Origin of the sequence: Pseudoduganella guangdongensis, assembly GCF_009857475.1 — a bacterium.
Lineage (GTDB): Bacteria > Pseudomonadota > Gammaproteobacteria > Burkholderiales > Burkholderiaceae_D > Rugamonas > Rugamonas guangdongensis.
The window spans coordinates 1-51,919 of record NZ_WWCJ01000030.1; the positions used below are offsets into that span (position 1 = coordinate 1).

Below are 51,919 nucleotides of genomic sequence, written 5' to 3' on the forward strand. Positions count from 1 at the left end.
TCGGCATCGGCAAAGCGTCCGATCGCGCGCGAGGCGGCCGGGCTGGCGGCAGCGGCGGCGGCGGCCGGCACGCTGGCCTTGGCCTGCGCATTGGCGGCAGCCTTGTTCTTCACCTCCATCAGCTTTTCAAGGTCGTTGACGTTCTTTTCCAGCTCCTTCACGCGGGCGCTGGCGTCCGCCATCTGGCGATCCTTGGCGATCTTGTCTTCCACCGCGCCGGTCTTGCCCGGCTTGCTGGCGGCATCGCCGGCTTTGGACAGTTTCAGCTGGTCTTTCGACTCGGTGACGGCAGTTGGGCGCTCCTGCACCTGGGCCGAGATCTTGCCGGTCTGGCTTTGCTGCGCTTCCGGCTCTTTGGCCGGGGTCGCGGCAGCGACCTGCCCCGCCAGCTTGGCGCGGTAGGCGTTGAAGTCATTGGCATGCGCCACCACCACGCCGTGGGCTTCGCCCTGGCCGGTGCCCTTGACCGTGTTCGCATCCGGTACCGACAAGATGGTGCCGGACTTCAGGCGGTTCATATTGTTGCCGGTGAAGGCGTCCGGATTGGCGCGGTACAGCGCCACCAGCATCATGTCCAGCGACACATCGGCCGGCTTCAGGCGGCCGGCAATACGGCCCAGCGTATCGCCGCGCTTGACGGCGTAGCTGTCGGCAGCCGGGGCGTCCTGCACCGAGGCGCTCTCGCGCGGCGCAGTGCGCTCGGCCTGGCGCGGGGCAACCGGCGCCGCGCTGGCGGCGGCGCTTGGCGCGGCGGCCGGCGCTGGTGCGGCCGGACGCTGGCTGCGCACATCCACCGGCGCCGCCACTTGCGGCGCCTGCGCGGTGCGCAGGTCGGCCGGGTCGAGCAGGAAGGTGTATTCGCGCACCAGGCGGCCGTTGGTCCAGGTCAATTCCAGCAGCATGTCAACGAAAGGCTCATTGATTGCCTGGGTGGACGTGACGCGGATGAACTGGCGCGTGCCGCGCGCTTCAACTTCGAAGCGCAGGCTCAGCAGAGCGGGGTTGAAATCGATATTGGCGGCGCGGAACGCGTCCGGCGAGGCCAGCTTGGCCACCAGTTCGGACGCTTCTTCGGGAGTGACGGAGGTCAGTTCGATTTCGGCGCGCAGCGGCTGTCCCAGCGAGGAGAGCACTGTGAGCTTGCCAAGACCGGCTGCGTTGACGGAAATAGGTGCGAGTACAGCGCCGCTGAGCATGGCAGCGGTCAATGTTTTCAACGCGAACGAAGCGACCTTGGAAGGTTTTTTTACAGGCATAGTTGGGCGACGAAATTAGTTAACGTGGAAAAAAAGTTACTTTCCCAGAGGTCCTAACATAACATCGACAAATGATGCATGCAAGCATTACACCGCCTTTTCCCCTCTGTCGACCCCTATTCTGTTTCGTTCATGCCGAAAATACTTTTTGATTCAAAGAAAAAAGCCGGAATTTCCTTTGAAATCCGGCTTTTAGAAAATACTTCTTAACTTGTTTATTAATCAGCAGGTATTAGCTGATGAATAACAGTTTATTTATCCAGCACGATGCGCAGCATGCGGCGCAGCGGCTCGGCCGCGCCCCACAGCAGCTGGTCGCCGACGGTGAAGGCCGACAGGTACTCGCCGCCCATCGACATCTTGCGCACGCGGCCGACCGGGATCGACAGGCTGCCGGTGACAGCAGCCGGGGTCAGGTCTTTCACCGATGCTTCGCGCGTGTTCGGCACGAATTTCACCCACTCGTTGTCCTTGGCGATGATGTCGTTGACCTCGTCCAGCGGCACATCCTTGCGCAGCTTGATGGTCAGCGCCTGGCTGTGGCAGCGCATGGCGCCGATCCGCACGCACAGGCCGTCCACGTGGATCGCCTGCGCGCCGAAGCCCTCGCCGCGGCCCAGGATCTTGTTGGTCTCGGCGCCGCCCTTCCACTCTTCCTTCGACTGGCCGTTGCCCAGGTCCTTGTCGATCCACGGGATCAGGTTGCCGCCCAGCGGCACGCCGAACTGCTTGGTTTCTTCGGCCGACATGCCGTGCTGGGTGGCCAGCACCTGCTTGTCGATTTCCAGGATGGCCGAGGCCGGGTTGTCCAGCAGGTGCTTGACCGAGGCGTGGATGGTGCCGTACTGGGTCAGCAGCTCGCGCATATGCTGCGCGCCGCCGCCGGAGGCCGCCTGGTAGGTCATGGAGGTCATCCACTCCACCAGGTCCTGCTTGAACAGGCCGCCCAGGCCCATCAGCATGCAGGACACGGTGCAGTTACCACCGATGAAATTCTTCACACCCTTGGACATGGCGTCCTTGATCACGTTCAGGTTGACCGGATCGAGCACGATCACGGAATCCTGGTCCATGCGCAGGGTCGACGCCGCGTCGATCCAGTAGCCGTTCCAGCCGGCCGCGCGCAGCTTCGGGAACACTGCGGTGGTGTAGTCGCCGCCCTGGCAGGAGATGATGATCTCGCAGCGTTTCAGCTCGTCGATGTTGGTGGCGTCTTTCAGGGTCGTCTCATTCTTCGCCATCTTCGGAGCGGCGCCGCCGGTGTTCGAAGTGGAGAAAAATACCGGCTCGATATGGGCGAAATCGCCCTCTTCCTGCATGCGCTGCATCAGGACCGAACCCACCATGCCGCGCCAACCAACCAGACCTACGAGTTTCATTTTGCTTTCCTTTGGGTGTGAAATCTTTATGCGAGGGCGCGCACCACGGCGTCGCCCATCTCCTCGGTGCCGACCTTGGTCGTACCGTCTTCGTAAATATCGGGCGTGCGCAAGCCCTGCGCCAGCACCTTCTTCACGGCGTTTTCGATACGGTCGGCCTGCTCCGCGCGGTTCAGCGAATAGCGCAGCATCATGGCGGCCGACAGGATCGTGGCCAACGGGTTGGCAATGCCCTTGCCCGCGATGTCAGGCGCCGAGCCATGCGACGGTTCGTACAGGCCCTTGTTGTTGGCGTCCAGCGAAGCCGACGGCAGCATGCCGATCGAACCGGTCAGCATGGCGGCCGCGTCGGACAGGATGTCGCCGAACATATTGCCGGTGACGATCACGTCGAATTTCTTCGGCGCGCGCACCAGTTGCATCGCCGCGTTGTCCACGTACATATGGTCCAGCGCCACGTCCGGGTATTCCTGGTGCACATCGGTCACGATGTCCTTCCAGAACTGGAAGGTCTCCAGCACATTGGCCTTGTCGACCGAGGTCAGGCGCTTGCCGCGCTTTTGCGCCGCCTGGAATGCCACGTGGGCGATGCGGCGGATCTCGCCTTCCGCATAGCGCATGGTGTCGAAGCCTTCGCGCTGGCCTTTGAACGGGCCGTCCGGGCATTCGCGCACGCCGCGCGGCTGGCCGAAGTAAATGTCGCCGGTCAGTTCGCGCACGATCAGAATATCCAGGCCCGACACAACTTCCGGCTTCAGCGTGGAAGCGCCCGCCAGCTCAGGGTAGAGGATGGCCGGACGCAGGTTGCCGAACAGGCCCAGGTTCTTGCGCAGGCCAAGGATGGCCTGCTCCGGACGCAGCGGCCGCTCCAGGGTGTCGTACTTCCAGTCGCCCACGGCGCCGAACAGCACGGCGTCGGCCGCCTTGGCCAGCGCCAGGGTCTCTTCCGGCAGCGGATGGCCCTTGGCTTCATAGCCGGCGCCGCCCACGGGCGCGCTTTCCATTTCAAATTTTTCGTCCAGCGCGTTCAGCACTTTCACGGCCTGGCTGACGATCTCCGGGCCGATGCCGTCGCCCGGCAGGATTGCAATTTTCATTATTCAGGTCTGTCTGTTCAATTAGATAACGTTGGCCAGCCAGGGTTGGTTGACCAGGCGGCGCTCTTCGAAGGCGCGAATTTCATCGGCATGGCGCAAGGTCAGGCCGATATCGTCCAGGCCGTTCATCAGGCAGTACTTGCGGAAGCCGTCGATTTCGAACGGGTAGGAGACGGCGCCATTGCTGGTGCTGACGCGCTGCTGCTCAAGGTCCACCACCAGGCGGTAACCCGGGAAGGCCTTGACTTCATTGAACAGATGATCGATCTGCGCTTCGCTGAGGACGACCGGCAGCAGGCCGTTCTTGAAGCAGTTGTTGAAGAAGATGTCCGCAAAGCTGGGCGCCAGGATGGCGCGGAAGCCGTATTGGTCGAGCGCCCATGGCGCGTGCTCGCGCGAGGAGCCGCAACCAAAGTTCTTGCGGGTCAGGAGGATGGAGGCGCCCTGGTAGCGCGCCTGGTTCAGCACGAAGTCCGGATTGAGCGGACGCTGGCTGTTGTCCATGCCCGGTTCGCCGTGGTCCAGGTAGCGCCACTCGTCGAACAGGTTGGGACCGAAGCCGGTGCGATGGATCGACTTCAGGAATTGTTTCGGGATGATCGCGTCGGTATCGACGTTGGCGCGGTCGAGGGGAGCTACTAAACCTTCATAGACGGTAAATTTTTCCATGATTCTCTGCAATGGCGACGGCCGGCCCGCACAGTATGCGAACCCGCCGTCCAGCTTTTATTTGCCGGCGCTTTCGACTACTTGCCCGGCCCGTTGGACGTCCTTGCCGATGCCTGCAATGGTATTGCAGCCGGTCAGGATCATGGCGGAGATAGCGATAGCGAATAGTTTTTTCATGATTTGGACTCTTACTAGTTATAGTTAGCGGATGGATCGGACATCCACGAAATGGCCGGCGATACCGGCAGCCGCCGCCATGGCGGGAGACACCAGGTGGGTGCGTCCGCCCTGGCCTTGACGGCCTTCAAAATTGCGGTTGGAGGTGGAGGCGCAGCGCTCGCCCGGGTCCAGCCGGTCGGCGTTCATGGCCAGGCACATCGAGCAGCCCGGTTCGCGCCATTCAAAGCCGGCGGCCTTGAAGATCGCATCCAGGCCCTCGCGCTCGGCCTGCTCTTTCACCAGGCCGGAACCCGGCACCACCAGCGCCAGCTTCACGTTCGAAGCGCGCTGCTTGCCGCGCACCACGGCGGCGGCGGCGCGCAAATCCTCGATGCGCGAGTTGGTGCAGGAGCCGATGAAGACCTTGTCGATGCGGATGTCTTCGATGCGGGTGTTCGGGGTCAGGTTCATGTACACCAGGGCTTTTTCCATGGCGTCGCGCTTGACCGGGTCTTTTTCCTGGTCCGGGTCCGGCACACGGCCGTCGATCGAGGTGACCTGCTCGGGCGAGGTGCCCCAGGTCACTTGCGGCTGGATTTGCGCCGCGTCCAACGTGACCACGAAGTCGAACTTCGCGCCCGGGTCGGAATGCAGGGTGCGCCAGTAGGCCACCGCCTGCTCCCACTGCGGGCCCACCGGCGAGAACGGGCGGCCTTTGACGTAGTTGATGGTGGTGTCGTCCACCGCCACCATGCCGGCGCGCGCGCCCGCCTCGATCGCCATATTGCAGACGGTCATGCGGCCTTCCATCGACAGCGAACGGATGGCCGAGCCGGCGAATTCGATCGCATAGCCGGTGCCGCCCGCGGTGCCGATCTTGCCGATAATGGCCAGCACGATGTCCTTGGCGGTCACGCCGGCCGGCAGCACGCCATCCACCTGCACCAGCATGGCTTTGGATTTCTTGGCCAGCAGGGTCTGGGTCGCCAGCACGTGCTCCACTTCCGAGGTGCCGATGCCGTGCGCCAGTGCGCCGAAGGCGCCGTGGGTCGAGGTGTGCGAGTCGCCGCACACCACGGTCATGCCCGGCAGGGTCGCGCCCTGCTCCGGCCCGATCACGTGCACGATGCCCTGGCGCTTGTCGTTCATATTGAAGTAGGTCATGCCGACCGACTTGGTGTTCTTGTCCAGCGTTTCCACCTGCAGGCGCGAGACCGGGTCTTCGATGCCGTGTGAGCGATCGGTGGTCGGCACGTTGTGGTCCGCCACCGCCAGGTTGGCCGACAGGCGCCAAGGGGCGCGGCCGGCGTCGCGCAGGCCGTCGAAGGCCTGCGGGCTGGTCACTTCGTGCACCAGGTGGCGGTCGATGTACAGGAGGGCGGTGCCGTCTTCCTCGGTGCGTACTACGTGGGATTCCCAGAGTTTGTCGTAAAGCGTTTTCATGATGCTGCCTGATAAGGTGATCCGATTGATTATGCCATATTTTGTGCAATGCAATAGCAAGCCGGTTTTTCGCCTTATGAGCAATCCAACTTAACAAATGCGATACAGCGCCAAATAAAAAAAGCCTGCAGCCCCTTTTTGGGAGGCTGCAGGCTCGTGGTCTAACTTTTTGCTATGGTGGCTTTAGGCCGCCATGCGTACACTTCCCCTGCAACCGTCCATCAGGAACGATAGGCCAACTACTAGGACCAGGTCGCCCTCTGCCGAACGCGCGGTACCGGTAATGCCGTCCACCGACAGCGCGGTCATTGGCTTGATCACCAGGTCGGCGGTACCGTCCACGGCGGCCACGGCCAGGATGTAAGGTTGCGGCGAATTCACCACGATGCCCACGCGCTCCGAGCATGGCTCGTAGCCCAGCGCATCGGCCAGCGAACGCACCGGCAATGGACGGCCCTGGTCCTTCAGGACTGGGGCGCCGCCCACTTCCATGAACACTTCCGGCAGCTCGACCACGCGCTCGACCACCGCCATCGGCAGCGCCAACAGCGCGCCGGAGGTGGACACCAGCATGGTCGGCACGATCGACAGCTCGATCGGCAGGCGGATGGCGAACTTGGTGCCCTTGCCCAGGGCCGACTCGATGTGGATCGCGCCGCGGTTCTTCTCCACGGCGGTCTTCACCACGTCCATGCCGACGCCGCGGCCGGACACGGAGGACGCCACTTCCTTGGTCGAGAAGCCCGGCAGGAACACCAGCTGGTAGCACTCGTCGTCGGTCAGGTTGGCGGTCGGCGAGATCAGGCCTTTTTCGCCCGCCTTGCGCTTCAGCGCCGCCGGGTCCATGCCCTTGCCGTCGTCCTGCAGCACGATCATGACGGAGTTGGCCTCCTGCCATGCTTTCAGGGAGATGTAGGCTTTCGGCGGCTTGCCGATGGCCATGCGCGCCTCCGGCCCTTCCACGCCGTGGTCCAGCGCATTGCGCAGCATGTGCACCAGCGGGTCGTACAGGCTGTCCACCACCACGCGGTCGACTTCGGTCTCCGCGCCCTCGATGGTCAGCTCGACTTCCTTGCCCAGGTCTTTCGCCAGCTCGCGCACCAGGCGCGGGAACTTCTGGAACAGGCGCCCGACCGGCTGCATGCGGGTCGCCAGGGTGGCGCGTTGCAGCTCGGTGGAGTAGCGCGAGGCGCGCTCCAGGGTTTCGGTCAGGGCCGACATCAGCGACGCGGCCTGGCCTTCGAATTTGAACTGCTGCAGGCGTTCCAGCAGCACGGCGGCCTGGTTGGCAGCCTGCACCGATTCGCCCGCCACTTCCAGCAGCGCGTCCAGCTTGACGGCGTCGATACGGATCGACTCTTCCTTCGCCGGCGCGGCGCTCGGCTTGGCTTCGCCAGCCGGGCGCTCGCGCGCTTCCGGCGCCGGGGCGGCAGCGGCGGGCGCGGCGCCGACGGCAGCTTGCGCGGCGGCGATGCCTTCGGCCCGCAGGTCGCTGGCAGCAGCGGCCGGGGCCACATAGGTGCCGGGCGGCACCACCGCCTGGTACATGCCTTCCCAGTCCAGGCCATCGGCCGATGGCGCGGCGGCCGGTGCGGCGGCCGGCGCAGCAGGCGCGGCCGCGGCAGCGGGCGCGGCAACCGGTGCCGGCGCCTTGGCGGCCGGCTTGCTGGAGGTCGCCTTGCCTTCGATGGCTTCTTTCAGGATCGCTTCCAGGTCGGCCGGCATCGGCGCCAGCGCGTCCGGCGCGGTGCCGTTATTCAGGTCGGTCAGCTGGTCGGCCACGAAGCCCGACGCCTGCAGCGCCGCCTCGATCGACAGCGGCGTGACCGGCGCGGCGCCGGTGCGCAGCGCGTCGAACAAGTTCTCGGTCAGGTGGCAGGCCGAGACCAGCGCCCCCAGGTTCATGAAGCCCGCGCCACCCTTGATGGTGTGGAACGAGCGGAAAACCGCATTCAGTGTTTCCTTGTTGTCGGGATCACGTTCGAGGCGCAGCAGGTGCTCTTCGACGTTGACGGCCAAATCCATGGCCTCGACAACGAACTCCTTGAGCATATCGTCCATTAGAACCCCAGGTCGGCAAGCAGGTCATCGACGCTGTCCTGATTCAGGGCTTCCGACGGCACGGAAGGACCCGACATCAGCGACACCTCTTTCTGTGCGATTTTCTCGCGCACATCGGCCGGGGCATTGTCTTTCAACAGCTGCGCCAGCTCGGTTTCGACCTTCTTGGTAATGGCCACGACTTTCTTGATCAGCTGGCCGGTAATGTCCTGGAAGTCCTGCGCCATCATGATTTCCAGCAGGCGGGCTTTTTCCGCCTCGGTAGCTTCCGACACCTTGGCGGCGAAGGCGCGCGAATCGCCAGCCAGGGCTTTGAATTCTTCGATGCTGAGCTTGCCTTCGAACAGGGCCGTCCAGCGCTCTTCCATTTCCTTCGACTGCTTGGACAGCACTTCCTGCGCCGGCATGCCGTCGTCCAGGGTGTTCAGCACCTTGTTGGCGGCCTGTTCGGTCAGCGAGGCGACGTATTCGAGGCGGTCCTGCGCGTCCACGATCTGGGTCGACGCTTCCGTCAAAGCCTTGTCGTAGCCCAGTTCGCGCAGCGAGTCGTGCAGCAGGCGCACAATCCCGCCCAGGCGCTCGAACATGCCGTGCTGGTCGCCTTCGGCATGCTCGCCGGCCTCGGCCGGGGGCGCCTCGGTGGCCGGCGCGGCGGCGGCCGGGACCGGGGCCTTGTTGGCGGCGGCTACCTCGTTGAACAGGTCTTCCAACTCGTCGGTATCGTTGGTGTCGGGAGCTGCTGCCGGGGCAGCGGCGGGTGCAGGCGCACTGGCCCGTTGCGCGGATACTTCCTCAAATAATGCGTCGAAATCATCAGCGGCGTCGGTCATAATTCCTGCTTCTCCCTCGTTTTCAAAAGTTCCTGCTGCCGAAATCGTGTCAAAAATGACTCTCGGCAATAAATACCGCACTCACGCGAGTGTAACAGGGGCAGCCCCCTCTGTTCAATCACTTAGACGAAGCCCTTTGGCCTGCCAAGTGTACTGTTGTATTTGCGGACAGTGTGAAGTACCCGCTGCAAGCCCCTGAAATAGCGGGTTTTTACGGGGATCCCGTAGGCGGCGCGACAGTTTCTTGACAATTATCAACTCTTTACGCCAGAACAATACCGTTAAACGGGGCTACAATGAAGGCAGGACCTGACTCTTTTAATAGTTAAAGGAGGCTGAGATGTACCGGAAAATCCTGATTACGACTGACGGCTCGGCCGTTTCCAGCAAGACGGCCTGCGCCGGGGTGGAATTTGCCCAGCAACTCGGTGCCGAAGTGCTGGCCCTGTTCGTGGCACCGGAATACCAGTATCCGATCTACGTGGAAATCATCCCGCCCAGCTATCCCAGTGAGGAAGAATACCGGGCGGCGATGCAGCGTGCCGGCAACGAACACGTGCAGTCCATCCTCGAGTCCTGCGCCCGCAAAGGGGTGCGGGCCGAAGGCATGACCGCCTTTGCCGAAAGTGCCGCGCTGAAGATCGTCGATGTCGCCGGCCAGTGCGGCTGCGACCTGATCTTCATCGGCTCGCACGGGCGCAGCGGCTGGGGCCAACTGCTGCTGGGCAGCGTGACCAACAAGGTGCTGTCGCATGCCAAGATCCCGGTGCTGGTGCACCGGCTGATCAAAGACCCACGCCCGGCGTAACGCGCCCGGCGTCACCACCCGTGCCAGCCTGGCTGGCGCGGGGTGCCTAGTATCGTTAACAGTTTTTGAGGAACTATGATTCGAATTGTCATTGCAGACGACCACACCATCATGCGCGAAGGACTCAAGCGCATTCTCGACGGGGCCCCTGACATCGACATCGTAGGCGAAGCCATCGACGGCTTCGAAGTCCTCGCCCACATCCGCAACGGCGGCTTCGACCTGCTCCTGCTCGACTTGTCGATGCCAGGGCGCAGCGGCGTCGACCTGATCCGCCAGATCCGCAGCGAATCGCCCAAGCTGGCCATCCTCATCCTCACCATGCACGAGGAAGAGCAGTATGCCGTGCGCGCCATCCGCGCCGGCGCCCAGGGCTACCTGACCAAGGAAAGCGCCGGCACCCAGCTGGTGGGCGCGATCCGCAAAGTCGCCTCCGGCCGGCCCTATATTTCCACCGAAGTGGCCGAGCAACTGGCGCTGAACATCATGCAGCCGGTGGAAACCCTGCTGCACAAACAGCTGTCGGACCGCGAATTCGAAGTGTTTTCTTTGCTAGTGTCGGGAAAATCCATCACGGAAATCGCCAACGGCTTGCACCTGAGCGTGAAAACCGTCAGCACCCACAAGACCCGCATCATGCAAAAGATGGGCATGGCCTCGCTCTCGGAAATGGTGCAGTACGCTGTGGCGCACAAGCTGCTGACCCCTTTCAAGGCTTGATTAGCAATATTAATGTTAGGATAATTCCTACCCCTCCCCGCAGCCCTCCTACGGCCAATTCAGCAACGGCTGATATTTTTCCCGCAAACACGTTGGCATACTGAAACCATTCCGTTTGGGAACCAGGAGAACAGCATGCTCTCGACGCAACCCGTGTCCCATGAGGCCGGCCGCCAGCGGCAAGGCCGTTTGTGGTCCAACCTGAAGGAGGTGTGCGATTTACTGCACCTGCCGCCGATCTCGATCAATTCGGAAGAGCTGCTGTTCCAGCACGTGCAGTTCAAGACCGGGCAGCGCGTGCACACCATCGGCCAGCCCTTCGACATGCTGTACGTGGTCAACTCGGGCTTCCTGAAAACCGTGCTGATCGACGAGTTCGGCAACGAGCAGGTGCTGGCCTTCCCGATGAAGGGCGACCTGATGGGGGTGGATGGCATCCACAACAAGACGTATTCGTCGGAAGCGGTGGCGCTGTCGGACTGCGACCTGGTGCTGCTGCCGTTCAAGAAGCTGACCACCCTGGGCCGCACCCACGTGGAGCTGGAGAACATGATGTACGGCGTGATGAGCCGCGAGCTGGTGCGCGAGCAAGCCATGATCGGTATGCTGGGCGCCCTGAGCGCGGAGGCGCGCGTGGCGCGCTTCCTGGTCACGCTGTCGGACCGCTTCTCGCAGATGGGTTACTCGAGCAAGCTGTTCAACCTGCGCATGACGCGCCACGAAATTGGCAGCTACCTCGGCCTGACCCTGGAAACCGTCAGCCGCACCCTGTCGGCTTTTAATGAAATTGGTCTGATCAGCGTGGACCAGCGCACCATCGGCATCAAGGATGTGGACGCGCTGAAATCGCTACGCCGCCTGCCCCCGTCGCGCACGCGCAGCAAGCTGCCGGCGCGCGCCAAGGCGGCCGCCGCAGAGGCCCAAGTGCCGCTGTTGGCGACCCTGTAAAGAGTACTACTCACCCAGCTTTGGCCCGCTTCGGCGGGCCTTTTTTTTTGTTACTACTAATACGATTAATTTATTTGACAAGCATCAACGGCGTGCGCATAATGCAAATGCGAATCATTCTTATTAAGGAAAAAGAACAATGCATACCTCGCCCGCCACTGCTGCCAAACCAGCCGCCGCCGTTGTCCCTGCTCCTGCTCCTGCCCCCGCCGCCGCGCCGCAAGCCGGCCCAGCGCTGCGCCGTTTCACCACCGCCGGCCTGATGCAAGACCAGCGTGAAGTCGAAATCGAACATGCCGGCCGCATTTACCGTCTTCGCATCACGCAGTTGAACAAGCTCATCCTGACTGCCTGACGCTTACCCTCCCCAATCGCCAGCCAGCCGTGACCTGCGGCAAGCCAGCCACCCCGAACTCTTGGAGTGATTCATGGCTATCGACCGCAACGACCCGATCTTCCAGACCCAGCCTGCCGCCGCGCACCACCCGGAACTGATGCTGTCCGCCGTGCTGCACCTGATGTCGCACTACACCGCCAATGCCGCAACGGACGGTGGCTGCATCAAGCTCGCGTCCGTCATCGAACGCCATTTGAAAGCCCTGTCCGCCCTGCCGGAACTGGCGCCGGTGCTGCGTGCCACCTGCCAGCAGCTGTGCGAGCAATGGGCTGCCGTGGTCGAACAAGCCCGTCCTCCGCAAGAACGCGCCAGCTTCCTGGCACGCCTGATCGGGCGCCCGCGCCCCACCCAGCTCGCCATCTGAGGTCGCCATGTGTGACAAGCACCAGGCCGCGCCCAGCCCGGCCGCCGAACCGGCGCGCCGCCGCCGCATCTGGGACCTGCCCCACACCTGCCACTGTCCGCTGGTCGGCGTCGGCCTGCCGCTGGGCGTGCTGCGCAAGATCGTCACCAAGGCCGTCGGCGGCAAGGTGCTGGCTGACGACTATGAAGTTCACGTGGGCGCAGTCAGCGAATGCGGCCACCGCAACAAGCTGTCGGAAGCCGTGCAAAAGGAGCTGGAACGCCGCTACGCCGTGGTGATCCAGCGCTTCCGTAGCGCGCGCGACGCCGCCGCGCTGGAAACGCTGTGGGTGGCCGCCGTTGCCAGCGGCGACGTGCCCGGCCCCTTCTGGGCCGGCCTCAGCCACCCGCACTGCACCCTGGAACTGCAGGAACGCATGTGCCGCGACCTGCACATGATCCAGCACCAGGCCGGCGCCGCCACGCGCGCCGACATCAGCCGCCTGCACGAGTTAGAGCAAGCCAACGCGGCGCAGGAACGCGAACTGGCGCGCCTGCAGCAGCGCAGCACGGCCTGGCAGGTCGAGCGCCACGCCGAACAGGAGCAGCACGCCTCGGCCCTGATGTTGCTGCGCGCCCAACTGGTCGGGCGCGACAGCGTGATCGCCTCCCAGCGCCAGCAGCTGGAAGAGCTGCACGCCACCATCCCCGGGCTGGCCACGCGCGAACGGCTGGCACGCCAGCTGGCCGACACCGAACAACGCGTGCATGAACTGCGCGCCGAAGCCGCCGCCGCGCGCCAGGCCCGCCTGGAAGCTGTCGAAGCCCGCGCCGCGCTGGAACGCCAGCTGGCCGAAGCACGCAGCGCCCTGGCCGCCGCCGAAGCGCGCGCCGCAACGCAACCATCGCTCGCCACTCAGGCAGCCGCCATCGCCGCAACGGGCGGGCCGGCTGTCCTGGCGGGCACCACGGCGCAGCGCATCACCCTGCACGGCCTGTTGGCCGAGCGCGTACTGTGCGTCGGCGGCCGCGCCGGCAGCGTCGCCGGCTACCGCGCCGTGATTGAAGAAACCGGCGCCGAGTTCCTGCACCACGACGGCGGCCTGGAAGACAATGTGGCGCGCCTGGAGAGCAGCATGGCCGCCGCCGACCTGGTGATCTGCCAGACCGCCTGTATCAGCCACAGCGCCTACTGGCGCGTCAAAGACTTCTGCAAGCGCCACCAGAAGCGCTGCATCTTCGTAGACAACCCCAGCGTCACCACCCTGCAAAGAGAAATTCGGGCTCAGGTCTAAAAAAAATGGGGACGGAAAAAAAATGGGGACGTACCCTATTTTTCGCTGCGCGAAAAATAGGGTACGTCCCCATTTTTTCCGTCCCCATTTTTTGACCTGACCCCGAAACAAAAAAGCCCCGAACGCTTGCGCGCTCGGGGCTTTTTGCTACTGGCGGAACTTAGCTTAGAAGCTGTAGTTGCCGGTCAGGTAGAAGGTGCGGCCCATTGGGTCTGCGTAGCGTGGGTCGAAGCCAACCTGGTGGCCGGACGATGCACGCAGCGAGAACGGTGGGTTGCGGTCGGCGATGTTCTTCACGCCGGCGCGCAGCAGCAGCTGCTTGTTGAACTTCCACTTGCCCTGCCAGTCGAAGGTCAGGTGCGAAGGCACTTCGATACGGAAGGTTTCCAGTGCGTTGGTCGCGGTGTTGCGGCTGGTTGCTTCTGCATCGGTGTAACCGTTGCGGTAGTGGGCGACCAGGCTGTTCGAGAACGCGCCGGTGTCCAGCGTGGTGGACAGGCGGACGATGTGTCGGAATGCCACTTGGTTATCGACGCCGAAGTAGTTGATGCTGCTCAGCCACTTGTCGGGGACGGTGCCCACCTCGAGCTTCTCGGACTTCAGCATATAGGTGCCGTTCAAGGTGGTGGTCAGGTTACCGAACGAGAACTTGTGGCGGTAGGTGGTTTCCCAGTCCACGCCGCGGTTCAGGACCTGGCCGATGTTGATCGACTGGGTCTTCTTGGCCCAGTAGGTCTGGCCGTTACCTGGATCCACGAAAGTGGTGAACAGGTTGCGGTATTTCTCAAACTGCGTGAAGATCTGCTCTTCACTCACGCTGTCAACCGCATCAGTCATCTTCACGTTCCACAGGTCAGCCTGCACCGAGAAGCTGTTGGTTGGTTCGAAACGGAAGCCCACGGTGTATTGCTTCGACTTCTCTGGCTTCAGGTCTTCGTTACCACCGGACACTACGTTGTACTGACGGGTACCGACCTGGCAATAGTCCGGGTTTTCAGCCTTCAGGTTTGGCGGGCAAGCCCACGACTTGGAAGTGAAGCCGGCCGATACCAGCGGCTGGCCGATGGCCAGCATGGATGGGGCCTTGAAGCCGGTGCCGTAGGAACCGCGTGCCAGGAACGACGGGACTGGCTGCCAGCGTGCCGAGACTTTATAGGTGCCGGACGATTCCTTGCTGCCCATGTCACGCTTCGCCAGCGCGTTCTTGACGGCTTCGAAGGTGTCGCGACGCACTGCAGCGGTCACTTCCAGGGACTTCACAACCGGTGCCACCATCTCGGCGAATACGCCGTAGTTGTTCCGCTCCAGGTCATAAGCTGGCGATGCGCTGAAGCCAAAGATATCGCTGGCGGTGGCGCGTGGGGTCTGCACGTAGTGGTAGTTGCGGTAGTCGCCGCCAACTGCCACGCTGGCGGCGCCAGCCGGCAGCTGCATCACTTCGCGCGAAGCGCGTGCATCGATGCCCTTCATGGTGGTCGATGCGTCGCGGATGGAACCCTTGTACACGGAGTTGGCGATCAACTGCTTGGTTGCATCCGCTTGCGCGCCGATGCCCAGGAATGGGTCGAACAGGTTCTTGGCCAGCATGTCGCGGAACTCGGCGTTCTTCACGTAGCCGCCCACGTAGCGCTCATCGATGGCATTCTCGGACCAGGTCAGGCCGGTGCCGAAGTTCCACGCGCCAATTTCGCCTTCCGCACCCACCACAAAGTTCTTGGAGGTGGTGATGGTCTGGCTGTCGCGGGTGCCCCAGTCGTAGGTACGGTAGCTGGCGGTCACGGATTTAACGTCAGCATCCTGCGCGCTGGTCAGGTATGGACGTACGTAGGTGTTGTACAGCGGCGAACCTTTGGCGATCGACACGGATGCGGTGTTAGGCGCGATACGTGCGGTCAGGTCAAGGCGCGAGTAAGCTCCTTCAACGAAAACGTTCAGCTTGTCGTTGACCTTGACGGTCGCCTTACCGAACAGGCTGTCACGGGTGTTTTCAGGCACGATTTCAATGGTCTGCACGAAGTCGAAGCCGCAGTTCTGAACCAGCGCGGTATTGCTCAGCGCCAGTTGGTTCATTGGCGCGCACTTACCGTTCTTCTTCTCGTATGGATTGAAGCCGATTGGTTCGCTACCCTTGGTGTTGAAGGTGGCGGACACGTTGGCCGGAATGGTTGCCGCGCTGGTGCGGTCGTAAACGTAGTTCTTGCCGTTCCAGCCGAATGGGATATACGCGGTATCAGCGAAGTCGCGGTCCAGCGCGCGCAGTTGCTTGTGGTCGTCGCGGCGGTAGGACAACAGAACGTTGTAGCCGTTTTCGTCCAGGTCGCCCTGGCCGTAAGTGAGGCTGAAGTTGTGGTTCTTGCCGGCGCTCGATTCGCCTGGGCGAGCCATATGAGCTTCGACATTCAGACCCTGGTAGTTTTTCTTCAGGATGAAGTTGATGACGCCGCCAATGGCGTCGGAACCGTACAGGGCGGACGCGCCATCGGTCAGGATCTCAATGGTTTCAACCGCGCTCATCGGGATGGCGTTCAGGTTGATGGTCGAGCCGGAACCTTGCGGAGCAATACGGCGGCCGTTCAGCAACACCAGGGTGTACGCTTCGCCGATGTTGTGGATCGAGGCCGAAACGTTACCGCCGGAGTTGGAGCCGGCGGCGGTCGCGGCAATGGAGAAACCTTGCATCGCTGGCAGCGCCTGAACCAGATCGGCCACCGAGGTCGCGCCAGTCTTAGCGATTTGCTCCGAGGTCAGGCGCTGCACTGGCAGTGCGCCTTCTACATTGATACGCTTAATTGCGGAACCGGTGATCTCAACGCGCTGCAGCGGCGCATCTTGTGCGGCGGCAGCGCCAGCGGCGACGAGCGCGATTGCAGACAGTGCCAGACGTACAGAGCGCACGCCGATCTTTTCTTGGAATACCATTCATTACTCCTTTGGTTACGAGAAAAATCCCAATGAGCAAAAACGGTACTTAAACTCTTGCCCATCGATCGCGGATTATGCGGGGAGTAATCTTTGACGGGCTTCGAGAAATTGTCATTTCGATGTCACAATTGATATTCAGTCTAAATATCAAGAGATAGTTTGAACGGCACCCGGTGCGACCAAATTTCATTTGACCAAAAAACAGGCAGCTGTAGTTTCAACGCAACAGTGGTACTTTCATCTAGTAGACGTCGCGCCGGTAGCGGCCCGCGCTGGCCAACTCCGCCGCGCCGGCGGGTGTAAGAATTTCTTCCAGGACACGATCCACTCCGGCCGCCATCCCTTCCAGGCTGCCGCACACGTAAATCGCCGCCCCCTCCGCCACCCAGGCGCGCAGGGTGGCCGCCTGGCGCCGCAGGACGTCCTGCACATACTCCTTGCCCTGCGGCCCGCGCGACCACGCCAGGTCGAGGCGCGGCAACAGGCCATCGCGTTGCCATCCATCAAGTTCGTCCTGGTAGAAGGCGTCAAACGCCGGGTCGCGTTCGCCGAACAGCAGCCAGTTGCGCGCCTGGCCGGCCGCCGCGCGCGCTTTCAAGTGGCCGCGCAGGCCGGCAATGCCGCTGCCGTTGCCGATCAGGATCAGCGGCCGTTCGGCATTCGATTCCAGGCGGAAACGGCGGTGCGCGCGCAGGCGCAGGCGCACGCTGGCACCCTCTTCCGCCTGCTGGGTCAGCCAGCCGGAGGCCAGGCCGTGGCTGCCGTCGCCATGGCGGTGCAGGCGCACCAGCAGGTGTACCCGGCCGTCGGCCGGGATGGAGGCAATCGAATACTCGCGCGGACGCGCGGGATCAGCCGGCGCCGCCACTTGCACCAGGTCGCCCGACTGCCAGTCCGGCAGTGCGGCGCCGGCGGCCGGCGCCAGCTCCAGGTGGTAAATCGGCGCGCCGCTGCTGCCCGGGTTCAGGTGGCGCCGCGCGGCCAGGCGCCATTCCTCGAAGGCGGGCGCGTCCCAGTCCGGGGCGTCGCTGGTGCCGGCCAGGTGGCTCAATTGCTGGCGCCAGGCGGCAATCGCCGGCGGCGCGCTGCGGTCCACCTCCACCCGCGGGAACAGGGCCTGGGCGCCGCGCGCGGCCAGCCAGGCGTCCAGCGCGCGGCCAAAACCGCAAAAGCTGCTGTAGGCGCTGTCGCCCAGCGCCAGCACGGCGTAGTGCAGCTGGCCCAGGGCCAGGTCGCTGCGCGCCATCAGGCGCTGCGCAAAGCGCGCCGCCGCGTCGGGCGGGTCGCCCTCGCCGTAAGTCGAGGTCAGGAACAGGATGCGCTCGCTGGACTGCAAGGTGGCCGCGTCCAGCTCATCGAACTCGCACAGGTGGTGGGCGATGCCGGCCACGCGCAGGGTTTCACTGGTCTGGCGCGCCAGCAGTTCGGCGCTGCCGGTCTGGCTGGCGTACGCCACCAGCCAGGGCGAATCGCCCGCCGCCGCCTTGGCCGCGCGCGCGGCGGCACGGGCGCGCCGCGCGCGCAGCCAAGGTAGCAGGCACACCACGCCATAGCTGGCAAACAGGGCGGCGGTCAGGCCGAGGCGGAGCGGGTCATTCGTCAGGATCATTCTTCTTCAAGCATTTTCTGGAAACGGCTGCTGAGGATTTCGCGCAGCCCCTCCCCTTGGCGCAGCAGGAAGCGGGCGGCCAGGCCTTTGCGCTCGGCCAGCGCCAGGCCGTCCTGCGGGCCCAGCACCGTCAACGCGGTGGACCAGGCATCGGCCGCCATGGCGCGCTCGTGCACCACGGTCACCGCCGCCAGGGCATTGGTGATCGGCATGCCGCTGCGGGGATCAATCGTGTGCGGACGCCGGGTGGCGTCCTGCATAAAGTATTTGCGGTAGTCGCCCGAGGTGGCGACCGCCAGGCCGTGCAAGGCCACGGCGATTGCGCCGCCCGGCATCGCGGCTGGATCTTCCAGCGCCACCCACCAGGGCTGGCCATCTGGTTTGAACCCGGCGCCGCGCAGCTCGCCGCCTACCTCGACCAGGTAATGCTGCAAGCCCTGCCCTTCCAGGTACTGCGCCAGGCGGTCCACGCCATAGCCCTTGGCCACGGCCGACAGGTCGAGCTGCACGCCGCCCGGCTGGAAGGCGCGCTTGCGCGGGATGTCCAGCTCCACCAGGCGGCCCGCCATGCCAGCGCGCAAAGTGGCGACATCGCGCGCGCTGGGCGGCACGAAGCCCGGCTGGTCGTGGCGCCCGCTGGGGCCGAAGCCCCACAGGTTGACCAGCGCGCCAGCGCAGGGATCGCAAGCGCCGCCGCTGTCGCGCGCGACGCCCATGGCATATTGCAAGACGTCAAAGAAACCATCCGGCAGGGCCTGCCAGGTGCAGGCGCCGGCGCGGTTGAAGCGGCCCAGGTCGGAGCCGGGCTCCCAGTGGCTCATTTCGGCCACCACCTGGTCCAGTTCGCGCTGCAGGCCGGCCTGCAAATCGGCCGCCCGCAACGGCGGCGCGCCGGCGGCACGCCCGGGCAGCGCCACCCGGGCCGACCAGGTGGTGCCCATGGTGGCGCCGCCAAAATCGAGCACCTGCGCCGCCGCCGGCGGCGGCTCGGCGCTAATGGTCGGCGGCAACAGGACGCGTCGCACTGCTTACTGCGGCAACACTTCCACGGTCGCCGCGTAGGTCACGCGGCGCGCCGGCATCTGGCGCGGCTGGCCAGGCTGCGGCGCCACGGCGGCCGGCCAGCTGCTCGACACCAGGTACATGCCGGCTTCCGGGATGGTGAAGCTGACCTCGCCCTTGGCATCGGTGTTGAAACGGATTTCGCCCAGGGTGCCGCGGTATTTCACGCCGCCCGGGATCAGGCTGAAGGCCTGGTTGGCCGCTGGCTTGCCATCGAGCAGGAACTTCCACTTGGCCTCTTCGCCCGCGCGCATATCGTTCGGGTGCGTCACCGGCACCAGTTCCAGGCCGACACCGGTTGGCTTGAACACCGCCTCGTCGGTCTTGTTGGAGCTGACGAAGGTTTCCAGGCGGCTGGCGGTACGCGACACGGTCAGCTCGTCGGCCTTGGCCGGCACATTGGCTGCCATCTCGGCTTCCGCGCCGCGCCAGCGTTTGACTTCGCCGTTGACTTTCCAGCTCGCCATCACGGACTGGTTGACCAGGGCGATGCGGTAGGTGCCCGGCTTGGCCAGCTTCACGTCGAAGGTCGAACGCAGGCGACCGGTCATGGCGTTCTGCATGTCCACCTTGGCGCCGTCCGGGCCGGTGATGGTGATGCCGTCCAGCTTGAGCGGCACATGGTCGATGTCGAACAGGCCTTCCGAAATGGCGGCGTCCACGGTGACCCATGGGTCCTTGTGGTCCACCAGGGAGGACGACGGCAGCAGCCATGGCTTGTGCGCCTGGGCGCTGAAGGCGGCGCCGGCCAGGGCCAGTGCGATCAGGGTTTTAGTCAGCTTCATGGTTGGTCCTTAAGGTTTGACTTGCACGATCACATTGCCCAGCTCTTCCTTGCCCTTGCCGGACAGGGATGCCGCCGATTTCGGCGGCCAGGCCACCGGCACTTTCACCAGCTCGCGGCCGCCCGCTTCGCGCGCCGCTTCGATCACCAATTGATAATTACCGGCCGGCAGCTTGTTCAGCGCCTCCTTGGCCACCGGGAAGCTCAGGGTGTGCTCGCCCGGGCCGCGCGTCGCGCCGCTCACGCCGTCCAGCGGCATTTCCACGTCGCGGCCGGATTTGCGCCACCACTGGCGCATATCTTTCAGCCACTTGGCGCCGGCATTGTCCTTCTTCTTCACGTCGTACAGGACGGCCAGGTTGGCCACCACTTTCTGGTCGCCGTTCTCCAGCCAGGCCGCCACGTACGGGCGGTGGTATTCCGCCACGTTCAGCTGCGGCAGGTCGAATTTCAGAGTCAGGTCGGCCGCCATCGCGGACACGCTCACCAGCGGCAAGCCGACGGCGATCGAATAACGAAGTTTCATAGAGTCCTCAGTGAATAAACAGTAAAGCGATAACGCAGGGAATAACAATACCCAGGCCAACCATCGGCCAGGTCATCGGCCGCTTGGCCGCGTGGAATTTCAGGATCAGCAGGCCGGTAATGCAGAACACCAGGCAGGCCACGGCGAAGATATCGATGAACCAGTTCCAGGCCGTGCCCGTGTTGCGGCCCTTGTGCACGTCGTTCAGCCAGGAAATCCAGCCACGGTCGGTGTTCTCAAACTCCGCCGCGCCATCCTCCAGGCCGATGCGCACCCAGGCGTCGCCGCCCGCCTTCGGCAGCGGCAAATACACCTCGTCGACCGACCATTCCGCCTCACGCCCGCCGGCCTTGAGCGACCAGGTGTCGCGCAGCCACTGCTCGCCCGCCGCCGGCAGCGGCGCCTTTTCGCCGTCGTGCTTTTCCGCAAAGGCTTGCAGTTCGCCCACCAGGGTGGCCGGCGCGGTGGCCTGCTGGCGCACCACGCTCGGCTTGGCCTCGATCTGGCTGGCGTGGTTCAGGGTGATGCCGGTGATCGCGAACAGGAACATGCCGAGCAGGCACATGGCTGAACTGACCCAGTGCCATTCATGCAGGAGTTTGAGCCAGACGGCGCGTTTGGCTTGGGTTTCCGGGGTGCTCAAAACGTTTCTTTCGGTAAGTGAATTCCAAGATGATAATGCACAGGGCTTGCCAATGCAATTGAGAATCGTTATCATTTACATTCTTATACATTCCCGCATCGCCAGCCAGCACCGTTTTCCAGATGGATGCAGCCAGCCAGAACAACATCAACTGCATCAACCTGGAGAGAATTTTGACCATCCGTAGCCGTAAGCACTCGCTGGCCTCCCAGCCCCTGCTGAACCAATCCCTGATCGCCATGGCCGCCATCGGCCTGCCGCTGTCCGCCGCCGCCCAGGCGCAAGAAAAGACCATGGCCGAAGTCAAGGTGGAAGCCGCAGCCGAAACGTCGTACAAGGCCGACCGCGCCTCGTCGCCGAAACTGACTGCACCACTGGTCGACACCCCGCAAACGATCTCCGTGATCAAGAAAGAAGTGATCCAGGAACAGGGCGCCTCCTCCATCGTTGAAGCACTGCGCAACACCCCGGGCATCACCCTGCAGCTGGGCGAGAACGGCAACACCAGCGCTGGCGACACCTTCCAGATGCGCGGTTTCGCCGCCCAGAACTCGATTTTCGTCGATGGTATCCGCGACCTGGGCGCTGTCAGCCGCGAAGCCTTCAATATCGAGCAAGTGGAAGTGGCAAAAGGCCCGGCTGGTGCCGACATTGGCCGCGGCGCGGCCGGCGGCTACATCAACCTGGTATCCAAACTGCCAACCCGTGAAGATTCGACTGCCGCCTCGCTGGCCTTTACCCAAGGCGGCGTGAAGCGCGCTACGGCCGACGTCACCCGCAGCTTCGGCAGCAGCGGCGCCCTGCGCCTGAACGCCATGGTTCAGGACGGCAGCGTCAAAGGCGCCAATGCACTGGACCGCGAAAGCAAGGCGATCGCTCCATCCATCGCCTGGGGCCTGGGTTCGCCCACCCGTATTTACCTGTTCTCGCAACACGTGCGCCAGAACAACGTGCCTGATGGCGGCACCCCAAGCGTCGGCATGGAAGGCTTCTACAATGCAGGCGAAGCACTGCGCGTAGCGCCGCGCGTCGACCGCAACAACTGGTACGGCATCAAGGGCGATTACGAAGACGTGGACGCCGACATGGTCACCGCCAAGATTGAACACGAGCTGGCACCAAAAACCACGCTGACCAATACCACCCGTTACGGTAAATCCAAAATGGACCGTATCCTGACCGGTATCAACACCCTGACCATGGTCACCCCGGCGCCATCCAGCTGGACTGTGAGCCGTTCCCGCCAAAGCGTCCTGCAGGAAAACAAAGTCCTGGCCAACACCACCAACATCGTCAGCGAGTTTGAGCTGGGTGGCCTGAAGCACACAGTCTCCACCGGCCTGGAACTGCTGAGCGAAGAGCAATTCAGCCCTGCCCGCCTGGCGAGCAGCCTGGGCACCGCGCCAGCGGCCAACCTGTACCACCCGGACCGGAACGCGGTGCTGACCGGCTTCAAGCCAGTGCTGAGCGGCGGCTTCTCCAAAGGCCAGACCGACACCATCGGCGCCTACCTGTTCGACACCATCAAGCTGAACGACCAATGGCAAATCAACGGCGGCGTACGCTATGAGCGCTACGACACCGAAACCAATGTCGGCACCCACAACACCACCACCAACGTGGTGACTGCGACCCACTTCGACAAATCCGACACCCTGGCCAGCTACAAGGCCGGCGTGGTGTACAAGCCTACCGTTGACGGCACCGTCTACCTGGCCGTTGCGACTTCGCAAACGCCACCAGGCAGCGCCAACTTCTCGCTGGCAGCGCAGAACACCAACAGCATCAACAGCGCCTCGCTGGACCCGCAAAAAACCACCAACCTGGAACTGGGTACCAAGTGGGACGTGATCCAGAAGCAGCTGGCCCTGACTGCCGCCGTCTACCGCACCACCAACAAAAACGAGTTCCCGCAACTGGTTGATGCCGCCACCAACACCTACGCGCAGCTGGGCAAACGCCAGGTGCAGGGTATCGAACTGGGTGCAGTTGGCCAGATCACCAAGAACTGGAGTGTGACTGCCGGCCTGGCCACCATGGACACCGAGATCAAGGAAGGCCTCACCGGCGGCAATGCGCCAGGCGCCGTCAGCCGCTGGTCGCCGAAGTTCTCGGCCACCCTGTGGACCACTTACAAGTACAACGACGCGCTGACCGTTGGCGGCGGTGCCCGCCACCAGGGCAAGCAAATGCGCCTGATCGACGTGAACGCCACCCCGGCCACCAGCAATATGCCTTCGATCCCGGCCTATACCGTGGTGGACCTGATGGCGTCGTACAAGCTGCAAAAGAACATCAGCCTGCAGCTGAACGTGTACAACGTGTTCGACAAGTTCTACCTGAACTCGCTGAACAACAGCGGCGCGCGCGCCTCGCTGGGCGCCCCGCGCTACGCGCAAGTCACCGCGAACTTCCAGTTCTAAGGTTGCTCTGACGTGAAAAAGGCGGACTCTCGCGAGTCCGCCTTTTTTTTTACACGCCGGAACTGGCGTCCGGGCCGGGCGCGCCGCCCTCCGTGCCGAGGTTGCTGCCGCCCTGGCGCGAACCGCTTTCGGTGGCGCTTTGCCGGTTGCCCGGCAGTGGCCGGTCGGCGCGCCTTACCTGGCCTTCCGGAATATTGCTGTTGCTGATTTCCGGATGCTCTGTGTCGACCAGCACAAAGTTTTGCTGGCTCTCCGTATCCTTGCGGGATTTGTCAGGCTTGGTTCCCATACGGGCCTCCTTGCCGTTTAGTAACTTAGTACTTGTCGCCGCCCTGCTTGCTGCCCTGGTAGTCCTGGCCCGCCTGGTCGGCTTGCTGACCTTGCTGACCTTGCTCGGGCTGCTGCCCGCTGCGGCTGGCGTTGCCACGCGCACCGCTCTGGCGATTGCCATCGTTCTTGTGGCTCATGCTGCCGGCACGGCGTGCCTCTTCGGAAGTGAACTCGTGTGCCGTGCCCTTCTGGTGGGCTGCGCGCCCCCCTTCGGATGCGATTTCGCGCTGGCGCTGCGGGTCCATCGATGCAAAGCCGCGTGCGCTTTGTTTGCTGCCGGACGGGCTGTCCTGCCGATTGCCGCGTTTGTCGCCCTGGTTGTTCGAAGCCATGATTCGTCCCCCTGCTCGGTTCGGATGGAAAAAATCCCCGCTCCCTCAGTGCTACGGCGCGGGAGAACTCATGTTATTGCAAGCACTGTACAGGTAATATAGGACGTTCAGCGCGACAAATGTAGGATATTGCCTACCGAATTTCAATTGGGAAAACTAATTCGTCGGCCACCAGGTACAGGCGATCCGTGCCTTGAGGAATCAGGGGATGCCCGCCGGTAAAGGCCCCAAAGGCCGGCAGGATGGCGCGCTGCGCGCCCACCACAAAACACGGCAAGCGCAGCGACTCGCGGCCGCTGCGCAAATGGTAAACCGGATGCACATGGCCCGCGATCACATAGCCGTCGTTGGCCAGCTCGGGATGGTGGCACAGCGCAAACGGTCCGCAGCGGAACGGTTCATCCACCAGCGTCATCGCCAGCACGGCGGCGGGATCGCCGGCACGCACATCGTGGTTGCCGCGCACCAGTACCAGCTCCAGTTGCGCATGGCGCCGGCGCCACGCCAGCATGGCCTGCAGCGTCGCCTGCGCCCGCGCCGCTTTCGCATGCAGGAAATCGCCCAGGAACACGATGCGCGCGATGTCGAAGTCGCGCAGCAATGCGTCCAGCGCCGCCAGGTTTTCGCTGGTGGTGCCGCGCGGCACCGGCACGCCCAGGGCGCGGAAACTGGCAGCCTTGCCGAAATGGATATCGGCCACCATCAGGGTGCGCGCGGCGGGCCAGTACAGCGCCTTTTGCGCCAGCAGCAGCACCTGCTCCCCCGCCAGTTCCACCGCGCAGCCCTTCATGGCCCGGCCGCCTTTTCCAGCTCACGCAGCATGCGCGCCACACGGTCCTGCAAGCGTTCGGTGGTGAGTTTTTCGCGGAAGCGCTCCACCATCAGCGCAAAGCCAAAGGGCGTGGCGCGGCGCACTTCGTGGAAGCTCACGCTGCGCTGCTGTAGTTGTAACAGTGTGGCGCGCAGGCGTCCCAATTCAAGCTCCTGCTCCAGCACCTCGCGCTGGGCCTGCGACAGCAGCAAGTTGCCGGCGTCGTGCTTGCGAAAGACTTCGAAGAACAGCGAGGAGGATGCCTGCAACTGGCGGTTGCTTTTCGGCTGACCAGGATAGCCCTGGAAGATCAGGCCCGCGACGCGCGCGATTTCACGGAAACGGCGCTGCGACAGTTCGCCTGCATTCAGGCTTGCCAGCACGTCCTCCAGCAGGTTCTCCGTATTGAATGCGCCATCCTCCAGCGCCGCCCGCCACGGCATGGCCTCGGGTGCCAGCAGCTCGAAGCCATAGTCGTTGACCGCGATGGAAAAGGTGGCGGGCCGGCTGCGCGCCAAGCGGTAGGCCAGCAGCGCGGCCAGGCCGGTATGCACCGCGCGCCCGGCAAATGGGTAGGCGAACAGGTGGTGCCCTTCCCTGCTTTGCATCGACTCGATGACGGTGGTGCCGGGTGTGGGCAGGGCCGACCAGCGCTGCTGGATCGCGAGCAGCGGGCGGATAGCCTGCATCTCGGGGCATTCGTAGCGGCCCTCGCTGGCGCGCCGCAACTGCTCCAGCGCGGCGTGCGCAAGCTCGGACGACAGCGGCATCTTGCCGCCCTGCCAGCGCGGCACGGCGCCCTTGGCGCCGCTGGCGCGCCGTACGTAGGCGGTCATCTCGTGCAGGCGCACGAACTCCAGGATGCGGCCGCCAAACAGGAAATGGTCGCCGCGCGACAGGCGCGCCACAAAGCCCTCCTCCACGCTGCCCAGGCTGCCGCCATTCTGGTACTTCACCTGCACTACCGCTTCCGACACGATGGTGCCGATGCCCATGCGGTGGCGGCGCGCAATGGCGGCGTCGGGCACGCGGTAGACGCCGTCCTCGTCCGGCAGCACGCGGCGATATTCCGGGTAGGCCACCAGGCTTTGCCCGCCGCGCGCCACAAAGTCCAGCGCCCATTGCCATTCGCTTTCACCCAGGGCGCGATAGGACCAGGCGCTGCGCACTTCCTGGTACAGCTCTGCGCTGCGGAAGCCGCCGCCCAGCGCCACCGTGACCAGGTGCTGCACCAGCACGTCCAACGGTTTCTCGGGCGGGTGGCGCGCTTCGATGTGGCGTTCGCGCACCGCCTCCTTGGCGCCGGCCGCTTCCAGCAGCTCCAGGCTGTGGGTCGGCACCAGCGTGATGCGAGAGCTGCGGCCGGGGGCGTGGCCCGAACGGCCGGCCCGCTGCAGCAGGCGCGCAACACCTTTGGCGCTGCCGATCTGCAGCACGCGCTCGACCGGCAGGAAGTCGACCCCGAGGTCCAGGCTGGAGGTGCAGACCACCGCCTTCAATTTGCCCTGCTTGATGCCCTGTTCGACCCAGTCGCGCACTTCCTTGTCCAGCGAGCCGTGGTGCAAGGCGATCAGGCCGGCCCATTCCGGCCGCGCGGCAAGCAGCTTCTGATACCACAGCTCCGCCTGCGAGCGCGTATTGCAAAACACCAGGGTGCTGGCATGCTGCGCGATTTCGTTGGCGACCGGCTCCAGCATCTGGATGCCGAGGTGGCCGGCCCAGGGAAAGCGCGCGGGATGTTCGGGGATCAGGGTGTCGATCAGTAGCGCCTTGGCCACCTGACCTTCGACGATGGCGCCGCCGGGGGCCAGCGCCTCGCACGCCTGCTGCAGGTTGCCCAGCGTGGCGGACAGGCCCCACACGGCCAGGCCGGGGCGCCAGCGGCGCAGGCGCGCCAGTGCGAGCTGGGTCTGGACTCCGCGCTTATTGCCCATTAACTCGTGCCATTCATCGACGATGGCCATATCGAGCTGCGCGAACAATGCCTCGGCGTCGGGCCGGCTAAGCAGGACGGTGAGGCTTTCCGGTGTCGTCACCAGGGCATGCGGCAGCTGGCGCGCCTGGCGCGCGCGGGCAGCGCTGTCGGTGTCGCCGGTGCGCGCTTCGACCTGCCAGCCCGGCAGCAGCTCGGCGGCGCTCGATTGCAGCGCGCGCAGCGTGTCGGCGGCCAGCGCGCGCATTGGGGTGATCCACAGCACGCGCAGGCCTTGCTGGCGGCCCGGCTGCGCGCGCTGCAAGGCGGCCAGCCAGAGCGCCAGCGTCTTGCCCGAGCCGGTGGTGGCGTGCAGCAGGCCGGACTTGCCCTGCTGCGCGGCGTCCCATACGGCGCGCTGGAAAGGGAACACCTGCCAGCCGCGCGCCGCGAACCAGGACTCCACTTGGGTGCGCGACGGCGCCCGCAGCGCCGCCCCTGCACGCCCCGCGCCGCGCGCCGTGGGCGATGCGGCGGACGGCTGCGGGTCGGACGCCTGCGGATCGGGCGCTGCCGCGGTGGCGCGGCGCGGCGGCAGCGGGCGTGGCCGGGGGAAAGCGGGGCTCATGCCGGCGCCTGCGCCAGCAAGGCGCGCAAGGTGTCGAGCGTATCGGCGTCCTGCACCGCCTTGTCCTCACGCCGGCGCAGGATGCGCGGAAAACGCACCGCAATTCCCGACTTGTGGCGCGGCGACAGGGCGATGGCCTCAAAGCCGATTTCAAACACCATGCTCGGTTTCACGCTGCGCACCGGCCCGAAGCGCTCGATGGTGGTGCGGCGGATGGCGTTGTCCACCTGCGCGATCTCGGCATCGGTCAGCCCCGAATACGCCTTGGCAAACGGCACCAGGCGCGCCTCGCCACCGTCCTGGCGGTCCCACACCGCGAAGGTGTAGTCGGTGTACAGGGAAGCGCGCCTCCCATGTCCCGCCTGGGCGTACACCAGCACCGCATCCACGCTGTAGGGATCGATCTTCCACTTCCACCAGGTGCCGACATCCTTGGTGCGCCCGACCCCGTACTGCGCCTGGCGCGCCTTGAGCATCATGCCCTCCACGCCACGGCTGCGCGACTCGCCCCGCAACCCGGCCAACTGCGCCCAGTCAGTGGCAAGCACCAGCGGCGACAGGCGCAATGCGGCATGCCCCACCTGCGCCACCAACTGTTCCAGCAGCACGCGCCGCTCATGCTGCGGCAGCTGGCGCACATCCACCCCATCCAGTTCCAGCACGTCGTAGGCCACCAGCACGGCCGGCAGCTCCGCCAGCAACCGGGCGCTCAGGGTCTTGCGGCCAATGCGCTTCTGCAGGGCGGCAAACGGCGCCGGCGCAGCGCTGCCGGGCGGCCACACCAGGATTTCGCCATCGACCACCGTCCCGGGCGGCAAGGGAATCGCCGCCAGCTCCGGGAAGCGCTCGGAAATCAGCTCTTCGCCGCGCGACCACAGCCAGTTCAGGCCGGAACGCGAGACCAGCTGCGCGCGCATGCCATCGTATTTCCATTCCACCTGCCAGGCCGCCAGCTCGCCCAGCGTGGCAGGATCGGCCTGCAAGGCATGCGCCAGGAAGAAGGGATACGGCTGCCCGCCGCGCTCCGCGTGTTCCGTCGCCGACGGCGCCGCAATCAGCTGCAGGAAGCCCTGCGCCGTGGGCCGCACGCTGCCGTCGGTCCAGCCCATCAGGCGCTGGGCAATCAGCTTGCTGTCCAGCGCCGCGATGGCGCTCAGCGCGCGCGTCACCAGCAGGCGCGAGACGCCGACCCGGAAGCCGCCGCCGATCAGCTTCAGCAGCAGGAAGCGCTCGCGCGTCTCCAATTCCTCCCAGTAGCCGAACAGCGCCGCCCGCACCTGCTCCGGCGGCGCCCCGCGCAGCGGTGCGATGCGCTGCTCGACCCATGCCGCCAGCCCCAGGTCGCTGCGGCGCTGCGGCGCCGGCAGGATGTGGGCGATGGTTTCGGCCAGGTCGCCCACCGCCTGGTAGCACTCGTCGAACAGCCACTCGTCCAGCCCGGCGTACTCGGTCGCGTACTGCCGCAGCAGCTTGACCGGCACCGCCTGGCGCGGCTTGCCGCCCGCCAGGAAGTACACCGCCCACGCCGCATCTTCCGGCGCGGCGCGGCTGAAATAGGCTTGCAGCGCATCGAGCTTGCGCTTGGTCGCCGTGGTCTCATCCAGCTCCGCGTACAGGCGGGCAAATTCACGCATCACCCGCCTCCGCCGCCTCATCGTCGCCAAACTCGGTGTCGAAGGCCTTCGCATCCAGGCCGTTCTGGCACAGCCAGCGCACCATCACCGGGATCGAACCGTGCGTCACGATCACGCGCTGCGCGCCGCTGGCGCCGATGGCCTGCAGCAGTCCGGGCCAGTCGGCATGGTCGGACAGCACAAAGCCCCGGTCCACGCCGCGCCTGCGGCGCGCGCCGCGCAACTGCATCCAGCCGCTGGCGAAAGCGTCGCTGAACTCGCCGAAACGCCTGATCCAGGGCGAGCCCGCGGCCGACGGCGGCGCCAGCACCAGCGCCTGGCGCAGCGCGGCCTTGTCGATGTCGCCCACCATGACGGTGGCCGGCAGCGCCACGCCCGCCTCACGGTAAATGCGGTTCAGCGGCTCCAGCGCGCCGTGGCACACGATTGGGCCGATGCCGGCCGCCAGCCCGCTGAGGATGCGCTGCGCCTTGCCGAAGGCGTAACACAACAGCACGCTGCAGCGCCCTTCCGCCGCATTGCGCCGCCACCAGGCATTGATTTCGTCGAACACCTGCGCCTGCGGCTGCCAGCGGTAGATCGGCAAGCCGAAGGTCGACTCGGTGATGAAGCAATCGCAGCGCACCGGCTCGAACGGGGCGCAGGTGGCGTCCGGCTCCACCTTGTAGTCGCCCGATGCGACCCATACTTCGCCGCCGTACTCCATACGCACTTGGGCCGAGCCGAGCACGTGCCCGGCCGGGTGCAGCGATATGCGCACGCCCTGGTGCACCACATGTTCGCCGTACGCCAGGCCCTGCACCGTGATGTCGCCCAGCCGCGTGCGCAGGATGCCCGCGCCGGGCGCCGCGCACAGGTAGTGCCCGTGGCCGCGCCGCGCATGGTCGCCGTGGCCATGGGTAATGACGGCGCGCGTCACCGGCTGCCAGGGATCGATATAGAAATCGCCCGGAACGCAATACAGCCCCTCCTTGCGCACCACTACCATGTCCGGCATGCCAGGCTCCTGGTTGACCTAATTGATCCCGCTGTCGATGGTCGGCGGGGCGATGCAGTTGTCGCACACGCCGCAACGCTCGATGCCGGCAGACTGGTCGCCAAAATAGTCCAGCAGCAGTCTCCAGCGGCAGTAGCCGCTCTGTGCATAAGACACCATTTGCGCCAGCGCTTCGCGGTCGCGCTCCTGCTTTTCACGATAGTGCTCGGCCTTCCGCTGCAGGTCAACCGGGCGCGGCGCGGCTCCGGTCAGGCGGTATTGCAGCTTGCGGTCCTGCTGTAGCCAGCCGCCTTCCTTCAGCAGTTTCAACGCCACCTGGCTGCGATGGTCGCGCGGCCGCTCGCCCTTGGCCACAGCGTCAAAGGCGCTTTGCAGCAACGCGGCATCCGGATATTGCCGCGCCAGGAAGAACTGCTGCACGCGCTTGTCCGCGTGGAAGTACAGCAAGGTGCACTCCGCCGCTTCCCCGTCGCGCCCGGCGCGTCCCGCTTCCTGGTAATAGGCGTCCAGGCTGGCCGGCACCTGCAGGTGGATCACGAAACGGAGGTCGGCTTTGTCGATCCCCATGCCGAAGGCGTTGGTGGCCACCATCACGCGGCGCGCGCCGGACATGAACATTTCCTGGTTCTGGCGGCGTTCCGTCGCATTCAGTTTGCCGTGGTACAGCGCCACGCTCTCGCCGGCCTCCTCCAGCGCTGCCAGCATGTCCTCGGCCGCTTTCACCGTGGCGGCATAAATGATGCCGCTGCCCGCCGTTTCGCGCACCAGGCGCAGCGCTTCGGCAGCGCGTTGGTCCGGGTTGGTGACCTGGCGCACGGCCAGGTGCAGCTTGGGCCGGTAAATGCCGGTGTTAACTACCCGCATGGCCGGTGCCCCCAGCTGCTGGCGGATATCGTCCACCACCTCGTCGGTGGCAGTGGCGGTCAGCGCCAGCACCGGCGGACGGCCCAGCGCATCGAGCGCGGCGCCGATATCGAGGTAGGCCGGGCGGAAGTCGTGGCCCCAGCGTGAGATGCAGTGGGCCTCGTCCACCACCACCAGGCCGATATCGGCCTGGTGCAGCAGCGACATGAAGTCCGGCGTGGTCAGCCGCTCCGGCGTGCAGAACACGATACGCTCCTGCCGTTCACGCAGCCCCTGCTGCGCTTCCTGCTGCTCAACGGCCGGCACCTTGCTGTTCAATTGGTCCGCCGGCAGGCCGATATCGTCCAGCTTCTCCACCTGGTCCTTCATCAGCGAGATCAAGGGCGACACCACCACCGTGCTGCCTTTCAGCAGCGCAGCCGGGATCTGGTAGCACAGCGACTTGCCGCTGCCGGTGGGCATGATGGCAAGCGTGTCGCGGCCCGCCAGCACGCTGTCGATCACTTGCTGCTGGCCGGGGCGCAGATGTTCCATGCCAAACACGTCGCGCAGCACTTTGCGGATTTGATGATGAGTAGTCATGGGGCGCAAGGTAACCCGTTTGCTGGTAAGATGTCGGCGACCTAAGTAACATACCGAGTGGCAACATGTCTTTTTCCCTGACCGAAACTACCTACAGCACCGACACCCCGGAAGCCAAGCGCGCCATGTATGCCGACCTGCGCTCGCAGCTGAGCGGCCTGGTACACGGCGAGTCCGACTGGATCGCCAATACCGCCAACGCCAGCTCGCTGGTGTTCAACACCATGCCGGGCCTGAACTGGGCGGGGTTCTACTTCATGCAAGGGCCGGATGAGCTGGTGCTGGGCCCGTTCCAGGGCAAGCCGGCCTGCATCCGCATCAAGAAGGGCCGCGGCGTGTGCGGCAGCACCGTCGAAAAACGCGCCACCATCGTGGTGGAAGATGTGCACGCCTTCCCTGGCCACATCGCTTGCGACGCCGCCTCGCGTTCGGAGCTGGTGGTGCCGATTTTCGACAAGGATGGCGCGGTGATCGGTGTGTTCGACCTTGATAGCCCACGCCCGGGCCGCTTCGACGCCGTCGACGCCGAGGGCATCGAATCCCTGGTGCGCATCCTCGAACAATCCCGCCCCTGATATACCTCATACGTCGCCCCGGTCGCGCTTGACTGGGGTGGATGCCAGCACCTGGCCTGCCCTGTGAGCGGACGCGCATTGAGCTCCTGGTCAAGCACTATCCCAGCTTACGGCACGACCTTGCAGGCGAGTCGGCAGGCGGACACCCCTTGGCAACACAGCAAGCCGCGCGCGAGATCGGTTTGGCGCAAGCGGTCATGCCGGCGGCGCCGCCATCCACGGTGGACGAATTGTCGGACTTCGACTTCGAACCTTATGCCAGCAAGGCATTGCCCATGGAGCGCGCTTCCGCGGCGGCGAGGTCGAGCAGCTCGGCCAGGTCGGGGAAGGCTTCCAGGCAGTGCAGCATGTCGGCGCGCCGCACCAGGTAATCGTCCTGCGGCGCCAGCACTGGCGAAAGCACCGGGCACAGGTGGCGCGCCAGCAGCAGGGTGTCGCGCAGTCCCACTGGCGGCAGGCTGATCGCGCCGTCGCGCAGGGAAATGATGGCGGCGGCGACCTGCTCCGGCACCTGCAGCTTGCGCAGCACTTCGCGCGACACGATTTCCTGCACCGGCCCCATGCGCGGCCCCAATTCCTCCAGCACCCCCGGCACCTGGTCGGCCTGCGACAGCAAATAGAAATTGCCCGCCTCATGCACGATGCCGGCGAACAGCGCCGTATCGGGATCGCTGCGCGTGATATGGCGCGCCACCTGGTAGGCAATGGCGGCCACATGGGCTGAATACTTCCACAGCTGGTCGGCGCGCTCGCGCAACTGCGGGTCGCGCAGGCGGGCGCCGAACTGGCGCACCACCATGGCAGCCGCCAGCGAATACAGGTTGCGGTAGCCCAGGCGCATAACGGCCGCGCGCGCGCCGGTGATGGGCGGCGCGCCATGGCGGCGGAACACGGCGGCATTGGCCAGCGCCACCGCGCGCGCGGCCAGCACCGGTTCGCCCAGCACCTTGCGCGTTACCTGGTCGTCATGGCACTCGGGGTCGGCCAGCGCCAGCTGCAAGGCCAGGGCGGCATTGACGCTGGTGGGGAACACCAGTTCCCCCCGCTGTACTTCCGAAATGATAGTCGCGATATCCCTGAGCTTTTCCATGCAGGAAATTATACCGAGGCGGCGCGCAATGCGCGCACATTGCCTGGCATGCGCCGCGCGGCCTGCACCATGCGCGCCGTCGGCGCCGCTACCCGCTCTTCATTCCCCAACGTAAAGATGCTGATCGCCTTGACCAGGTTTTGCGCCTGGTCCTGCAGGCTGGCCGAGGCGGCGGCCGTCTGCTCCACCAGTGCCGCGTTCTGCTGCGTGGTGTCGTCCATCTGCGTCACGGCCATATTCACTTGCTCGATGCCGTTACCCTGCTCGGCCGACGCGGTGGCGATTTCCTGCATGATGACGGTGATGCTCTGCACGCTCTTCAGCACCTCCTGCATGGCCTGCCCCGCCTCGCCCACCAGCTTATTGCCCTGCTCCACCCGGTCCACGCTGTGGTGGATCAAATCCTTGATCTCTTTGGCGGCCGAGGCGGAACGCTGCGCCAGGTTGCGCACTTCGGACGCCACCACGGCAAAGCCGCGCCCCTGCTCGCCGGCGCGCGCCGCCTCCACGGCGGCATTCAACGCCAGGATATTGGTCTGGAAGGCGATGCCATCGATCACGGCGATGATATCGACGATCTTGCGCGAACTGTCGTTGATCTCGCCCATGGTCTGCACCACCTGGGTCACCACATGGCCGCCCTTGCTGGCCACATCGGAAGCGTTGTGTACCAGCTGGTTGGCCTGGCGCGCATTGTCGGCATTCTGCTTCACGGTGGAGGTCAGCTCCTCCATCGAGGAAGCCGTTTCCTCCAGGTTGGAGGCTTGCGATTCCAGGCGCGCCGAGACATCGGCATTGCCGGTCGCGATGTCGCGGCTGGCGGCATTGATCTGGTCCACGCTGGCGCGCACATCGGACACGATGCCGCGCAAGCTCTCGCTCATGGTTTTCAATGAGCGCAGCAACTGCCCCACCTCGTTCGGCGGGCCGACGTCGAAATCATTGTCCAGCTTTCCCTTGGCCACCTCATCCGCCACCGCAATCGCGTTTTGCAACGGCCCTGTCACCGAACGGGCGATCAACGCGCAAATCCAGGCCGCCAGTGCGAACAGGCCGAGCATGGTGATGATCATGATCCAGCGCTGCTGCTTGAAGCCAGCCACTTTGTCATTCAGCATGACGTCCAGCTCCTTGGCCGCCGCTTCGTTCAGGGCGAACTGCAGGTCGATCGCCGCCGTGGTGCGCGCCACCCATTCCTCGCCGGAATAAGTCAGCGGGTCGGCCTTGACGATCTGCTCCGTGCCAAGCTCGACAACCTTGCGCGCGGCGTCGCCGGCGGCACGCATCTGCGCGCCCAGCTTGGCGTCAATGTCCGGGTTGGCCAGCGCCGCCTTGCCAAACGCGGTCATGGTCTGGTCCAGGCGGTCCGACACGCGCGCCATGATGGAGGCTTGCTGCATGCGGTCTTCCGCCGTCGCTTCCTTCTTCGCCAGCAGGCCCGCGCCCTTGGCGCGCGACTTGCCGGTTTCTTCCGTCAGCCAGGGCAACTGGTAGAACATGGCCTGGATCAGCTGGTAGCTGTCCTTGTCCGGATCCAGGCTCAAACCGTAAGCGTCGCCGATCAGCTCATTCACCTTCAACAGCTTGGGCATCAGGCCGGTGTGCCCGGCGTAGCTTTGCGGCACGGTCAGCTTGCCTTCCGCCACACCATTGCGCAGCGCCTGCCATTCCTGCTTGGCAGCGGCAAAGGCCTCGATGATAGCTTTGTCGCCCAGGGCCGTTGCCGCCTTTTCCAGCCGGTCATACGCGGCGTCGGCCTCGACCTGCTTGGCGCGCCGCTTCTCCGCAGCCGCCTGCACGCCGCCCAGCACCAGCGCCGACAAGCCGCGATGCTGCTGGGTGTACTGCACGACCTTCAAGCCATCGACCACCACCGGCAAGCCTTCGTGTTCGCCCTGGTAGGCTTGCAGCACTTTGCCCGCTTCGCGCATATAGAGGTAAGCCGGGATAATCGCCAGCAAGGCTGCGATCAGGCCGAGAATCATGAACTTGTGGCCCAGCTTGAGCTGGCCGAGGAGCGAGGTAGGATTCATGGCAGTTTCCCAAAAAAAAGAACAATCGAAGGTGCGCACTTGCACCGCGTTACCCCTTGTTTTGATCATATGCCGAAATATCGCCAGCCGTTACAATTCGTGAGAATTAATCACGAAAATTTCTTTCTCAATCACCAGATGTGTTGCAGCGACGCGAAACAATTGCCCGGGAAGAATTTAACTTTCGTGATGCAAGCGCTGGTGCTTTGCTATAGTGCGTCTATGAAATTTCTCATGCCCTTGCTGATACTCAGTATGACGCTGCTGCAGGCAGTCAGGGCCGACACCATCACCGTTTACACCAGCGCCAATTTCGCGCCCCTGGTGATCGATGGTTCCCGAGGTATCTATCATGAAGCAATCGACTACCTGAATAAGCAGGCACCGCAGGGCACCAGTTTCCGCCTGGCTTACCTGCCGCGCAAACGTTTGCAAATGCGCCTGGAAGACGGTTCGCTGGACGGCATCGTGATAGGCATGATGCCGCAGTGGTTCGATGACGTCGCCCAAAAGAAGTATCTGTGGACCACGCCGTTCGCGGTGGACCGTTTCGTGCTGGTTTCGCGCGCCGAGAACCCCTTGCAGCCTGATGTGGCTGGCGCCTTGCATGGCAAAACCATCGGCTTGACCCTGGGCTATGTCTATCCCGGCATCGACGAATGGATCCAGCGCCATGGCCTGCTGCGGCACGATGCCATGAGCGAGGAAATCAACCTGGAAAAACTGCGCCGCGGCCGCATCGACTGCGTGGCGGTGTCGGAATCGGTGGCGCGCTACTTCGTGCGCCTGCACGCGTTGAACAGCAGCCTGACCTTGGTCGACCTGCCGGGCCGCGCCACCGAGCGCCGCTTCCTGGTGCCGCTGGGGCGCAATGACCTGTACGACAAGCTGTCGCCGATCGTCAAGCGCATGCGCGACGACCCGCAATGGCTGCGCATGACAGCCAAGTATCAGTAAGCGAATTTCACCTGCACGCCGTAGGTGCGCGGCTCGTTGACCACCGCCGTGAAGTTGTTGAAGTCGATCGCATTCACCGCCACCAGCTGGTTGCCGACATTGCGCACGAAGGCCGCCAGCTCGTAGCGCTCGCGCCCGTCCCGGTAGCCCAGGCGCAAGCCGCCATCGAGCAGGGGGCGCGCCTTGTACTCCAGCGCCTCGTAGATAAAGAAGTTGTATTTGCCGCGATAGGCCCAGTCGGTGTACGCGTACAGTTCACCGCCGCGCCAGGGCTGGCTGTAACGCAGCGTCGCGTTGGCGATCCAGCGCGGCGAGCGCGGCAACGGGTTGCCATCGACGAAGACATTGTTGGGCGCCGTGCCGCGCGGGTCGAGCACCGTGCAGCCATTGCCGCAGGGGATCACGAACAGCCCCGGGTCGCGGATCCTGGTGGCGTTGTAGCTGGCGCCCAGGCTGGCCGTCCATGCGCTGCTGGGGCGCGCCAGCCACTCCAGCTCCACGCCCTGCCCGCGCACCCTGGCCGCGTTCACCAGGCGGTTCTGGTTGACCGTGCCGCTGCCGGCGGTCAGCTGCATATCGTCCACCGTGTAACGGAAGAACGCCAGGCCGAGGCGCTGGCGACGCTGCGCGAAATCGTGCTTCCAGCCCGCTTCCCAGCTCAGGGCCTGCTCCGCGCGCGCCACGCTGATGCTGCTGCCGAACAGGATACGGCCCTGGATCGACGGCGCGCGGTAGCCGGTCGCCACGCGCGCGTACACATGGCTATCCGGCGTCAGCGTCTGCGTCGCGCCCAAGTCCCAGCTCAGGTCGTTGCCGCGCGGCTGGGCCGTCAGCCCGGCGATCGGCTGCCCGCCGGGCGCCGGTTGCGGCCGCGTCGCGAAGAAGTCCTTGCGGTCCCTGGTGTAGCGCAACCCGCCGCGCAGCAGCAGGCCCGGCTGCGCGCGCCAGGTCACGGCTCCAAAGGCGGCGGCCGAGCGGCTGTCCTGGCGCTGCCAGGCGTAGGCGTTTTGCCGGTTGCCATTGAAGGTGTCGAAGCTGAAGCTGTCGATGCGGATCTTTTCGCTGAAGCCGTACACGCCGGCCAACCAGCGCCAATGCTGCGCCGGGTCGGACTCCAGGCGCAGCTCCTGCGTCAGCTGCTTGTGCGCCGGCAGCGCGTCCGCCGTCTCGGAGGGCGAAGCGATGCGGCCCGGCCCCATGGGCGGATGCGCCACCGAACCGTAGCCGGCGTCCACGTCGGCCCGGCTGTAAAAGCGGGCCCGCTCCCAGGCCGAAATCGCGTGCAGGCTCAGGCCGCTGGTGCCCACCTGCCAGCGCAGGCGCAGGCTGGCGCCGCGCGTGTTGAAGAACTGGTGATTCATGCCGTCCGTCGGCAGGCTGGCGTAGTCGAAGCCCGGCACCAGGGCATTGCTGCCCTTTTGCAGGATGTTGGCGCGGAACAGCGTGGCGCGCCCGCCCATGCGCCGCCCGTGGCCGTTCAGCAGCGCGCTGAAAGCGCGGCTGGGCTGGTACAGCAGCTGCACGCGCGCCGCATTGTCATGGTAGCCCTCGAACTCGGTGGTGGCCGCTTCGGGCCGGTCGTTGAACACGCGGTTGGCGCGGTGCTGGCTTTGCAGCGCCACGCGCAGCGCCAGGCTGTCGCCCAGCGGCGTATTGAAGGCGCCGTCCAGGTTGCGCAGGCGCTCCTTGCCGTAGCCGGCGTTGACATAAGCTTCGCGCTTGAAGACCGGGCGCGCCGACTCGAACTTGACCACGCCACCCGGCGCGTTGCGGCCGAACAGGCTGCCCTGCGGACCGCGCAGCACCTCCACCTGCTGCAGGTCGAACAACGGGAAGGATTTCAGCAGCGGGCTTTCCTGCACCACCTCGTCGTACACCACGCTGACCGGCTGCGCCGCGTTCAGGTCGAAATCCGTGTTGCCCAGGCCGCGCAGATAGAAGCGCGGGAAGGAGCGGCCAAAGTCGGACTCGACGTGCAGGCTGGGCAGGCGCGCGGCCAGGTAGCGCAAATCGCGCCCGCTGGCGGCCAGCACATCGAGCGCCTCGCCGCGCAGGATCGAGACGTTGAACGGCACCTCCTGCACCAGCTCGGGCCGCCGCTGCGCGGTCACCACGACACTCGGTAGCGCCGCGCCATCGCCTGTTGCTTGTGCCGCCGCCGGCGCGCTGCCCGCCAGGCCAGCCACCCCGATGATCCACCATGCGCGCATGTTGCCTCCCGTTGTAGGGACGATGCTAGCAGAGATAGCTCTGCATGGCATAATGCCAACTCCCCATTTAACGTTCCCGTTAGCAATGTTTGCACTCCGTTCGCTGCTGCGTAGCGCCCTGCTCGCCTGCTTGTTCGCCGGCAGCACTATGGCATCGGCGCAACAACGGCCCGGCATGGTGTCCTTTGCCCGCCTGGCACTGCCGGACGACGTGCCGGCCCACCTGACCACCGCCATGGCGCAGGATGCGCAGGGCCTGCTGTGGATCGGGACGCAAGGCGGCCTGGTGCGTTACGACGGCTACGGCTACCAGGTTTTCCGCGCCCGCGCCGGCGATCCGCAGGCGCTCGGCGGCAGCTATATCCGCGCCCTGCACGCGGCGCGCGACGGCCGCCTGTGGGTCGGCACCATCAGCAGCGGCCTGTCGGTGTTCGACCCGCGCACGGAACGCTTCACCCAGTACCGCCACGACCCGCGACGGCCGGACAGCCTGGCCAACGACCGCGTGGACGGTGTGGCCGAACTGGCCGACGGCAGCCTGTGGCTGGCCACCGACGGCGGCCTGTCCGTACTCGATCCGGGCAGCGGCAAGTTCCGCCATTACCTGCCCGGCCAGCAGCTGCGCGCGGTGCTGCAGGATCGCGAGGGCCGCCTGTGGGTGGCCGGCCAGGCCGGCCTGCAGCGTTGGCTGGGTGAGGGACGCTTTTCAGCGCCCATCGGCCCGGCGCACGCCACCCGCCTGTTCCAGGACAGCCAGGGCCGCATCTGGATCGCCAGCGCGCGCGAAGGCGCGGCGCGCTACGATCCGGCCAGCGGCCAACTGCACCCCGTGCCGAACCTGGGCCACTACTGGGTGTACAGCATTGCCGAACCGGTGCCCGGCGAAATCTGGCTCGGCACCTTCGGCCAGGGCATCGACGTGGTAGACGGCGCCAGCCTGGCCGTGCTGGAACGCCTGCGCCACGACAGCACAGGCGTCGCCAGCATCGGCAACGACCGCATCGGCGCCCTGCTGGTGGACCGCTCCGGCATCGTCTGGGCCGGAACCTGGGGCGGCGGCGTCGCGCGCCACGACCCGGCCAGCCGCGCCTTCCTCAAGCTGCGCCACAGCCCGGCCAACCCGCATGGGCCGAGCCACCCGGCCATCGTGCGCGCGCTGGAGGCCAGCGACGGCAAGCTATGGCTGGGCACCAATGGCAACGGGGTCGACGTGCTCGATGCCGAGGGCAAGCTGGTCAGCGGCTTCCGGCCCGACGCCAAGCGCCCCGACGCCTTGGCCGACGGCGCCATCACCTGCCTGGCGCAGGGGCCGGACGGCAGTCTGTGGGTCGCCACCCTGGACGGCACCCTGCACCGCCAGCGCCCCGGCCAGGCCGGCTTTCAGCGCCTGGGCACGGCGCACGGCCTGCCCGGCGGCCCGATCCGCGCCATGCTGTTCGGCGCCGACGGCGCGCTGTGGGCCGGCGCGCAGCAGGGCCTGGCGCGCATCGGCGCCGACGGCGCCATCCGCGCCTGGCGCCACGACCCGGCCGACCCGGCCAGCCTGTCCGGGCGCGAAGTCGAGTCGCTCGCCTTCACGCCCGACGGGACGCTGTGGGTTGGCACCAACCACGGCGTCAACGCCTTCGACCCGCGCAGCGGGCGCGCGCAGCGCATCTACCGCGACCCGGCGCGCTTTGACAGCCTGCCGGACAACTGGGTGCCGGACCTGATGGTGGACCGGGACGGCCGGCTGTGGCTGGCGACCCAGGCCGGCGTCGCCATCCTGCGCAGTTTCGACGGCAAGACGGCGCACTTTGACGTGCTGTCGAGCCGCCTGAAACTGCCGGCGCAGCCGCCCGAGTCGCTGCTGCAGGACGCCCAGGGCCAGGTCTGGCTGGGCAGCCGCGTGCGCATCGATCCCCTGACCTGGCGCTGGCGCAGCTTCGACCGCGCCGACGGCAATGAGTTCCGCACCCTGTACTACGCCAGCCGCGCCCGCATGCGCCACGGCGACCTGCTGTTTGGTTCGCCGGAAGGCTTGCTGCGCGTGCGCCCGCAGCTGCTGCGGCGCTGGGAATACCAGCCGGCCGTGACGGCCACCGCCCTCAGCATCGACGGCGTCGAGCAGCCCGGCGCCGGCGTGCTGGCGGCGCGCACCCTGCTGCCCGGCCAGCGCGACCTGCGCCTGGAATTCGCCGCGCCCGACTTCAGCGCGCCGGAGCTGCAGCACTACCGCTACCGCCTGGACGGCTACGACGCCGGCTGGGTCAACGTCGATGCGCGCCAGCGGGTGGCGGCCTATACCCACTTGCCGCCGGGCGACTACCAGCTGCGGGTGCAGGCCAGCAACCGCGCCGGCCAGTGGAGTCCGCAGGAATGGCGCCTGCAGCTGCAGGTGCAGCCCGCGTTCTACCAGACGCTGTGGTTCCGCAGCGCCCTGTGGCTGCTGGGTGCGCTGGCGGTGTTCGGCCTGTTCCGCCTGCGCCTGCACCAGTTGCGCCGGCGCGGCGCGCAGCTGGAACGGCTGGTGTCCGAGCGCACCGCCGCGCTGGAAGCCACCTCGCGCCGCCTGGAGCAGGCCAGCCTGACCGACCCGCTGACCGGCCTGCACAACCGGCGCTACCTGGAGCAAACCATCCAGGCCGACTTCGACCTGGCCGCGCGCCGCCACCGCAGCGTGCCGCCCGAGCCGCATGCCGACCTGGTGCTGTTCATGCTCGACCTGGACCACTTCAAGCGCGTCAACGACGAATACGGCCACGCCGCCGGCGACGCCGTGCTGCAGCAAAGCGCCGCCGTGCTGCGCCAATGCATGCGCAGCTCGGACCACATCGTGCGCTGGGGTGGCGAGGAATTCCTGCTGCTGGCGCGCTTTATCGAGCGCGCCGACGCGCCGGCGCTGGCCGAGAAAATCCGCTGCGCCATCGCCGCCCACGAGTTCACCATCCCGGGCGGCCAGGTCTTGCGCAAGACGGTGTCGATCGGCTTTGCCGCCTTCCCCGGCATGCCGGGCCGCCCCAGCGCGCTGACGCCGCAAGCGCTGCAGCGCCTGGCCGACGCCGCCCTGTACGCGGCCAAGCACACCTGGCGCGACGCCTGGGTCGGGGTGCAGGCGCGCAGCGGCGAAGCGGGCTTGTCGCGCTTCCTGGCCGATCCGGCCAGCGCGGTGGCGGCGGGGGATGTGTCCTTATTGGTGCCGCCGCAGCGCGGCCGGGTGGTCAACTGGCACTAGGTGCCAGCCGCCTAGGCGTCGAAGTTGCCGATCACGCGCAAGTCCAGCGCCAGCTCGGCGGCAACGGCGCTGCCGTGCCGCCGCGCCGGGTGGAAACGCACTTGCAGCAAGGCCTGCTGCACGCGCTCGGCGTCGGCCTCCAGGTAGCGGTGGCGGCCCAGTTCAACCTTCTCCACCGCGCCATCGGCGCCGATCCATAACCGCACGGGCAGGTAGCCGGCGTCCAGCCCGGGCACCAGCAGCACTTGCGGGCCTTCCATGCCGGCCGCCAGGGTGGGCGCCTCGAACTCGGGCGGCGCCGCCTCCAGCGTTGCCGCCGGCACCGCGACCACGGGCGGGAGCGGGGTGGTCCGCTCCAGCGCCACCGGCAAGGGCGGCGGCAGCGCCGGGCTGGCATCCTCGGCCAGCAGGCGCACCGTCAACAGCGGCGGCGCGCTGCCGCTGGCCGCGACCGCCGCGACGCGCTCGTAGCGCGGCGCCAGCAGCCCGCCCAGGACGGCCAGGTGCAACGACACGGTCAGCGCCAGCGCGCCGGCCCGGGAGCGTTCAATTGCCAAGGCCACGCCACAGCAAGCGCTTGACCGGCACGTTGGCGTCCTGCGGCGGCATGTTGAAGGGCTTGACGCGCGGGCGCATGCCGTCCGCCGTCACGGCGTGGATCACCGGGGTGCCGCTTGGCAGCTTGCTGACGGTCATGCCGACGATCGGCGAGGACTGCTTGATGCCCACCGGCGTGTTCTGGATGACGAAGCCGCCGGTGTTGTAGTCGAGCTGATAGAGCCAGCTGTAGCCGCCGGCCTTGCAATCGGAGGCGGTCGGCACCACGCTCGACACCAGCAAGGTGCCAAAGAACAGTTGCGGATCGATGGCGACGCGCTCGCCGGCATCCTCCAGCTCCACATACCAGCCGCCATCCTCGACCCAGCTCACCTTATCCTTGGTGGCATTGACGCGCGAGACCACCTGGCCACCCACACTCTGCGGTGCCATGCCCTGCTTTTTCAGCTTGCCGGGGAACGGCACCACTTTGTCGTCGGCGTTGTCGCGCACGCCGATGATGACCTGCTTCTTGCCGCTGGCGGTCAGGTCCTCGGTGCCCAGGTAACGGCCGGTGCCGACAAACACGGAACGCTTGGTGTTGATGGTGACCACCTCCGGCGTCGTCATGATCGGCAGCTCGCGCCCCAGTTCCAGCAGCTTGCTGGCACTGCGGTTTTTCAGGTCGAAGCGCCACAGGTTGCCGTGCAGGTCGCCGCCATAGGCGCCGATCGCCAAGTTCTCGGACGCGAAGTCCTCCACCACGATGTTGATGCGCGCCAGGCCGCTCGGGTCGTCCGCACTGCCCACGCCGGTCGCGATGGCTTTGCCGTCCTGCTGGCCGGTCGCCAGGTCCAGCACGAAGACATAGCCCTGGCCGTTGCCGCCGGCAAAGCCGCCCTGGTTTGGTACATTGTTGTAGCCGGAGGTCAGCAGCACCACCCACTTGCCGTCAAGCTTGGTGATGTACGGCGTGCCATAGCTAAAGCCAACGTTGGCGTTGTCCTTGGCGGTAAAGGTCCACAGCACGCGCGGCTGGTCGGGGTCGCTGATGTCCAGCGCATAGTAGCCGCGCCCACCCTTGCCCATGGCGCCCACCAGCACTTTCTTCCAGCCGCCGATATTGGCGTCGGTCACGGCCAGCGGGCCGTCCAGGTAATAGCGGTGGTGGTCGGTGTAGTTCTCATCGGCCAGGCGCCACAATTCCGGCAGCAGCATGGGCGGGATATAGGCCCAGCGCTCGGCGCCGGTGACCGCGTCGAAGGCGTGCAGCATGCCGTCGTTGGCAGCGGCGTAAACGATGCCGTCGCGCCCCTCGCTGCCCAACTTGTATTCGGCATAGCCCTCGTCGCTGAAATCGTGCTGCGCCGCTTTCACGTACACCGGCTGCGAGTGCACGAAGTCGCCCAGGATTTTCAGGCGCTCGCGGTACAGGCGGGTGCTGGCCGTCGTGCCCGCCTTGGGGTCCTGCCCGCGCAGATAGTTGACCATCGTCTGGGCGCTGGCCTTGGCCTTTTGCTCAGGGCTCCACTCCGCATACTGGCTCAACTTGCTGTTGACGAACAGGTCGCTCTGCGCCTTGCTCAGGCCCGGGCCGCTGCTCACCACCTTGAACGGCACCAGCTGGTGGTTCTCATCCGAGGTCCAGATGGTGCGCGTGTCGCTGCCATCGGGCAGGATTTTCTTGGCCAGCTCGGTGCTGGCGCGCCAGTCGTCGGTGGTCGCCACTTCGCCATTGGTGAGGTTGATGCTGCGCCGGCTCAAATCGCCGTCCCACAGCCCGGTGCGGTAATTGGCGAGGTAGATGTAGTTGTCGCCAGCCACCGGCTGCAGGTTGGAGGTCGCCGCCGCCGCACCGCTGCCATCGACCCGCTCGATACTGCCGAGCGCCTTGCGCATGCCCTCTTCCAGCGCCACCGGATCCTGGGCGCTGAAGTACATGCCACGGCCATTGACCGCGGCGTGCCACAGATCGTCGATGGTGGTTTGCTCGTTTTCCTTCGGCCACGGCCAGTTGGTCGGCCCCTGCAGGATGTCCAGGTAGGCGCCCTTCGCCGTCTTGTAGTCGGGCGTGTAGCCGAGCGTGCCGTCCACCCCCAGGCCGAGCGTGAAGGTGGTCATGTGCTGGTGGGTGGTCACGTCGTCGTAGGCGGCATCGCCGCCGCCGCTCGGCACATTGTTCTCGCTGAGCGGGCCCGTCGTGCGCAGGTCGGTGACATAGTAATGGTAGGCCACATCGGCCAGCGTCTTCTTGGTCTCGTTCGCCGGGGTCGGCGCGTAGAACGGACGCGCCACGCCTTTCACGCCGTCCAGGTCTTTCACGGTGGAGTCGGAATCGCCGCCGTTCCAGTAGCCGTCGGTGGCCAGGATGGCGAAATTGCGCTGGCAGGAGAACTGGATCGGGTCGTCCGTGTATACCTTGCTGGTGCCGGCATACATCTTGCCCACCTCATTCAGCGATTCGCGCAGTGGCGTGCCGCCGGAAGGCACCACATCATACAGCTCATCGAAAAAGTCCTGCTTCTGCTTGCCCTCGAACTCCTTGATCGGCAAATTGATGGCGGGCACCTTCTGGGCGTTCTTGTTGATCGTGGTCAGGCCGATGCGGGCGTGGAAGAACGTGGCGTCATCGGGATCGGCCTTCAGCGCGGCGCCGGTCTTGGGTACGCCGCGCACATCGACGAAAGCGTGGCCGATGGAGGACTTGGCCATCTGCGCGCGGGTACGGTACCAGGCGTACCAGTTGGCGAAGTTGCTCATCTCTTCGGCGTAGGTACAGTCGCTGCCCAGGCAATCGGTGCGGGTGATGGCGCGCGGATAGGATTTCCGGTCCGGGTGGATGTCGACCCGCTGCCAGCCACTATGCACCAGGTTGCTGTACTCGGTGGTGCGGCGTGGCTGGCATTTCTTCGCGCTGCCGGTGCCATCGCACCACTCGATCTTCACATTGTAGTAATACGGCGCGCCATACGCCACCGACAGCTCCGAGTAGGTGGCGTTGGGATACAAGTAATCGCTGTTGACCACGGCCGGGCGGCACTCTTTCACCTTGCCGCCGCACCATTTACGCTCCGGATATCGTTTGGTCAGGTCGATGGTGGTCGCCGGCGCCACCTGCGCGCAACCGCTGTTGCACGGCTCGGTCGAGGCTTTGGCGGTTTCATTGAACAGCTTGTCAATGGTTTGCACATTGTAGCCGTCGCTCGGCACCGCGCTCCACGCCACCGCCGTGCTGTAGCTGGTATTGCCCAGGGGGTCGGCCTTGCGCTGGCCATCGGCCTTGACCGGCCACTGGTAGCGCACCGCCGGATTGTAATACGCCCGGTTGAACGCGCTGGCGAAGTACAAGGGGTCGCCCTGTTCGCAGACCGCCTTGAAACCGCCGCTGGTATCGCGGCAGTAATACTCGAAGACCTGGTCCGAACGCTTGCGCACATAGTCGGGCATATAGTCCCAGGCCATGCTGCCGGAGTTGTCCAGGTCGAGCATGATGTTGGGCAGGACGGCGCTGGTGGTGGCGTTGGCCAGCGGCTTGTTGGCCAGGTCGGTATCGCCGGCCTGGGTGGCAGCGCTCAACAGCAGGCTGGCGCCGCACAGGGCCGCGGCCGGAAGGTGGTGGGTAAATAGCCTCATGGATCTCAGGGGGATGTCAGCGGTTATTGTTGGATGATGGTCTGTGCGTAAGCGACGTTGAAGCGCGGGCCGGTGACGCGCACCGTGATGCGGTACAGGCCGCGGTTGGCCACTTCCGGCCAGCCGCCTGGCTTGTCGTTCTCCATCTGCAGGCGGCCGCCCTCGCTGTTGCCCTCCACTTCCGACTCTTCGGTGGAGCAGGTGCTGGCATCCAGCGGACCGGGCTTGTTGCACATGCGGTGCACCACGTACGACACCTGGTTGCCGACCGCGTCTTTGGGCAATTGCTTGACCTGGTCGTCGTCGTTCCAGTCCAGGTCATCGTCGCCGGTTTCCGGCAGCGCGTTGCCGGTCAGGTCGAGCTTGTCCTGGCGCGTGGCGTAATAGCCGTTGGATGGCTGGTCATCGGTCAGGCTGGCGCCGTTCGCGCGCACCCACAGGATGGCCGCCTCCACGCCGGCATCGGCGCTGATGGCGGCGCTTTGCTTGAAGGCCAGGTTGCCGGCGATCAGGGACGAGGTGTCGACCGAGCGCACCAGGGCCAGGCTGGCCAGGGTCAGCGCCACCAGCACGATCAGGGTCATGACCAGCACCACCCCGCCCTGCAGGCGGCGCGGCAGGCGCGGCTTGCGTTTCATATTTCACTCCAGATAACGTTGCGCAGCGGGACCACGGTCTCGAACACGCGGTAGCGATAGCAGCCCCAGTCCGCCGGGTATTTTTCGGCGTTGTAGCTGACCCATTCCGGCCAGCCTTTCACCTTGCCATCCTTGATGGTGGTGGTCGAGCATTTGCCGGCGCCATCCTGGTCCCGCTCGTACTGGTTGGCACGCGCCACGACCACCATGCGGATCGCCTTGATGCGTGGCCAGTCGCTTGGACCGGGCGACTTCCAGGGCGCGGCGTTGGCATCGACCCAGCTGGTGACATTCTGCTGGCCGGCGTTGGCCACGCCGTATTGCGCCTGCAAGTCCAGGATGTCGGCCATCACCAGTTCCGGCGCCTGGCCGTTATCGCTGCGCTCCAGGCGGCGCGTGGCCAGGTCGATCGCATAGGCCTTGGTGAAGGTGGCGCTGACACCGGTCGGCTTGAAGCAGGTCACGCTGGCGCCCTTCCCATATCGGGGCCAGTTGTTCTCGTTCTGGTAGCTGGCGGGCGGGTTGAACATGCCATTCTTGCCGGGATTGTGCTGGATTTTCGGCTTGCTGCCCTGGTCCAGGATCTCGGTGATATTGGCCAGGGTGCACACGCCCGGCTGGCGCAGCATGATCAGGTCGCCCTCCTCGCAGCCGGACACGGAATTGACATCCAGCACGGCCGATGGCTGCGGCATGGTGCGCGCCAGCTTGACTTTGCTGGGCATCTGGAACGAGCCGTTTTCCGGGTCGGCGAAATACTGCACGGCCACCGAATCCGGGCCGCCGTCGGCGCCGTCGGTGATCAGCAGCGGCGCGAAGTTCAGGCCGTTGATCGGGCCTTCCACGCCGCCGCACGCCGGGCTGCCATCGCAGTAGGTATACAATTTTTCGCACTCCGCCGACTGCTTGGGCGACATGCCCCAACCCGCCATGCGGGCGTCGTTCTCGATCATGTACAGCGCGATCGCGCCGCTCGACTGGGCGTCGGCGCCGGTGGTCACATTGCGTTTGCGTCCTTCGGCGTTCTGGAACACTTGCAGCACGATGACCATGCTGATCAAGCCGACCAGCAAGCCCACCATGATCTCGACCAAGCCGAAACCTTTTTGTAAACGTTGCATGGGATTCCTTAGTTAATCAATCCCACCGTCTCGTAACGATGGGTAACTTTTTCACCGGGCGCCTTCCAGCTCACGGTGATGGTGACCTGCGGACCCTGGCGCACCACCGTGCGCTTACCGTCAGGCAGGCCGGGCACCCCCACATCCTTGCCCACGAATTTGTCCGGCTCGTTGCGGTTGACCCACATCTGGCCCATCAACTGGTTGGCGATAAAGCTCGCTTCCAGGCGGTACTTGGCGTCGCTGGCCTGGCTGGCCGCCGAGGCTTGCAGCCAGATCATGGCCAGGATGCCGAGCGAGAAGATGACGATGGCGGCCATCGCTTCAATCAAGGCGCTGCCCTGCTGTTTACCAGCATTTGGTCGTTGCTTCATGGTGGATTCCTTAACTGCAGCCTTGCGGATTGGCGGCTAGCGCCAGGGCCGGATCGCACATGCGCACCTGGCCGCCGGAACTGATGGTGATCACATAGCGGCGCGCCTGGGCCGCGTCCGGGTTGGTGACATCGATGCGGGTGACGTCATTGCCGTTGCCGGCGCCCGGCGCCTGCCCCAGATAGTTGAACGTGACGCCCGCCAGCAAGCCGGTGCCGGGCGCGATGGCGGCGCCGAAATGGCCAGGCGCGACCGGCTGCACCAGCGCGTCCTTGTTGACGCCCAGGCGCGGCGCCTCGCCGCCCTCACGCGGCAGGCGGCTTTGGATAATGGCCGGGCAGTCGGCGTTCGGCACTTTGCAGCCGACGCTCCACGCCACTTTGCCGTCCTGGTCGGTCAGCTTGAAGTTCACTTGCGCGTTGCGCCGCAGCGATTCCATACGCGCCAGCTGCAGGCCGTTCAGCACTGATTCGGCGGCGGCGCGGTTCTGCGCGTCCTGCATCCAGCGTATGAACGAGGGCGTGCCGGCCGCCATCAGGATGGCGACGATGCTGATACCGATCATCAGCTCGATCAAGCCGAGCCCCGCCTGCCGGCGCATCAGCACTTGCCGCTCCGATTGGTCACCCAGCACTCATCCGACTTGGTCCAGCCGGTCGGCACGGCCACCGTGCTGCGCGCATTTTTTTCATCAATGCGGTAGGTAAAGCCGGCCATCTTGCCTTTGCCCTCGGCACGCAGGACAAAGCTGTTGCCGTCCGCGCCGATCTGGCAGGCGACGTCAAAATCGGCCAGGTTCTTCGGCGGCTCGGTCGCCGATTTGTCGACGCACGCGCCGGCATAGCTGCGGTTGTCCTGGAAATGCTGCTCCATCTTGGCGCGCAATTCCGACAGCGCGGCGGTCGCGGGCGGAATGCGACCACGCTTCACATAGTCGGCATAGGCCGGCATGGCGACGGCGGCCAGGATGCCGATAATAACGATGGTTACCATTAGTTCCATCAGGGTAAAACCAGCCATAGCTACTCTTCTCACAATATTTCCCCAAATAGTCGAAAAACTCTTGCAAAAACACAATTTGACAGAAGTTTAACGTTAAATTCAAATTAAGTGGCGCACTTTGTTGCCGAACAGCATCACGTTAATTCCTTGATATTATTGAGAAATCACAAGTTTTGATTGCAAAATCGCCACTTTTAGTTCAAAACGACAACATCATGCAGCAGCGTATGGCGAACCCGCCGGGTGGAGTAAAATGCAAGGTTTATGCGCGCGCAGCGCGCGGCCCGATCCCAACGTACCGATGACCACCCTGCCAGCCGAAATCAATCCCGACGCCGTCAAGAACAGCGCGGCCGAAAAAGTCACCCCGATGATGGCGCAATACCTGCGCATCAAGGCCGATTACCCGAACATGCTGGTGTTCTACCGCATGGGCGACTTCTATGAGCTGTTCTTCGACGACGCCGAGAAGGCCTCGCGCGTGCTGGGCATTACGCTGACGGCGCGCGGCAGCCAGAATGGCGTGCCGATCAAAATGGCCGGGGTGCCGTTCCATTCGCTGGACGGCTACCTGGCCAAGCTGGTGAAAGTGGGCGAATCGTGCGCGATCGCCGAGCAGATCGGCGACCCGGCCCTGGCCAAGGGCCCGGTGGAACGCAAGGTGGTGCGCGTGGTGACCCCGGGCACCCTGACCGACTCCGACCTGCTGCCGGAAAAATCGGAACGCCCGCTGCTGGCGATGACGATGATTAACAACCGCAAGCACATCACCTGCGGCCTGGCCTGGCTCTCGCTCGCTTCCGGCGCGCTGCGCCTGATGGAATTTTCCGGCGACCAGCGCAGCGTCAATGTGCGCCTGCTGCAGGAACTGGAACGCATCGCCCCGGCCGAGATCCTGCGCGGCGACGATGCCGACATGTTCGACGAGATCACCCTGTGCCACGTGAACAATGTGCCGGCCTGGCACTTCGACGTGGTGCACGGCCACAAGGCCCTGCTCGACCAGTTGGCCGTGGCCACCCTGACCGGCTTCGGCGCGGAAGGCCTGGGCGCGGCGTTCGGCGCGGCCGGCGCCCTGCTGCGCTACGCGCAAAACACCCAGGGGCGCGGCCTGCAGCACGTCAGGAGCCTGTCCTGCGAAACGGAGAACGAGTACATCGGCCTTGACGCGGCCACCCGTCGCAACCTGGAGCTGACCGAAACCATCCGCGGCCAGGAATCCCCGACCCTGTTCTCGCTGCTGGACCACTGCCGCACCGCCATGGGTTCGCGCCTGCTGCGCCACTGGCTGCACCACGCCAAGCGCGACCAGTCGGTGGCGCGCGCGCGGCATGACGCCATCGCAGCCCTGATGCAGCACGACACCACCGGCTCGCTGGCCTACCACCTGGCGCAGGTGCCGGATATTGAGCGCATCACCACCCGCGTGGCCTTGCTGTCGGCCCGCCCGCGCGACCTGTCGGCGCTGCGCGACGGCCTGCAGCAACTGCCGCAGCTGCAGCACGCCATGCTGCGCGCCCTGGGCCACGACAATGCCGACGGCCTCTTGGCGCGCCTGCATCACGGCCTGAATTCGCCGCAGGACTGCGTTGACCTGCTGGTGCGCGCCGTGATGCCGGAACCGGCCACCATGGTGCGCGACGGCGGCGTGATCGCACGCGGCTACGACGCCGAGCTGGATGAACTGCGCGGCCTGTCGGAAAACGCCGGCCAGTACCTGGTCGACCTGGAAACGCGCGAGCGCGAGCGCACCGGCATCGCCAACCTGCGCGTGGAATACAACCGGGTGCACGGCTTCTACATCGAAGTCACCAACGGCCAGGCCGACAAGGTGCCGGACGACTACCGCCGCCGCCAGACCCTGAAGAACTGCGAGCGCTACATCACGCCGGAACTGAAGGCCTTTGAGGACAAGGCGCTGTCGGCGCAGGACCGCGCCCTGGCGCGCGAGAAGATGCTGTACGAGGAGCTGCTGGCCGCGCTGGCGCCCTTCATCGGCCCTCTGCAGTCGATCGCCCAGGCCCTGGCCCAGGTCGACACCCTGTGCGCCCTGACCGAGCATGCGCTGCGCCACAACTGGTGCGCGCCGCAGCTGGTGGCCGAGCCGTGCATCAGCATCGTGGAAGGCCGCCACCCGGTGGTGGAAAACCAGATCGAACGCTTCATCGCCAACGACTGCAAGTTCCAGGCCGAACGCCGCCTGCTGCTGATCACCGGCCCCAACATGGGCGGTAAGTCGACCTATATGCGCCAGGTTGCCTTGATCACCCTGCTGGCCTATATCGGCAGCTACGTGCCGGCCGCCAGCGCCACCATCGGCCCGATCGACCGCGTCTTCACCCGCATCGGCGCCACCGACGACCTGGCCGGCGGCCGCTCCACCTTCATGGTGGAGATGACCGAGGCGGCCAGCATCCTGAACGGCGCCAGCGAACACTCGCTGGTGCTGATGGATGAAATCGGGCGCGGCACCTCGACCTTCGACGGCCTGGCGCTGGCCTGGGCCATTGCGCGCCACCTGATCGAAACCAGCCGCAGCTTCACCCTGTTCGCCACCCACTACTTCGAGCTGACCCAGTTGCCGGAGGCGCATCCGACCGCCGCCAACGTGCACCTGTCGGCGGTGGAGCACAAGGATTCCATCGTGTTCCTGCACGCGGTGCAGAACGGCCCGGCCTCGCAAAGCTACGGCTTGCAGGTGGCGCAGCTGGCCGGCGTGCCGCAGCCGGTGATCAAGGCCGCGCGCAAGCACCTGGCGCGCCTGGAAGCGCAGGCGCTGGACGCGACGCCGCAGCTGGACCTGTTCGCGGCGCCGCTGGCCGACGCCAACGACGACGAGGCGCAAGCCCCGGCGCCCGTGGCCGCCGATCCGCGCGCCGAGGACGTGCTGGCCGCGCTGGACGACATCGATCCGGACGCCATGACCCCGCGCGAGGCGTTGGAGCAGTTGTACCAGCTGAAGCGCCTGGCCCAGGCATGATGATCCCCGTGGCCGCCGCGCGCCCTGCCTTGCCGTACCGCGCCGCTGCCGCGCTGCTGGCCGCCGCCCTGCTGGCGGCGGGCGCCGCCGCC

The 51,919-nt window shown here is 65.5% G+C and carries 42 protein-coding genes; 11 read left to right on the forward strand and 31 right to left on the reverse strand.

Features of this window, described 5'->3' with window-relative positions; translation table 11 throughout:
* The 8 genes from GTP41_RS25405 to GTP41_RS25440 form a co-directional block, all read right to left on the reverse strand.
* On the reverse strand, window positions 1–1,196 hold a 1,196-nt coding region (locus tag GTP41_RS25405), incomplete at its 3' end, for a type IV pilus assembly protein FimV (protein WP_308700885.1).
* Window positions 1,197–1,507: 311 nt separating this feature from the next.
* Window positions 1,508–2,635 (reverse strand): aspartate-semialdehyde dehydrogenase, encoded by a 1,128-nt coding sequence (gene asd / locus GTP41_RS25410; protein ID WP_161028390.1) that lies wholly within the window; start codon window positions 2,633–2,635, stop codon window positions 1,508–1,510.
* A 26-nt stretch (window positions 2,636–2,661) separates the two neighbouring features.
* Complete coding sequence (leuB, locus tag GTP41_RS25415) at window positions 2,662–3,732, reverse strand: 3-isopropylmalate dehydrogenase (RefSeq protein WP_161028391.1); 1,071 nt, start codon at window positions 3,730–3,732, stop codon at window positions 2,662–2,664.
* 21 nt (window positions 3,733–3,753) lie between these two features.
* The gene (gene leuD / locus GTP41_RS25420) at window positions 3,754–4,401 is read right to left on the reverse strand and encodes a 3-isopropylmalate dehydratase small subunit (protein ID WP_161028392.1); all 648 of its coding nucleotides are present in this window, start codon (window positions 4,399–4,401) and stop codon (window positions 3,754–3,756) included.
* A gap of 57 nt (window positions 4,402–4,458) precedes the next feature.
* The gene (locus GTP41_RS25425) at window positions 4,459–4,578 is read right to left on the reverse strand and encodes an entericidin A/B family lipoprotein (protein WP_161028393.1); all 120 of its coding nucleotides are present in this window, start codon (window positions 4,576–4,578) and stop codon (window positions 4,459–4,461) included.
* A 24-nt stretch (window positions 4,579–4,602) separates the two neighbouring features.
* Window positions 4,603–6,006 (reverse strand): 3-isopropylmalate dehydratase large subunit, encoded by a 1,404-nt coding sequence (gene leuC / locus GTP41_RS25430; RefSeq protein WP_161028427.1) that lies wholly within the window; start codon window positions 6,004–6,006, stop codon window positions 4,603–4,605.
* A 180-nt stretch (window positions 6,007–6,186) separates the two neighbouring features.
* Window positions 6,187–8,064 (reverse strand): chemotaxis protein CheA, encoded by a 1,878-nt coding sequence (locus GTP41_RS25435; RefSeq protein WP_161028394.1) that lies wholly within the window; start codon window positions 8,062–8,064, stop codon window positions 6,187–6,189.
* Window positions 8,064–8,894: a protein phosphatase CheZ gene (locus GTP41_RS25440; RefSeq protein ID WP_161028395.1), complete on the reverse strand. Its 831-nt coding sequence runs from the start codon at window positions 8,892–8,894 to the stop codon at window positions 8,064–8,066. The genes GTP41_RS25435 and GTP41_RS25440 overlap by 1 nt, the downstream gene beginning before the upstream one ends.
* A gap of 340 nt (window positions 8,895–9,234) precedes the next feature.
* On the opposite strand from GTP41_RS25440, the gene GTP41_RS25445 reads away from it, so the two are divergent.
* The 6 genes from GTP41_RS25445 (at window position 9,235) to GTP41_RS25470 (ending at window position 13,404) form a co-directional block, all read left to right on the forward strand.
* Window positions 9,235–9,702 (forward strand): universal stress protein, encoded by a 468-nt coding sequence (locus tag GTP41_RS25445; protein ID WP_161028396.1) that lies wholly within the window; start codon window positions 9,235–9,237, stop codon window positions 9,700–9,702.
* A gap of 75 nt (window positions 9,703–9,777) precedes the next feature.
* Window positions 9,778–10,422 (forward strand): response regulator, encoded by a 645-nt coding sequence (locus tag GTP41_RS25450; protein ID WP_161028397.1) that lies wholly within the window; start codon window positions 9,778–9,780, stop codon window positions 10,420–10,422.
* Between the two features lie 135 nt (window positions 10,423–10,557).
* Entirely contained in the window at window positions 10,558–11,370 is an 813-nt protein-coding gene (locus GTP41_RS25455) for a Crp/Fnr family transcriptional regulator (protein WP_161028398.1), read from the forward strand.
* A 139-nt stretch (window positions 11,371–11,509) separates the two neighbouring features.
* Window positions 11,510–11,725, forward strand: a complete 216-nt coding sequence (hemP, locus tag GTP41_RS27230) for a hemin uptake protein HemP (protein WP_202419886.1) — start codon at window positions 11,510–11,512, stop codon at window positions 11,723–11,725.
* 73 nt (window positions 11,726–11,798) lie between these two features.
* A complete protein-coding gene (locus GTP41_RS25465; RefSeq protein ID WP_161028399.1) occupies window positions 11,799–12,131 on the forward strand; it encodes a hypothetical protein in 333 nt (110 codons plus the stop codon).
* 7 nt (window positions 12,132–12,138) lie between these two features.
* Window positions 12,139–13,404: a DUF2325 domain-containing protein gene (locus GTP41_RS25470; RefSeq protein ID WP_161028400.1), complete on the forward strand. Its 1,266-nt coding sequence runs from the start codon at window positions 12,139–12,141 to the stop codon at window positions 13,402–13,404.
* A gap of 165 nt (window positions 13,405–13,569) precedes the next feature.
* Here the strand turns inward: GTP41_RS25470 and GTP41_RS25475 are convergent, their stop codons facing one another.
* The 6 genes from GTP41_RS25475 to GTP41_RS25500 form a co-directional block, all read right to left on the reverse strand.
* Window positions 13,570–16,323 (reverse strand): TonB-dependent receptor, encoded by a 2,754-nt coding sequence (locus tag GTP41_RS25475; RefSeq protein WP_161028401.1) that lies wholly within the window; start codon window positions 16,321–16,323, stop codon window positions 13,570–13,572.
* Window positions 16,324–16,567: 244 nt separating this feature from the next.
* Window positions 16,568–17,935, reverse strand: a complete 1,368-nt coding sequence (locus GTP41_RS25480) for a sulfite reductase subunit alpha (RefSeq protein WP_161028402.1) — start codon at window positions 17,933–17,935, stop codon at window positions 16,568–16,570.
* Window positions 17,932–18,960: an FAD:protein FMN transferase gene (locus tag GTP41_RS25485; protein WP_371867411.1), complete on the reverse strand. Its 1,029-nt coding sequence runs from the start codon at window positions 18,958–18,960 to the stop codon at window positions 17,932–17,934. Before GTP41_RS25485 ends, GTP41_RS25480 begins: the two co-directional genes overlap by 4 nt.
* 3 nt (window positions 18,961–18,963) lie before the next feature.
* Complete coding sequence (locus tag GTP41_RS25490; protein WP_161028403.1) at window positions 18,964–19,782, reverse strand: DUF4198 domain-containing protein; 819 nt, start codon at window positions 19,780–19,782, stop codon at window positions 18,964–18,966.
* 9 nt (window positions 19,783–19,791) lie between these two features.
* Complete coding sequence (locus GTP41_RS25495; RefSeq protein ID WP_161028404.1) at window positions 19,792–20,307, reverse strand: DUF2271 domain-containing protein; 516 nt, start codon at window positions 20,305–20,307, stop codon at window positions 19,792–19,794.
* A gap of 7 nt (window positions 20,308–20,314) precedes the next feature.
* Entirely contained in the window at window positions 20,315–20,950 is a 636-nt protein-coding gene (locus GTP41_RS25500) for a PepSY-associated TM helix domain-containing protein (RefSeq protein WP_229503072.1), read from the reverse strand.
* A 173-nt stretch (window positions 20,951–21,123) separates the two neighbouring features.
* Between GTP41_RS25500 and GTP41_RS25505 the strand changes: the two genes are divergently transcribed.
* A complete protein-coding gene (locus GTP41_RS25505) occupies window positions 21,124–23,373 on the forward strand; it encodes a catecholate siderophore receptor Fiu (RefSeq protein WP_229503073.1) in 2,250 nt (749 codons plus the stop codon).
* Window positions 23,374–23,422: 49 nt separating this feature from the next.
* Here GTP41_RS25505 and GTP41_RS25510 read toward each other — a convergent pair whose 3' ends face one another.
* The 7 genes from GTP41_RS25510 to GTP41_RS25540 all read right to left on the reverse strand — a co-directional run bounded on the left by GTP41_RS25510 (window position 23,423) and on the right by GTP41_RS25540 (window position 31,463).
* Complete coding sequence (locus GTP41_RS25510) at window positions 23,423–23,662, reverse strand: hypothetical protein (protein WP_161028407.1); 240 nt, start codon at window positions 23,660–23,662, stop codon at window positions 23,423–23,425.
* Between the two features lie 25 nt (window positions 23,663–23,687).
* Window positions 23,688–24,035: a KGG domain-containing protein gene (locus tag GTP41_RS25515; RefSeq protein WP_161028408.1), complete on the reverse strand. Its 348-nt coding sequence runs from the start codon at window positions 24,033–24,035 to the stop codon at window positions 23,688–23,690.
* 133 nt (window positions 24,036–24,168) lie between these two features.
* Window positions 24,169–24,825 (reverse strand): ligase-associated DNA damage response endonuclease PdeM, encoded by a 657-nt coding sequence (gene pdeM, locus GTP41_RS25520; protein ID WP_161028409.1) that lies wholly within the window; start codon window positions 24,823–24,825, stop codon window positions 24,169–24,171.
* Entirely contained in the window at window positions 24,822–27,386 is a 2,565-nt protein-coding gene (locus tag GTP41_RS25525) for a ligase-associated DNA damage response DEXH box helicase (protein ID WP_161028410.1), read from the reverse strand. The genes pdeM and GTP41_RS25525 overlap by 4 nt, the downstream gene beginning before the upstream one ends.
* The gene (locus GTP41_RS25530; RefSeq protein ID WP_161028411.1) at window positions 27,383–29,020 is read right to left on the reverse strand and encodes an ATP-dependent DNA ligase; all 1,638 of its coding nucleotides are present in this window, start codon (window positions 29,018–29,020) and stop codon (window positions 27,383–27,385) included. The genes GTP41_RS25525 and GTP41_RS25530 overlap by 4 nt, the downstream gene beginning before the upstream one ends.
* Window positions 29,013–30,017: a ligase-associated DNA damage response exonuclease gene (locus tag GTP41_RS25535; RefSeq protein WP_161028412.1), complete on the reverse strand. Its 1,005-nt coding sequence runs from the start codon at window positions 30,015–30,017 to the stop codon at window positions 29,013–29,015. The genes GTP41_RS25530 and GTP41_RS25535 overlap by 8 nt, the downstream gene beginning before the upstream one ends.
* Before the next feature lie 18 nt (window positions 30,018–30,035).
* Complete coding sequence (locus GTP41_RS25540; RefSeq protein ID WP_161028413.1) at window positions 30,036–31,463, reverse strand: RecQ family ATP-dependent DNA helicase; 1,428 nt, start codon at window positions 31,461–31,463, stop codon at window positions 30,036–30,038.
* A 65-nt stretch (window positions 31,464–31,528) separates the two neighbouring features.
* Here GTP41_RS25540 and msrC point away from each other — a divergent pair, with 65 nt between their 5' ends.
* A complete protein-coding gene (msrC, locus tag GTP41_RS25545) occupies window positions 31,529–32,038 on the forward strand; it encodes a free L-methionine (R)-S-oxide reductase MsrC (RefSeq protein WP_161028414.1) in 510 nt (169 codons plus the stop codon).
* Window positions 32,039–32,291: 253 nt separating this feature from the next.
* On the opposite strand, the gene GTP41_RS25550 is transcribed toward msrC, so the two are convergent.
* The gene (locus GTP41_RS25550; protein WP_161028415.1) at window positions 32,292–33,128 is read right to left on the reverse strand and encodes an HDOD domain-containing protein; all 837 of its coding nucleotides are present in this window, start codon (window positions 33,126–33,128) and stop codon (window positions 32,292–32,294) included.
* A gap of 8 nt (window positions 33,129–33,136) precedes the next feature.
* Window positions 33,137–35,161: a methyl-accepting chemotaxis protein gene (locus GTP41_RS27870; RefSeq protein WP_161028416.1), complete on the reverse strand. Its 2,025-nt coding sequence runs from the start codon at window positions 35,159–35,161 to the stop codon at window positions 33,137–33,139.
* A 234-nt stretch (window positions 35,162–35,395) separates the two neighbouring features.
* Here GTP41_RS27870 and GTP41_RS25560 point away from each other — a divergent pair, with 234 nt between their 5' ends.
* On the forward strand, window positions 35,396–36,118 hold the full coding sequence (locus tag GTP41_RS25560) for a substrate-binding periplasmic protein (RefSeq protein WP_229503074.1): 723 nt from the start codon (window positions 35,396–35,398) through the stop codon (window positions 36,116–36,118).
* On the opposite strand, the gene GTP41_RS25565 is transcribed toward GTP41_RS25560, so the two are convergent.
* Complete coding sequence (locus GTP41_RS25565; RefSeq protein ID WP_229503075.1) at window positions 36,112–38,328, reverse strand: TonB-dependent receptor; 2,217 nt, start codon at window positions 38,326–38,328, stop codon at window positions 36,112–36,114. The genes GTP41_RS25560 and GTP41_RS25565 overlap by 7 nt on opposite strands.
* Window positions 38,329–38,413: 85 nt before the next feature.
* Here GTP41_RS25565 and GTP41_RS25570 point away from each other — a divergent pair, with 85 nt between their 5' ends.
* Entirely contained in the window at window positions 38,414–41,542 is a 3,129-nt protein-coding gene (locus tag GTP41_RS25570) for a ligand-binding sensor domain-containing diguanylate cyclase (protein WP_161028419.1), read from the forward strand.
* A gap of 11 nt (window positions 41,543–41,553) precedes the next feature.
* Here GTP41_RS25570 and GTP41_RS25575 read toward each other — a convergent pair whose 3' ends face one another.
* The 7 genes from GTP41_RS25575 to GTP41_RS25605 are packed head-to-tail and all read right to left on the reverse strand — an operon-like array spanning window position 41,554 to window position 48,865.
* On the reverse strand, window positions 41,554–42,099 hold the full coding sequence (locus tag GTP41_RS25575; protein WP_161028420.1) for a hypothetical protein: 546 nt from the start codon (window positions 42,097–42,099) through the stop codon (window positions 41,554–41,556).
* Window positions 42,089–45,712: a pilus assembly protein gene (locus tag GTP41_RS25580; protein WP_161028421.1), complete on the reverse strand. Its 3,624-nt coding sequence runs from the start codon at window positions 45,710–45,712 to the stop codon at window positions 42,089–42,091. Before GTP41_RS25580 ends, GTP41_RS25575 begins: the two co-directional genes overlap by 11 nt.
* A 23-nt stretch (window positions 45,713–45,735) precedes the next feature.
* Complete coding sequence (locus tag GTP41_RS25585; RefSeq protein WP_161028422.1) at window positions 45,736–46,350, reverse strand: pilus assembly PilX family protein; 615 nt, start codon at window positions 46,348–46,350, stop codon at window positions 45,736–45,738.
* Window positions 46,347–47,471, reverse strand: coding sequence for a PilW family protein (locus tag GTP41_RS25590; RefSeq protein ID WP_161028423.1), 1,125 nt, complete (start codon window positions 47,469–47,471; stop codon window positions 46,347–46,349). Before GTP41_RS25590 ends, GTP41_RS25585 begins: the two co-directional genes overlap by 4 nt.
* A gap of 8 nt (window positions 47,472–47,479) precedes the next feature.
* Complete coding sequence (locus GTP41_RS25595; protein WP_161028424.1) at window positions 47,480–47,845, reverse strand: type IV pilus modification PilV family protein; 366 nt, start codon at window positions 47,843–47,845, stop codon at window positions 47,480–47,482.
* Between the two features lie 10 nt (window positions 47,846–47,855).
* Window positions 47,856–48,479: a GspH/FimT family pseudopilin gene (locus tag GTP41_RS25600; RefSeq protein WP_161028425.1), complete on the reverse strand. Its 624-nt coding sequence runs from the start codon at window positions 48,477–48,479 to the stop codon at window positions 47,856–47,858.
* Window positions 48,446–48,865: a type IV pilin protein gene (locus GTP41_RS25605; RefSeq protein ID WP_161028426.1), complete on the reverse strand. Its 420-nt coding sequence runs from the start codon at window positions 48,863–48,865 to the stop codon at window positions 48,446–48,448. The genes GTP41_RS25600 and GTP41_RS25605 overlap by 34 nt, the downstream gene beginning before the upstream one ends.
* A gap of 283 nt (window positions 48,866–49,148) precedes the next feature.
* Here GTP41_RS25605 and mutS point away from each other — a divergent pair, with 283 nt between their 5' ends.
* The gene (gene mutS, locus GTP41_RS25610; RefSeq protein ID WP_161028430.1) at window positions 49,149–51,827 is read left to right on the forward strand and encodes a DNA mismatch repair protein MutS; all 2,679 of its coding nucleotides are present in this window, start codon (window positions 49,149–49,151) and stop codon (window positions 51,825–51,827) included.
* Window positions 51,828–51,919: the final 92 nt, after the last annotated feature.

Excerpts from the sequence above, each read along its gene's own strand:
- GTP41_RS25585 (WP_161028422.1), bottom strand. The coding sequence starts at position 46,350 with ATGAAACGCAAGCCGCGCCTGCCGCGCCGCCTGCAGGGCGGGGTGGTG.
- pdeM (WP_161028409.1), bottom strand. The coding sequence starts at position 24,825 with ATGAAGGGCTGCGCGGTGGAACTGGCGGGGGAGCAGGTGCTGCTGCTG.
- GTP41_RS25470 (WP_161028400.1), top strand. The coding sequence starts at position 12,139 with ATGTGTGACAAGCACCAGGCCGCGCCCAGCCCGGCCGCCGAACCGGCG.
- hemP (WP_202419886.1), top strand. The coding sequence starts at position 11,510 with ATGCATACCTCGCCCGCCACTGCTGCCAAACCAGCCGCCGCCGTTGTC.
- GTP41_RS25565 (WP_229503075.1), bottom strand. The coding sequence starts at position 38,328 with ATGCGCGCATGGTGGATCATCGGGGTGGCTGGCCTGGCGGGCAGCGCG.
- GTP41_RS25550 (WP_161028415.1), bottom strand. The coding sequence starts at position 33,128 with ATGGAAAAGCTCAGGGATATCGCGACTATCATTTCGGAAGTACAGCGG.
- GTP41_RS25490 (WP_161028403.1), bottom strand. The coding sequence starts at position 19,782 with ATGAAGCTGACTAAAACCCTGATCGCACTGGCCCTGGCCGGCGCCGCC.
- GTP41_RS25510 (WP_161028407.1), bottom strand. The coding sequence starts at position 23,662 with ATGGGAACCAAGCCTGACAAATCCCGCAAGGATACGGAGAGCCAGCAA.
- GTP41_RS27870 (WP_161028416.1), bottom strand. The coding sequence starts at position 35,161 with ATGAATCCTACCTCGCTCCTCGGCCAGCTCAAGCTGGGCCACAAGTTC.
- GTP41_RS25495 (WP_161028404.1), bottom strand. The coding sequence starts at position 20,307 with ATGAAACTTCGTTATTCGATCGCCGTCGGCTTGCCGCTGGTGAGCGTG.
- GTP41_RS25605 (WP_161028426.1), bottom strand. The coding sequence starts at position 48,865 with ATGGCTGGTTTTACCCTGATGGAACTAATGGTAACCATCGTTATTATC.
- GTP41_RS25560 (WP_229503074.1), top strand. The coding sequence starts at position 35,396 with ATGCCCTTGCTGATACTCAGTATGACGCTGCTGCAGGCAGTCAGGGCC.
- GTP41_RS25480 (WP_161028402.1), bottom strand. The coding sequence starts at position 17,935 with ATGATCCTGACGAATGACCCGCTCCGCCTCGGCCTGACCGCCGCCCTG.
- mutS (WP_161028430.1), top strand. The coding sequence starts at position 49,149 with ATGACCACCCTGCCAGCCGAAATCAATCCCGACGCCGTCAAGAACAGC.
- leuD (WP_161028392.1), bottom strand. The coding sequence starts at position 4,401 with ATGGAAAAATTTACCGTCTATGAAGGTTTAGTAGCTCCCCTCGACCGC.
- GTP41_RS25435 (WP_161028394.1), bottom strand. The coding sequence starts at position 8,064 with ATGGACGATATGCTCAAGGAGTTCGTTGTCGAGGCCATGGATTTGGCC.
- GTP41_RS25570 (WP_161028419.1), top strand. The coding sequence starts at position 38,414 with ATGTTTGCACTCCGTTCGCTGCTGCGTAGCGCCCTGCTCGCCTGCTTG.
- GTP41_RS25455 (WP_161028398.1), top strand. The coding sequence starts at position 10,558 with ATGCTCTCGACGCAACCCGTGTCCCATGAGGCCGGCCGCCAGCGGCAA.
- GTP41_RS25530 (WP_161028411.1), bottom strand. The coding sequence starts at position 29,020 with ATGCGTGAATTTGCCCGCCTGTACGCGGAGCTGGATGAGACCACGGCG.
- GTP41_RS25580 (WP_161028421.1), bottom strand. The coding sequence starts at position 45,712 with ATGAGGCTATTTACCCACCACCTTCCGGCCGCGGCCCTGTGCGGCGCC.
- GTP41_RS25445 (WP_161028396.1), top strand. The coding sequence starts at position 9,235 with ATGTACCGGAAAATCCTGATTACGACTGACGGCTCGGCCGTTTCCAGC.
- GTP41_RS25590 (WP_161028423.1), bottom strand. The coding sequence starts at position 47,471 with ATGCAACGTTTACAAAAAGGTTTCGGCTTGGTCGAGATCATGGTGGGC.
- GTP41_RS25525 (WP_161028410.1), bottom strand. The coding sequence starts at position 27,386 with ATGAGCCCCGCTTTCCCCCGGCCACGCCCGCTGCCGCCGCGCCGCGCC.
- GTP41_RS25475 (WP_161028401.1), bottom strand. The coding sequence starts at position 16,323 with ATGGTATTCCAAGAAAAGATCGGCGTGCGCTCTGTACGTCTGGCACTG.
- GTP41_RS25535 (WP_161028412.1), bottom strand. The coding sequence starts at position 30,017 with ATGCCGGACATGGTAGTGGTGCGCAAGGAGGGGCTGTATTGCGTTCCG.
- asd (WP_161028390.1), bottom strand. The coding sequence starts at position 2,635 with ATGAAACTCGTAGGTCTGGTTGGTTGGCGCGGCATGGTGGGTTCGGTC.
- msrC (WP_161028414.1), top strand. The coding sequence starts at position 31,529 with ATGTCTTTTTCCCTGACCGAAACTACCTACAGCACCGACACCCCGGAA.
- GTP41_RS25465 (WP_161028399.1), top strand. The coding sequence starts at position 11,799 with ATGGCTATCGACCGCAACGACCCGATCTTCCAGACCCAGCCTGCCGCC.
- GTP41_RS25450 (WP_161028397.1), top strand. The coding sequence starts at position 9,778 with ATGATTCGAATTGTCATTGCAGACGACCACACCATCATGCGCGAAGGA.
- GTP41_RS25515 (WP_161028408.1), bottom strand. The coding sequence starts at position 24,035 with ATGGCTTCGAACAACCAGGGCGACAAACGCGGCAATCGGCAGGACAGC.
- GTP41_RS25540 (WP_161028413.1), bottom strand. The coding sequence starts at position 31,463 with ATGACTACTCATCATCAAATCCGCAAAGTGCTGCGCGACGTGTTTGGC.
- leuB (WP_161028391.1), bottom strand. The coding sequence starts at position 3,732 with ATGAAAATTGCAATCCTGCCGGGCGACGGCATCGGCCCGGAGATCGTC.
- GTP41_RS25595 (WP_161028424.1), bottom strand. The coding sequence starts at position 47,845 with ATGAAGCAACGACCAAATGCTGGTAAACAGCAGGGCAGCGCCTTGATT.
- GTP41_RS25440 (WP_161028395.1), bottom strand. The coding sequence starts at position 8,894 with ATGACCGACGCCGCTGATGATTTCGACGCATTATTTGAGGAAGTATCC.
- GTP41_RS25425 (WP_161028393.1), bottom strand. The coding sequence starts at position 4,578 with ATGAAAAAACTATTCGCTATCGCTATCTCCGCCATGATCCTGACCGGC.